Origin of the sequence: Paenibacillus sp. 3LSP (assembly GCF_032465655.1) — a bacterium.
Classification (GTDB): domain Bacteria; phylum Bacillota; class Bacilli; order Paenibacillales; family Paenibacillaceae; genus Fontibacillus; species Fontibacillus barengoltzii.
This window is the reverse complement of sequence record NZ_JAWDJI010000041.1, coordinates 1-41462: the sequence shown is the minus strand read 5'-3', so window position 1 is coordinate 41462 and position 41462 is coordinate 1. Positions and strand designations below refer to the sequence as shown.

The following is a 41462-nucleotide window of genomic DNA, read 5'->3' as shown; positions in this document are numbered from 1 at the left end:
GCATCTTTATGATATTAATTTACGAATTATATTATCGTAATGTAAACAAAAAATCTCTAGTTTACTGTATTTTCCTCCTATCTTCCATCGAATGTCTTTTGGAAATAGTGAAATAAATCTTGAGTTAATATATCCCATTTATGGATTGTGTCTGATTCAAGTTGGTGGATTCTGGGTAAGCTTTAAGGGAGTCTATGCACAAAGAGAGTTATTTAAGAGGAGGAGAAGGATATGCCGATTGACGCATATTTGTATTTCGACGGCAACTGCCGTGAAGCGGTGGAGTTTTACGCCCAAGCGTTTGGTGTGGAGCGCCCGCAAATCATGACCTACGGCGAAGCGCATGCAGCTGAACCGGATTATGCGCTTCCCGAAGCAGCAAAGGATCGGGTCATGCACGCCAATCTGCAGGTAAGCGGCAGTCATCTGATGTTCTCCGACGTGTTCCCAGGCTCCCCTTATACCGTTGGAACGAATATCAGTTTGGCGCTGGTCAGCACCAATCGAGAGGAAATCACCGCCGCGTTTGAGCGTCTCAAGGAGGGCGGAACGGTGAAGATGGAGCTGCAGGAAACATTCTGGAGCCCTTGTTACGGCAATGTAACGGACAAGTACGGCATTGAATGGCAGCTCAGTTATGACGACGGGAGAAACAGCAGGTAATCCTGCCGTTTCTCCCGGGTTTATTTTCCGAAATAGCGTTTGAGCGCATCCACTATCGCTTGCGCAGCTTTGTCCTGCCCCGCTTCACTAAATAAGACCGACTCATTCTCCGCGTTGGTCAGAAACCCGATTTCGGCCAGAACCGCTGGAACTTCGCTCGTTCGCAGCACTTTCCAGCCTTCTTGACGAACGCCCCTGTCCCGAAAACCCAAGGCTTCGATTAAATGCTGGTGGATCATCTCCGCCAGTTCATAACTGCCGTCTCCTCTGTTGTAGTAATACGTCTCCGTGCCGGACACTGGCTCCGACCCTTCATACGTGTTGCCATGCAAAGAGATGAATGCATTTGCATGCAGCTCGTTGGCGACCTTGGACCGATCCTCCAGCTCGATAAACTCATCACTTGTACGAGTTAATACGGGTTCGAACATCGGATCCTGCTCAAGTCGTTCATAGACCTTCTCCGCTAGGGCCAACGTAAAATCCTTCTCTTCTCTGCCGCTCATGCTGGTCGCTCCCGGATCCTTCCCGCCATGTCCGGGATCAATGACGATCCGGTACTTCCCGGCGGTTCCGCCGGGAACGGCCCTTTCCTCACCAACCGCCGGTCCGGACGACAAGAACCGATGAACGGAACCTCCGTGCTTCTCACCACCAAGGGTAATCACACCCCCTAAGGACAGCAAAACCATAATGATCCCCAAGACAGCCACGAAATACGCGATCTTCCCACTTTTCCCCATAACTTCTCCTCCGAGTGTTCTCTATCTCCCTCAAATCGGAACCGACCCTCTCCCAGAATCGGATCCGTGCTGTTCATGATCACTGCTGCTATTCATTGAGATACGTCGTGACCTTGTTTTGGATCAGGCCGGCGACGTCCTCAGCGGATTTTTGCCCGCTGAAGAAAGCTTTGGAGTCTTCAGTAATGATTTCCGACAGTTGATCCGGCTGAAATTTAGATACCATATGGGTTGCACCGGTCAGAAACTGCTCAAACGCAACCAGCTTGTCCAGCTCGACTTGGACGGGTACCCCCTTCAATGGGCCCTCCTTGGCGGTTTGTACGCCCCCTTCTTTTTTCAACTGTTCGACTTCCTGCTTGTAAAGCTGCTTATTGAGCGGGAAGCCGGCATGGTTCGGATCGACCGGCACTTGATTCGAGATCATAAATTTCACGAAGTCCCAGGCTTGTTCCTTGGCTTTGGAGCTGCGATTCAATCCGATGCTTTGATACGGTTGAAAGTACCCGCCGGCCCCCACGTCTTGGGCATGCGGCTTGACGTAAAGCTTCATGTTTGGACTCCGATAGCTTTTTAGCGATTCGAAGTAATCGGCAGGCGAGTTGATCTGCACTCCAGCCTTCGCGAGCGCTTCTTCGTCGCCGGCCAGTCCGAGCAGGAAGAATGAAGTCGGCATCGCGTACAAGCCGCCGCCAAGCTTGGCATTGTCCAATATATTTGAGAAATAGTCCGTTTTCTTAAAAGTAGGATCTTGTGCGATCAACTCATCGAAGTTAACAAGCAGTCCGTTCTTTACATAATTGGCGGCCGGTAAATCATCCAGGATGAGCAAATCCGGCCCCTTTCCTGCCAGCATGGCCGTATTCGTTTGGGTCAGATATTTCTCCATCTCCGCCTCCAAATGAGCATCATCGGATTGCACGAACTGAAGTTGGATGTCCACCTCCGGGTGGATCTTTTCATATTGGTTGACCAGCTTCTCCAGACGAGTATCTGGAAAAAAGCTCGACAGAACCAACGTTGTTTTTCCAACGTCATCGGGATCCTGGCTTGGCGGTTCGCCCACGTGGTTGTCCGATTCACCGATTTGGGGATTTGGAGACGCTCCTCCCCCACCATGACAGGCAGCTAGTGAAAACAATAGGATGAAACTCACCGCTGCCGACGTTATTGCTCTTGTTTTGATTGATGTTTTCAACGTCCTATACTCCTTTCGGCCGCATGACGATAGCGCATTTCCTGTTTTTTGGCCACCTTCATCGTAAAGGGGAGATGTCACCATCGTTTGACCGAGTTGTCAACAAAATGTCTCCAATCTGTAAACACAAAAAAACAGGAGCGTTTCAAATTCACGCTCCTGTTGCTGCAAAACGTTATTTCAATTCGATAATGAAGGGCAGCCGATCGGATTCTTGAACCGCAAATTCCGTGCTTGGCATAGCGGCAGGCCCCTGCGACCCAATCAGACTTCTCCCGCCAAAGATCAACAATTTTCGATTATCCTCGCTCCAGGACATCTGGTAGGGCAGCACCCCCTGATATATTGGACTCGCATTGATTATATTGTTGCCCTGTACTCTACCAGCAAGCAAGGTACCATCTTCCTTACTATAGGCGATGGTGTGACGGTCCCTTGACAGCTCGAAGGTAAGGGCATAATCCAGCAGCACAGCCACTGCCTCATTCCGCAAATCGTATGCATACAACGTCCCGTCCTGACTTAGGAAGGCTACTTGATTGTCATTGAGCCATGCGGCTTGGCCATACCCGCTTAGCTCATGCTCATATTGGGCGACAAATTCACCGTTCTTTAGCTTTCCGACCACCAGCCTCGTTTCATCGATCCGTTGGACAAGAAGAAATGCGTTGTTCCCGTCATCGGAAATATGGACTGAGTTGTACAATTCCGCCTGCCCGTCCTTCAGAATCGGAATCTTGTAAGTTTCGGAAGTCCTATTTTGCATGTTGTAGACCACGATCTCAGATTGACCTGTCACTTGAGGTTCCGATACATAATTAGTGAAGGCGAGATACCGACTGTTGTCCGACCAAGTAAACTGTTTCGTCGTGAGCTCAGAAGTGTCCATGGTTTTAAGCTTGAGATCTGCTTCTCCGGTCAGAGACAACAGCTGAAGCTCATAATGGCTTCCCTTCTCCTCAATGGCGGCAATTCGCTTGCCGTCCGGGGATAGATTGAAAACGTACTGCTTGGCCCCCAATGCGCGAACCTTCTGCAAGTCCTCATATGGGGGCTTGATTTCCTCGAGAATTTGCGATCCGTTGGTTCCGTTATAACCCCCTAGCAAAGAATCGGTACCAAACCACCCCAATAGTCCGCCTTTGGCAGCGAGAGGAATTCGATAGATTTTCTCAACCTTGAAGGGCCCCGTAGGCTCGTCTGCATGTTGACTTTCCTCCGCATCCGGGATAATGATCGTCTGGGTCTGGGGTCTGCCAATACAGCCGGGCAGTAGAGTGACCGCGATCAACAACGATACAGCGATCATCCATATCCGCAGTTTCATGCCAACTCTCCTTCCGACTTCATGAATGGCAGCTCCACCACAACCGTGGTCAATTCGTTTTCGCTCGTCATCCGAACAGCCCCTCCATGATCATCCACGATCGATTTCACGATACCAAGTCCCAAACCGACGCTCCCCGTCTCCTTCGCACCATGCCGCTCAGGGACATAATACGGCTCGAAGATTTCGTTTAATTGTTCCGGTGGAATTGTCTCCCCCAGGTTGGCAAATCGATAACGAACCTGCTCCCCCGCCCGCTTGGCTTGAACTTCAATCTCCGAATGCGGCTTGCTGTATTTAATCGCGTTGTCCAGCAAATTGATGAAGATCTGCCGGATGCGGTCTTCCTGTCCGTAGACGTGAAGCCCTTCCTCGATCTCGCTGTCTATCGATTTATGGTAGCGCTTGGCTTTAAAGGCCAGTGCCTCGCACGTATCGCGCAACAGTTGTCCCGTGTCCACCTGTTTGAACTCTTCGCTGCCTGCCGTTTCCCGCGATAATTCCAACAATCTCAGTACCATCCCATGTAATCGCTCACTTTCTTGAACGACATGGTTCATGCCTTTCTCAAAAAAAGCCCGATCCGACTCCCCTTGCTGGCGGATGATTTCTGCATATCCAAGAATGGAAGTCAGCGGCGTCTTCAGTTCATGGGTCACATTGTCGAAGAAGGTTTTCCGCTGCCGATTTAAACGCTCCAGGCGGTCGCGGTCTCGTTCGATGCGAGCAATTTGCTGCTTGATCTGTCCGATCATCTCGTTAAAGTTCGCGGCCAGTCGACCAATTTCATCCCGCCGCGTCGGTTTGACGTCAATGCGCACGTCCAGATTCCCCTTCATCACTTCGCTCGAGGCATTGCTGAGCTTGACCAGGGGAATCGTCAGATTACGGGACAACAAATAAGAAAATAAGAAAGCTACAGCCAATATGCCAAAAGCCAAATACGTGATGGTCTTCAGAATGGTATCGCTCTGCTCGTACAGCAAAGAGAAGTCCTTGGCAAACCGCAAGATTCCCACATGACTTCCATCAATGATCACCGGGTAGGAGTAATGCACGGCGGCCGTCCCTTGTTTATAGGTGATCGTGTAGGCGGTTTTGCCCTCGAGCGCTTGCTTTAAATCCTCATCAGTTGCACCGGCAAACGCCTCATTGGATGAGGCATGAAGCAGCACCCCGTCCACCGTATAGGCGCTGACCTCGCTGGAGGTCGCCCGTTTCAGGTCACTGACAATCTCTTCAGCCATTTGCCCGAAATAGAGATCGTCGTTCGTGAAGTGATTGATTAAGAACGCCTGCCGAACATAGATGTTGCTGTTTTTCTTCAGACCAATCAAGTCGTCCGTGATGATGCTCTGGTTGTTCCTCTGAATGAGGTGGTCTACCGTTTGATTCAGCAATAGAAAGGACAGGGCAAAGATGAGAAAAAAGCCGACAAGAAACTTCCCTCGAATCGTGCGAACCATCGCCTAGTCCACCTGTTTCTCGAATTTATACCCGACACCAAACACGGTTGTGATCAGGTCGCTCGCGTCGAGCTTTTTGCGCAATCGCTGGATATGCGTGTCAACGGTGCGCGTATCGCCAGGAAAGTCATACCCCCACACGAGATCCAGCAGCTCCGAACGCGTATAGATTTTGCCCCGGTGATGATACAGACGCAGCAGCAGATCAAATTCCTTTGGGGTTAAATCTACAGGCTCTCCGTCCTTGCGTACGAGCCTTTCGCTTTCGATGACCTCAATGTTCTTGAAGCGAATCCGCTCTTCCTGCGGAGAAGTTTCAAGCCCGCCGGCGGCAGGCTGAACCCGCCGAAGGATCGTACGGATTCGGGCGACCACCTCTCGCAAATCAAACGGCTTCGTAATGTAGTCGTCCGCCCCAAATTCCAGACCCAGAATTTTATCAGTAATATCGGATTTTGCCGTAATCATCAGAATTGGAAGGTTGTAAACAGCCGTTACTTTCTTGCAAATGTCCAGACCACTTTGGTCCGGCAGCATCCAGTCCAGCAACAAAAGATCCGGCTGGAACGTCTTCATCAGCTCCAGCCCTTCGGCTCCGCTTCCGGCGGTGCGGGTGTCAAACCCTTCCTTAGACAACCCGTAAGCCAACAAATCGGCAATAGCCGCTTCGTCGTCGATGATTAGGATTCTCGTCTTCTCCATAAGCGCCTCCATTTTACTTCCTCGACACCTATTGTACCCGTCTGACGACGCTCAGAAAAGTTTGGCGTACAAGGGGTCTCAACTAAATAAAAAACAACCCTTGCTCCTTCGATGGAGTGCGGGTTGCTTCCACTGGATTTATGTAATTTTACATAAACACATGCACTAAATCGATATTTCGTTCTCTCGACAAATCCCGGAACTGCCACTCGTCGATTTGCACCAACGGTTTGAAAATATCAGTAGGGTTGTTCCAAACAATCGTCGCCGTTTCACCGTTGCTTAGTTTCACTTTCTTCCCGATGAAATTCGGCAGAAGATTGGCCGTCAACGCTTGAACCGCCTTCTCATTCAGCTTGCCGAAGCCGAGATTATAAATGTTTCGCAGCACCGTCAAGATATCCTGCCGCGAACCTGATGCGTCTGGAGACGTCATCGCTATGTATTCATTCGCTACCGCAACGATTTCGGCATAAGGATGAATTTTCTCTTTGCGCAAGCCAGCCGGATAACCGGAGCCGTCTTCCCGTTCATGATGCTGAAGTGCGACGAGAGCCGTCACTTCTTCCCCTGTCGATCGGCGGATAATGTCATAACCGTAGGAGGTATGACGATTCATTTCCTCCCGTTCTTCCCCCGTTAATTCATGCTCGCGGTTGCGAAGGGATTGCCGCACCTGACTCTTCCCGATATCGTGCAGATACCCCGCCTTGCTAATTTCATAACATTCATTTGGCGGGTGTCCCAACCAAGTGGCAATATAATAGGATAACAGACCCACCTGCAATGAGTGGTTATAAATATTAACATCCTCTTCCGTGAAGGCGATCAGGAGTGACACAACATCCTTATTTCGATCCAGGACCTCAAGCATAGGCACCAAATGCTGCTCAACCATGGATTGATTAAACTTCCCGGTCGTCAGCGCCTCTAAAAATAACGTTTGATACCCCTTCACTGTAAAATAAAAGTTATCGCGCAAATGCTGGATAAAGCTTGAATTCTTGCTAGAGTTCAGGGTAACTTCCCCTTCGCGTAATTCGATATCGACATAATCGATACTCTGCCGAATCAGCAGGGCGATTTCCTCCGCATGAATGCTTGTCCCCTTCGGAAGAATGTGCAACCCGGCTCGGTTAAACACATCGGTTCTCAGACGATCCCCTTCCTGAAGCTCCATGACGTGAGTTCTCATATAACCCCCCCTTCTTAATCTGCGCGTACACCGCCTAAAATCTACCTTTACATATAAATATCGCGCAAACCTACTCCGCCCTGAATAGTCCTAAAGGCGTGTTTTGGAAGGGGGGTTATTGCTGCTTTATTCATTGGGATGCAGGTCAAAAGCCCCGGATATTCACTTCCTCTTCCATGGTGGATCCCCGTAATGATGCAGCGCCTGATTGATGGAATAGACAATCCAAGGAATCACCGCCGACAATACTGCACAGACCCAGGTCATCGTGGTAGGAAGCCGATCTCGCACGATATTCCACATGAGCTATTCTCCTCCTTCCTTATTTGGTTTCCAACGTTGAACCTACGATGCGAATCTTGGCGCGGACTTTTACTTCGATATCGCATCGGGAAAAATAACGTTCGCCCTGCTCCCAATCGTCCTTGATGCTCTGCCAAAGCGCATGATGCCTGCGATTCAGCTCGTCTCCTAAATCAAGAACATCCACTCTAAATTCCTGCTGCAGCTTCGTTAATGTTCCATTGGTGATGCGGATTACTTCTTGCTCGGTTTTCTCCTCGAGTTCCGCAAGCTGATGAGCGGAAAGCAGATCCAATCGCTCCTGGGTCTCACCAACGTTTCCCTCCAACTCCAGATGGATGGTAAACCGGATATGCTCGGGATCGGACACATCCGCCTGAATGCTCTGACGCAAGCCTTTGATCTCATACGCCATATACTCGTCATTCACATGGATCTCCAGAACCCCGTCCTGGGCGGTGCCGCGTAAAATGTTTAATCCCGAAGTCTCCTCTTCGTTCAGGAGCCCCTTCAGCTTCTGAGCATTGTCGAAGAGCGCAGTCCCCGATACGGAAACCTCATTTCCCAGTTTACGGATGATTGGAAGGGCGAAGCTGCTCTTGGACAAGATGTAGGCTTGGACTTCTCCGATGTTCGTTGGCGGATAAATGCTGGAGCTCTTCGTTGGATTTAGTGAAGTGGATTCAAAAAACATCACCGGGAGCTTCTCATTTTTCGGATTCGTCGCCAGTACTTCACGCGCATCTCCTTCCGTCACCATAATTTTCGTGGCTCGACGCATTTCATGGTCACGGAGGAAAAGATCCAATACAGAGGCAAGCTCTCCGCTTTCAGACAGTTTCCGAGAAATCAGGATCATGCGCATATGTTGCAAATAGGGGCTGCGGCTCGTTTGATAGGACATCTTGCGAGCCGCCGCAAACATCGTATTCGCGTTAGTAGACAGGTTAAAGTAAGCTTTGGAAGAACTCCCGTTTTTACTGTCGCCTTCTCTTGCCTGCAGCCCCCCTGGAATGACAAATTGGTAGGTAAGGATAAATTGCCCGTTCTGCGCCTCTTCCTCATCGGCAAGATCGATTCCGGCCCCTACGACAAACCCTCGATCTTCAATTTCGACCCGGTCCCAGCAACCGGTCAACCCTAAGGCTAGGATTAGTGCGGCGAACCCAACACAGCAAACTCTACGCACGTCCCTTCACCCCCCGCAGGATCGCCAACAATAACAGAAGGGTTGGAATGACCATCCCCACCCCGATGCCAGCGTAACTAATCCATTCAGCAAACAGCTGAAGTTCATCTATATTTTGCGGCTGCATGATGATGAGGAACAGAATCGGGCCTAACCCAATCGCCAGCGCCATGCGCTTCGCTTTTGAAAATACAGCTTCTATCGCCGAGAGAGACACATCGAAGGCCATCGCCGCTGAATTAAATAGCGTAAGTATCCAAACTGAGAAAAAAATCGACTCAAACCGTTCAAAAAAGCCCCCGGGTACCTCAACTTGCTTGGCCAACTCCTCCGTGGGATACAGCGTGCTGGCGGTCACCTCAGCACCAAACATGCCCAAGGTGATTAAAAACACGAGCAAATAGAGAATAAGCGGAATAAGCATCCCCAAGGTGGAGGCTTTTACGGCTTTCTTCGGGTTGTTGAGGATTGAATTATAGAACAATAAAATCTCAAACCCGAGAAATGAAAAGGTCGACTCCTTGGAAGTTATCACCAACTCCCGCCAATCGGTCACAAAAAACGGCATTAGGTTATGGAAATCAAAATGGCTGATATTCATCAATAATAAGACGAAGATCAGCATGATCACGATGGGTAAAAACAATGTATTTAACCGGAACAAGGTCACACTAGGTCCGGATACGCCATAGATGAGCACTAGGAGAAAGACGAGGCTGACGATCTCTACCGGTGTCCGATCGAACAAGTAAAGGCGCGAAATGCTTGCAACGCCTCGGGTCTCATAAGCCACGAATGCTAACATATATACAGCGAACATAAGAGTGATCAGGAGGGCCAGCGGCTTTCCGATGACCGCACCGCCGATTTCATACAGGTTCTGCTTTGGAAATCGGCTGATGAGCTTGGCGACAATCCACGAAAAGAATATGGCACCAACACCGCCGATGAGAATCGATACCCACCCATCAACAGAATGTGTCTTTTGTACGATGATACGCGGCAAAGTAAGCAACCCGAAACCAATGAGCATATTCGCAACGGAGGCGAACACTTCATAGGTGCCTACTTCTCGATCTCCGTACTCAAAGGACTTCATGTACCGCCCTCCCTACTTCCCATCCTGGATTCATCTTTGGTTTGCAAAAATTGAGGCCGCTTCGACAACATCGGTAACGGGGCTCGAATGATCATATCCCGCCAGTCGCGATAGAAGCTGGGGGACAACGGTGTAAAATATGGAACCCCGAAGCTATTTAATCTCGACAGGTGAATGCAGATCATAATGAGGGTCAAGATGATCCCGTACAGCCCAAACATGGAAGCGGCAAGCATAATAATAAACCGCAAGATACGGAAAGCAATACCTGCGCTGTAGGCAGGGATGGCAAAGGAAGACATAGCCGTCACTGCAACGACAATGACCATAATTGGACTTACAATCCCCGCCTGCACCGCCGCTTCGCCGATGACCAGACCGCCTACGATCCCGATCGTTTGCCCGACCGGCTTGGGCAGGCGGATCCCGGCTTCCCGGAGCAGCTCCAACGTCAATTCCATGAGAAAAGCTTCGATGACGGCTGGGAACGGCACGCCTTCCCTAGCTGCCGCAATCGAAAAGGCCAGCTTGGAGGGAATCAACCCTTGGTGAAAGGACACTAGAGCGATGTATAACGATGGAAATGTCAACGATACAAATACCGCCGTATATCTCAAGATCCGAATTAAAGATCCAATCAGCCAGCGCTCATAATAATCTTCCGGTGACTGCATTAGAGTTTCGAATGTCGTTGGCATAATTAACGCAAATGGCGTACCTTCCAGTAATATCACAACTTTACCTTGTAGAATCGCTGAAGCAGCCTTATCCGGACGTTCCGTATGCAGGATCAGAGGGAACGGTGTTAAGAAGCTGTCTTGGATGAGCTGCTCGATCATCCCGCTTTCCGGCGCATCGTCAATATCGATCGACTCGACTCTTCGTTTTACCTCTTGGACAAGCGCAGGATGCACAATGCTATCGATATAAGCGATAATGAGCTCTTTCTTCCCACGTTCCCCAATGCGGTAGGGATCGAATCGAAGTTTCGGATCCCGGATCGTCCGCCGAAGCAGGATAACATTCGTCTCAATGCTCTCGTTAAAACCTTCACGCGGCCCGCGGACTAGAGCTTCCGTTTCGGGCTCCTCCACGCTCCGTCCTGTCCATTTCTTACTGCCAATCAGGAGAACCTGATCCAGATCATCAATAAGTAACGCGGTATCCCCAGACAACAAAGATACGAGAATCATGTCAAGGGATCGCGTTGTTTTATATTTTTGAACCGATAGAAATTGCTTGTCCAACCGCCGGTACAATTCTTGTCCGGTGATGGGCTCAGAACAGTTAATGGCGGAATACGCCTTCTGTATGGATGTAACGATATGATCGTTAATCATTTTCAAATCCGCTAGACCGGCAATACACACGATGGCGCATGGAGGAGTCCCTTCAGCACCGCAGATAAACCGGGTCACTAAATCATCAGGAGCATTCAAGAGACGAACGATGCTCGCAACCGACGCATGAACGCTCCGTGTGATGCAGTCGTCAGCCGAAGTGTTACTTTGCGATTCCCCGCTGATTCGGATTGGACTGCGCTTTTTGTGCGTATTTCGGAACATTATTCTTGGCATGAGAACCCTTCCCCACTGGACTATTCTTGTTGATGATATCGTTACCCTTTATTACCAACTTGCTTCAAAAATAATCTCGTTTCGATTGATGTTGGTCTTCACTCCGGATTTGCCAAAAAATTAGTATATTTCTCCTGTCAACGGCGCATCTTAACTGGGAATAGTCGGCTAAGGAAGGAGGTAGTTCCATGCGTATCATAAGAAAGCTGCAACGTCGAAAACACTCCCTCGGGGGAAAGTCAGGCAAAACACCGACACTCCCCCCAAGCCGTATGGATGCTTCAGCCCTCGCTGACGATCAAAGCTTACAAGCTCGGTTAGAGTGGATGAAGCAGGTGCTTAAGGATAGCTCAGACATCATCTATCGCGAATTTACGATCAGCTCGGGTCAATCGTGTGCCCTCGTCTATGTTCGCGGAATGATTGCACAGGAAACGGTCCAGCAATTTATCGTTCGCAGTCTACAGCGAGAATCCGCGTTGCTGCAGGAGAAAAATATTTATCAGTTCCTGTTCGAGGATAAGGCATTAAGCGTATCTACAGCTACCGTCATCGATGACTTAAATCAAGCGATTCAAGCCATCCTGAACGCCGAAGCTTTGCTGATGATCGACGGGGATAAGCGGATGTTGACGTTCTCCATTTCCGATTACCCGACGCGCGGGATCGATGAAGCTCCCAACGAATCTGTCATTCGCGGGTCGAGAGAAGCTTTTATCGAGGACTTGGAGAAGAATTTGACTATGATTCGACGCCGGATTAAAAGTCCACATCTGAAAACCCCGACGGTCAATAAAGGTCGGGAAACTCGAACCAGCATCGTACTGGCTTATGTCGAGAACGTATGCAAACCGGAGCTTGTAAAGGAAGTGCAACGTCGACTCTCTTACATTGACATGGACGGCATCCTGGGCTCCGCCTACGTGGAAGAAATCATCGAAGATAACCCTTATACGCCTTTTCCTCAACTGCAGTACACCGAACGGCCTGACGTCGTCGCCGCAGCGGTGCTGGAAGGAAGAATTGCCATCATCGTAGATGGTTCACCGATTGCGTTGCTTGCTCCGGTGACCTTGCCGATGCTGCTGCAATCGGCGGAGGATTATTATCAGCGTTATGTCGCAGCGAACTGGATTCGCTGGATTCGTTATTTTTTCGTCTTTGCTTCTTTAACTCTGCCGTCCATTTATATCGCAGTCACCACGTTTCATCCGGAAATGATCCCTTCCCAGCTGCTGATTACGATTGCCGCTTCACGCGAAATCGTCCCCTTTCCGGCGCTATGGGAAGCCTTTGCGATGGAACTGGCGTTTGAAGCTCTTCGCGAAGCTTCCATTCGGATTCCAAAATCGATCGGGCAAGCGGTATCCATTATCGGCGCCTTGATCATTGGCACGGCCGCCGTTCAGGCGGGGATCGTCTCAGCGGCGATGGTGATCATCGTCTCCTTAACGGGGATCGCTTCGTTTATCATCCCCCATTTCGATTTAGGCTTGGCGTTTCGATTGCTCCGTTTTCCGATTATGATCCTAGCCTCCATGTTTGGGTTGTACGGCGTCACCTGCGGGTTAATCCTGATTTACATCCATTTGGTCAATTTGGAATCTTTTGGACTTCCCTATTTATCCCCGATTGCTCCGCTCATGGGCAAGGATTTGGGAGATACGTTCATTCGGGTTCCTTGGTGGAAGATGCACAAACGACCGATGCAACTCTCGAACAACGAAAACCGACAAAACTCAAATCCTCGCAGTTGGGTAAAAGAGAAGAAAGGTGATTTCGAGTGACGAGAATCCACCGCGCTATCGCAACAGCAACTTTGATTTTCTTGCTTTTGATCGGCGTTGGCGGATGTTGGTCTGCTCAGGAACTCAACAACCGTGCGTTTGTAAACACCGTACTGATCGATCGGACGGAGGACGGGCAAGTAGAGCTGACCCTAGGATTTCCGCTCCCGAACCGGATGATTCCGGGGGAAGCTGGCGGGACGGGGCAACCCGAAGGGGATCCGTTTAGCTTTATAACTAGACGAGCAGAGAACCTCAGCCAGGCTTTAAATTTAATTCAAATTGACTTGTCCCGGAATGTCACCTTTGGTCAAACCCGTGTCGTTGTGGTAGGCCGAAGAGAGGCAGAGCATGGCTTGGACGAAGTTGTCGAATTCGTCTTCCGTCAGCCCTCCTTCCGGCTGAGCGCCAGTTTATTCGTAACCCCTGGCGAGGTCAAAGAAATCACGAAGGCACCGATGGTATTCGAACGGATTCTCAGCGACATCCTGCGGAAATACGTCAACAATCACTATGTATTGGATACTACCGTCAAGGATTATAAGCTGGCGCTATACCAAGGCGGGGATATTCTGATCCCGCTGCTGTCCTTCGGAGAGTTGCCAGAAATTGCCAAGGAGAATCCAAAAACAAACCGTTGGATGGGCTCCGGAGGTGCAGCGATTTTCAGCGGCGGGAAAATGGCGAAGATCGAGCTCACTCCTCTCGAGCATCGAACCGCGCTGTGGATCAGCTCTCAGCTAAAAAATACAACGCTCACCCTCCCCTCTCCCACCGATGAGAAGGAGATTAGCTTTTACATCGAAGGCATAAAGACGAGTATAAAACCGAAAGTACAGGGAGATCAGGTCTCGTTCAAAGTCGATAGCAGTGCAAAAGCTTATATCGAAGCCTCACTGTCTCGCATCGATTTGAAGGACCCGCAAGTTCTCCGTGAATTGGAGAAACTCCTGAGTAAGGACGTGGAAGAGCAGTTTATCCATGTGCTGGACAAGACTCGGAAAGCCCGATCTGACGCCTTCCTCATGAGCCAATATCTGGATTGGAGTCATCCGAAAATTTGGCATTCGATGCAAGATCAATGGAAGAATTACTACGCCAAGGAACTCCCGATTGAAGTTGATGTGAAGATTAAATTAAACCGTACGGGCGGTGTGTTTCGTTCGGTGGTTCACGAAACCAATAGATAGCGAGGGATTCAATGTGGTCTATATTGGTATCCTGTATGTGCTCATCATACTGGCTGACTGGCTGATGCAGAAAAAAGAAGGAGTTCAGCTAAAAAAACGAATTACCGTTCTGGTCGTCTCCATCTGTTTTTTTGTCATCTCAGAAGTCACATTTAAACTGAAGGATCAATGGAATTTCATCATGATGATGGAATATTTACGCAAGTCGATGCTGGGCGGATCGTTTTGACACGATCCGACATTAGGAGGCGGAATGAATGCTCAAGAAAATTACAACCAATCAAATCTTTGCGCTTTTCAGCTTGCAAACCTTCACCACCGTCATCGCTTTTTATACAGGGATGTTGCTTGGAGGCAGCAAGTATTCTACGCCGGTTGCCGTTGTGGTGGGCGCTTTGCTGGGGCTGCTGTTTTGCTACCCCGCCTATAAGCTCGCATCCTCTCGCCCCAACGAATTTTTTGTAGAATTCGGAGGCAAAGTAGTGGGCCGTCCCCTCCATATCCTCTTCGTTCTATATATCGTGATACTCCATCTCTTTCTAGCTGCCCTCAATTTAAGGGAGCTTGCTGATTTCTTGTTATCGGAATATTTGATTGGTACGCCAGGGTGGGCGGTGATCGCCATCTTTGGAGTCTGTGTCGCCTATGCTGTTCGCTGCGGGATCCTGACGATCTTCCGTACGGCTGAAGGTTTTTTCCTCATTTTTGCCGCCGCCTTCTTCTTTATTCCGTTTATCGGGTTTCAGGAAATGGAATTGGATATGTTCAGCGCCTTGATTAACCATCTCTCGGCAAGAGATATGGTTGCCTCAATCCTAGATACGATGGCGATTTTTGGAGAGATGGCATTCTTGTTTTTGCTATTTCCTTATCTAGAGATGCCAAAAAAAGTGTTCCGCACCCTCTTCGGGGCTACGCTCACTTCATTGCTGCTGATCGTGTTGCATCTCATTCCGATCCTGCTGACGTTTGGACCGAACCTGGGAGCCAATCTGGTTTACCCTGACATGGAACTGGTTCGTTTCATTCGTGTCGGCTCATTTATCGAAACGATGGACCCGATCTTAATTATTTTGTGGCTGACCAGCATCTTTGTAAAAATTGCGTTTGTGGTATTCACCGCGGTCTTATGCATTGCCCAATTGACTGGCGTGAAAGATCATAAACCGTTCACGCTGCCGGTTGTCGCCTTTGTGTCCATTTACGCCATGTCGATTGCCAGAACCCCCCCGGAAATTATTTCTTTCCTGTCCTGGGAAAGGGCGCCGATGTTCTTTTTCGCCGAATTTCTCATCCCCAGCTTCTATTGGTTAGTGGCTGCAATACGCAAAAAAGCCTCCGGCTCCAAAACAGCAAAACCCGCCGGGAGTACCCCGACGGGTTAAGGCTTATTTCGTCGACAGCCAAGCTCGTTCCTGATTCCATCGCAAAGCCACCGGCGTTTCAAAGAAATCGGATAACCCGGTTTCGTTCAGGACATCCGACGTTTTCCCTTGCGCGTAGACTTCTCCCCGCCGGAGCAGCAGCGTATGCGTGAAAATCGGCAAAATTTCCTCGGTATGGTGCGTTACATACAGCATATGCGGCGTATTCGGTTCGGCGGCCAGCTGTGCGATGCTTTCCAGCAATCCTTCCCGGGAGATGAAATCCAGCCCGTTCGTTGCCTCGTCCAGGATGAGCAGCTGGGGCGAAGCCATCAAAGCCCGAGCAATCAACAGCTTTTGCTGTTCACCTTGGGAACAGGTCTGGTAAGTTCGTCCATGTAAATGGCTGCAATGGAGCTGGTTCATGAAGGCTGCAGCCCGGTCGTAATCCTCTGACGTTGGTTTCTCGTAAAGTCCGATGGTTGCAAACTTGCCGCTTACCACAAGATCTTCAGCTTTTTGCCCCCCGTGTAGTCTGGCCTGCATCGAAGAACTAACCCACCCAATCGTTTTGCGCAGCTCCCGCAAATCTACTTCGCCAAACCGGTTCCCCAGTACGCTGATATGGCCAGATGTCGGCCAGAGGTAGCCGCTGATCATGTTCAGCAACGTCGTTTTGCCTGAACCGTTCAAGCCTAGCATCGCCCAATGTTCTCCCTCGCGGACCGTCCAATCGATGCCGTTTAATACGGCTTTCCCATCCCGGAACCAAGTCACTTGTTCCATTTCGATGATATTCATTCCTAGTACCTCCGAAAAAATAAGTAGATTTGCAGTACTTTCAAGCTACCCCCGTACTTGCGATATGTCAAGCGCGTCTGCCCACGATTTCACGTGCCAATTTCCTTCCGATCCGCTAGAATACGAATGAAGGGAAGTGAGCTGGCATGAATCTAACATGGACATGGGCTGACGTAGAAGCCCTCCAACAACACGTAGAGCAGCATGACGGAATTGCTTTGAAGTTAAATTGGGACACCTTACACTCCCGCAAGGAAGAGAGTGCCGCAGATTTGATCGAGTTCCGCGACGGGCAACTGGTCGCTTTCTTAGGCTTGTATCCGTTCGGAAGCACGCTGGAGGTCTGCGGCATGGTTCACCCGGATTACCGCAGACAAGGTATTTTCACCTCTCTGCTGCAGCGTGGGTTAAACCTAGCTACGGTGGGTTCGTATCCGAAGATCCTATTGAATGCTCCTGGGAACTCCGACTCGGCCAAGCATTTCCTTGCCGCCTATCCTTGCCGCTATGAATTCAGCGAATTTCAAATGAAGCACTCCCCTGAAGCGGCTTGCACGAATGCTCCGTCCAGAACGGCTCAAATCGCTCTCCGATCCGCGGAGGACACGGACCGACCGCTGCTCGCTCGCCTCGATCAGGAGGGATTTGATCTCCAGGCGGAGGAAGCCCGGTTGTACTACGAGAAGTTAACGGAGGAAGAAATTCGTCAGAACGAGCTCATCGTGCATGAAGGCGAAGCCGTTGGGAAAATTCGGGTGTCCCGTCGTGATCAGGAGGCTTGGATCTACGGCTTTGTTGTTACTTCATCCCGGAGGGGGCAAGGCATCGGTAGTACTGCTTTGCGTCAGGTGGTTGAACGCGAACGTGCCAAAGGCTTTGAGGTCTGGCTGGAAGTCGCACTCAACAACCCCCAAGCCAAGAAACTTTATGAACAGACGGGGTTTCGAATTTGCCGCTCCCAGGACTACTATGCTTATTTGCGTTGATTCTAAAACGAATCAGACCGCAGGCTCTACGGAAGAGCTCCTGCGGTCTTCGTTCATCTAATTATTCAAATGTCCAAACTGGGCCTGATGCAGCCGGCTGTAATGACCACCGGCGGCAATCAGCTCCTGATGGCGCCCCTGCTCAGTAATGCCCTCTTCTGTCACCACAACGATCCGGTCGGCATTTTTGATCGTAGCCAGCCGGTGAGCGATCACGAGTGTGGTTCTTCCCACGGACAGCTCGGCCAGCGATTGTTGGATCGCCTGCTCCGTTTCGGTATCCAGGGCGGATGTCGCTTCGTCCAAGATCAGGATCGGCGGATTTTTCAGGAACATTCTTGCGATCGCCAACCGTTGTTTTTGCCCGCCGGACAGCTTGACGCCGCGTTCACCAATCACCGTCTCCAATCCTTCCGGTTGCGAGCGAATGAAATCCTCGAGCTGCGCCCGCCGCGCTGCCTCCCAAATCTCCTCTTCTGTTGCCTCCAACTTGCCGTAAGCGATGTTCTCACGAATCGTCCCCGAGAAGAGATAAACGTCCTGCTGTACAATCCCTATATTGCGCCGCAGTGAGGACAGGGTTAGATCGCGAATATCCATCCCGTCGATGGTGATCCGTCCGCCATCCACATCATAGAAGCGCGGCAGCAAGCTGCATAGCGTAGTTTTGCCGGCACCTGACGGCCCTACGAAGGCGACGGTTTCCCCAGCTCGAATCTTCAAGCTGACGTCCTCCAACACGCGAGAAGCCCCTTCATAACCGAAAGAAACCCGATCGAAGTAAATGTCTCCCTTCAAGGTTCCAACGTCAATCGCATCCGGGGCATCGGCTACGTCCGGCTCCGTATCCATAATTTCCAGATAATGCTTGAAACCGGCAATCCCCTTCGGATAGCTTTCGATGATCGCATTGATTTTCTCAATCGGCCGGATGAACACGTTTGCCAGCAACAGGAAACCAACGAACTCTCCGTAAGTTAACTCCCCGTGAATAACAAACCAAGTTCCGCAAACCATCACGAACAACGAAACAAGCCGCATTAACATGTAGTTGATGGACAAGCTCCCCGCCATGATTTTATAAGCCCACAGCTTCGTAGCACGATAGGCGTTGTTGTTTTCCTCAAACAGCTTTTGCTCGTGCTTTTCGTTTGCAAACGCCTGAACAACACGGATGCCGCCGATATTCTCTTCCACGCGGGAATTGAAATCAGCGAGCGCGGAAAACAAGCCGCGGTAGGTCTTCGTCATTTTTCCATTGAAATAAAGCGCCGTCCAAACCAGCACCGGCACAACGAGGAAGGTCAGCACCGCCAGCTTCCAGTTAATCGACAGCATCAGCAGGAACGAGCCGATCAGGGTCATTCCGGCGATAAAGACGTCCTCTGGTCCGTGGTGCGCCAGCTCTCCGATATTGTCAAGATCGTTGGAGATTCGCGACATCAGTTGTCCGGTCTTATGATTATCATAGAAGCGGAAGGACAGCTTTTGCAGGTGATCAAACATCTTTTTGCGCATGGTCGTTTCAATGTTAACCCCCAGCATATGGCCCCAGTACGTGACGATGTAGTTCAACGCCGTGTTCAGGAGATATACACCTAGCAGCGCAGCCGAAGCCCAAATGATCAGCGCCCAGTCGCGACCCGGCAGCAGCTTGTCCACGAACTGGTTAACGGCGACCGGGAACCCGATCTCCAGCAGACCCGCCACCACAGCACAGGTGAAATCCAGAATAAACAAATGTTTATAAGGCCGGTAATATGAAAAAAAACGACGTAACATTTCCAATGCTCTCTCCTTGATCCTCTAAAACTTAGCGTTTTATTGAAAGACTACCACACCCGCGGAATGAATTGAAGATCGTTTTCACCTTGAAGGTAGCATGCCGATAGAAAAATAAGGTACAATAACTACCGAATCTACAGAACTTAAGGACATGCCCAAACGGGCGGGCCGCAAAAAGCGGTGGAAGGAAGGATCAACACATGTATGTAGCAAATGATTGGCAGGATTATGAAGTCATGGACACCGGAAACGGAGAAAAGCTGGAGCGCTGGGGGGACATCATTTTGCGGCGCCCCGATCCGCAGATCATCTGGCCGATCGCCAATGAAGATCGCAGTTGGCGCGATGTGCACGGGCATTACCATCGCAGTTCCTCCGGCGGCGGACAATGGGAGATGAAGAAGCAGATCCCCGACCGTTGGACGATTTCCTATGACCGGTTGAAATTTTATATCCGCCCCACCAATTTCAAACATACCGGATTGTTTCCGGAACAAGCTGCCAACTGGCGGTGGATGATGGACAAGATCGCCGGCGCGGGTCGGCCGATTCAGGTGCTGAACCTGTTTGCATATACCGGCGGGGCCACTGTAGCCGCAGCTTCAGCTGGCGCTTCGGTTGTTCATGTCGATGCAGCGAAAGGGATGGTCCAATGGGCCAAAGAGAACCTGGCGCTGTCCGGTTTGGCTGACCGTCATGTACGCTTCATCACGGATGACGTGTTCAAGTTCGTACAGCGGGAGCAACGGCGCGGCAACCGATATGACGCGATTATCATGGACCCTCCGTCCTACGGGCGTGGTCCGGGTGGTGAGATGTGGAAGCTGGAGACGAGCCTCTACCCGTTTGTAGAGTCTTGCTTGTCGATCCTGTCGGACAAGCCGCTCTTCTTCCTTATTAACTCGTATACGACCGGCATTTCGCCTACCGTTCTGAACAACATTCTGACGATGACCGTCAAGAAGCGTTACGGGGGACGGATCTCGGCCGGTGAACTGGGCCTGCCGATCACCCGCTCAGGGCTTCATCTCCCTTGCGGCATTCTCGGACGCTGGGAGGAATAACCGATGGTTTCCGAAGTCAAGCGGACCTCGGGACAGCCGGCGATGGCGATCCTATATGAAGACAACCATCTGCTCGGCATTGAGAAGCCGGTGAACATCCCTACCCAGGAGGATGCCAGCGGAGACCCCGATCTGCTGAATTTGCTGAAGGCGGACATCAAGGAGCGGTATAGCAAGCCCGGTAACGTGTATCTCGGACTTGTGCATCGGCTGGATCGTCCGGTCGGAGGTGCCATGATCTTCGCCAAGACTTCCAAAGCCGCTTCACGGTTAGCGGAGATGGTGCGAAGCCGCCGATTCAGCAAAACATATGTCGCTGTCGTACACGGAACGCCGCCGCAGCGGCAAGGGCGTTTGACGGATACGCTGCTTAAAGACGAACGCACCAATACCGTGTCTGTCGTTCCAGCGGGGACGTCCGGCGGCAAAGAGGCGCGGCTCGATTACCGGGTACTCGGCACTTCTGCATCGGAGCAGCTGAGCCTTGTGCAGGTGGAGCTGCATACCGGCCGGCCGCACCAGATCCGAGTGCAACTGAGCCACATCGGCTGCCCTCTGTATGGCGATCAGAAATATGGCGCAGGGTGGAATAAACCAGGCCAACAAATCGCCCTTTGGTCGTTGTACGTTGGATTTCCGCACCCGGTGACGAAGGAGCCGATCGATCTGATCTCCCTCCCGCCGCGTGCGTATCCGTGGGATCTGTGGAAGGAAGAAACGTATACCCGCCTTGCAGCGTTGCTGCAGGCTGGGGGGAACGGAATCGAGATGTAAAAAAAGGCGGGACGTCTGAAGCTGACAAAATCAGCTCCTTGACGTCCCGCCTATTCATTAGACTCCCTCGTAGGCAAGTTCCTTATTTCGTTCCCGAAATTTTGCCCAACAGAAATACGAGCAGTTGTTGATTATGACTTGAGATGCGATTCAACACGCCGCTTAAGTAGGCGTTGCGAACTTCGATCCCCCGGCGGACTTCGGATTGTCCTTTATCCGTAATCGACACCCACACGTTGCGGCGATCGTTCTCATCCCGGTCGCGGCGAATCAGTTCGCCCCGCTCCATACGGTCCAGCAGCATCGTTACTGCAGCCGGCGTCGTGGAGAGATACGGAATCAAATCGGACGGCTTCAGATTGCCCTGCTGCTCCAGCAGCTCCAGAACGGTCAACTGCGACGTCGTTAGTGTGGGAGCCAGCTCCTCCTCCATGTGGGTCTGATAATCCTTCACGATGAGATCAAGCAATCTGGCAAATTCAGCGGTATGCAATCTTATCCCTCCTTGCCTTACATCACCATTTGGATAATTCGCTGCTTCCTTCGCAAATTCCTGCTGCCTTGAAGCAATTATCCAAGGGTTTACGGCAAAGGGGCACCGTCCCGTTGTTTTTAACGGACGGAATACCGCCATCCGAAGGAATCCTCCCGCTCTCCGCGTTGGATTCCAGTCAATGTCTCGTACAGTTTTGCCGACAATGCTCCGGTTTGGCCTCCAGCAATCTCCATGTCATGACCTTCCCACGTCATGCTGCCGATCGGAGAGATGACCGCCGCCGTTCCGGTGCCAAACGCTTCTTCAAGTTTCCCTTCCTTATGGGCCTCGAACAGCTCTTCAATTGAGATCCGGCGTTCCTTAACGGGAACTCCCCACTCCCGAAGAAGATGAATGACCGAGTCCCGCGTGACACCAGCCAGAATACTGCCGTTCAGTTCGGGAGTGACCACTTCCCCGGCAATTTTGAAGAACACGTTCATGCTGCCCACTTCTTCGATATACTTCTTCTCGATTCCGTCAAGCCATAACACCTGGGAGAAGCCCAGCGATTTGACATCTTCCTGGGCTTTGATGCCTGCGGCATAGTTCCCCGAGGTTTTCGCTTCACCGGTACCGCCGCGAACCGCCCGAACGTACCGATCCTCCACATAAATGCGCACCGGATGGATGCCTTCGCGATAATAAGCCCCAACCGGCGATAAAATGACGATCAACCGATACTCCTCTGCGGCCCGCACCCCAAGACCTGCTTCAGTGGCAATAATAAACGGTCGGATATATAAAGAATTGCCTTCGCCTTCCGGCATCCACTCTTCCTCTAAAGCGAGCAGGCGGCAAATACCTTCCAGCACTTCCTCCGGATCCACCTGAGGAATCCCAAGACGTAAGCATGAATGATTCAACCGGCGTAAGTTCATATCTGGTCGGAACAATACGAGCTCTCCCTGCGGTGTCCGGTAAGCCTTCATACCCTCAAACACTTCTTGCCCGTAGTGGAACACCATCGCCGATGGATCCAGCGAAATCGGTCCATACGGCACGATTCGCGGATCGTGCCAGCCTTGATCTGCCGTATAATCCATAAGCAGCATATGATCGGTAAAATATTTGCCAAAGCCCAGCTGATCGGCAGCCGGCTTCGCTTTTTTAGCCGTCGTTAATGTGATGGACCAATTTCCCATATTCATTTCCTCTTTCCCTTTATCGGATTCACGAACTAACGAAGCAATAATTACTCTGTCTTTCACTATACCGATTCTTTCTTCATTGATCAATAACATCGTTTCAATTATATTCATTGACAACATCTATGTATTAAGGAGAATGATCCGCTATGGAGCATCGTTTATTGGAATATTTCATCGCGGTCGGGGAAGATTTGCACTTCACCAAAGCTGCGGAAAGACTGGGGATTACGCAGCCCACGCTCAGCCACCAAATTCGCTTGCTGGAGCAAGAGCTGGGGACGGCCCTCATTCAACGGATTGGTAAAAAAAACTACCTGACCCAAGCAGGAGCAATCCTGTTGGAGCACGCCCGCCGGGTGGTTTATGAGGTAGAGCAGGCAAAATTGGAAATCGGCCAGATTACCGGCGTACAGCGCGGGCAGCTCCGCATCGGATGCTCCGGCAACCACCTGCTGGAAGACAAGCTGATCTCTTTCCACCGTCAGTACCCCGGAATTGAGCTGACGGTGCTTGAGCTCGCCACCGAAGAGACCAGAGCCGGACTGCTCGCCAACCAGCTGGATCTCGGCGTCGTGTTTCTGCCGCTCCAGGATGAGCAAATCGTCAGCCGACCGCTGTTCGACGAGGCGCTGGTGCTGGTTGTCTCCAGCCAGCATGCTTATGCGGAGCTGCCGGAAGTGACGCTGGAGCAGGTTGCACAGCTGCCGCTGGTGCTCTTTCCGCCGAAGTTTTACGTGCGGCAACTGCTGGATACGGCATGCGCTGATCAGGGCATTGAGATCCGGCCAGTCATGGAGCTGTCGACGATGGAATCCCAGGTCCAGATGGTCATCCACCACGTCGGAGGTACGGTTCTCCCCGGCTCTTATGCCCGGACGTTAACTAGCACGAACCGCCGCGGCGGAATCACCGTTGTCCCGTTGGCACAGCCCGTTCCGCACAAAAACGTCGGGTTAGTCTATCGCAGAAGTACGTTTATGGATCCTACGCTCCAAGCATTCATCGATCATCTTACCAAGGATCATGAGGGAGCAGTTCAAGGCTCGATTTTAGCTCCGAAACGTTAATCCTTGCGCACGCAAAGCCTCTCTCAGCTTAGGCAAGGAAGCGGGGCCCATGCCATGAAATCGCAGCACCTCTTGCTCACTCAGCTCGGCCAACTTCTCCAAAGTCGTTACGCCATTTGCTTCCAAGGCTCGTCTAGCCGGCGCGGATAACCGCGACAGGAAATGCGCTTCCGCCATTCTCCATCCCCCCCCTTCACTACGGATTGTTTAAAAAAACTCCGGGAAAGTTTCAAGCCCTTCCCCGGAGTTGATCGCTTATTCTTTGACGAAGAGATCCACGATCTCGTCGTTTTTGTCTACGGACATCATCGCTTTCCCTATGGACTTCCGGTCCGCGATTGGAGCATCTTCCGAGCTGAAGGTGTGCATTTGCCCTTCCTTCGTGACGGCCTGTAACAACACCGGCTCCTTGCAATGAATACCGCCAACTAATCGGCTGCCGTTTGGTTTGACGCGTTTGCCTTCCTTAAATTCAAACGTCTGGACACCTTTGCCGCCCCGGCTTTGCACCGGATAGTCCAGCAGCAGGCTGCGCTTCGCGTAAGCCAAGTCGGATACGACTAGGACTTCGCCTTCCTCGCCTTCGACCCAGAGCGCGGCAACAACCTCATCGTCATCCTTCAGGTTGATCCCGCGTACCCCTGCAGATACCCGTCCCATCGGGTTCACTTCGTCTTCGGCGAACCGGATCGCCATTCCCTGCTTCGTTAATAGCAGAATTTCCTGGTTGTTCCGGCTGACCGTGACGCTCAGCACTTCATCGCCGTCGCCAACCTTGCAGGCGGCCACCGCACCGGAGCGCTTCGTTTCGTATTCTTTCAGCTCGGTTCGCTTCACTTGACCGTTCTTGGTCACGAAGACCAGACTGAGCTCCGGATTCTCCTCGAAGCTCTTCACCGGAATCACGCTGACAATGCGATCTTCCTTGGCCAGCGGAATAACGTTGACGATCGCTGTCCCGTTATCCTTCCATTTAAACTCTGGAATCTGGTGCACCGGCAAGAGGAAGTATTGCCCCCGCTGCGTAAAGATCAGCAGGTTCTGCAAAGTATCTACCTCCAGCAAATACTTCATGTAGTCGCCTTCTTTGACCCCGGAGCCATCGCGCTCCCCGCCGGATCGCGTAAACGACAGCATGCTGGTACGCTTGATGTACCCCTCATGGGAAATCGTAACCAGTACATCCTCTTGAGCCACCAGCACCTCAAGGTTGACCTTCAACTCCTCAACCTCGTCCTGAATGTGCGAACGGCGGTCGATCCCGTATTTGTCGCGGATCTCGAGCAGCTCTTTCTTGATCAGTGCGATCAGCTTCTTATCGCTTTCCAAGATGCCGCGCAACACGGTGATTTTCTTCTGGATGTCCTCCAGCTCTTTCTGCAGCGTCGTAATCTCCAGATTGGTTAAACGGTACAGCTGCATGGTCAAGATCGCATCGGCCTGCCGTTCGGTGAAGCCGAACATCCATTGCAGGTTGTTTTGCGCATCTTGACGGTTCTTGGAGGCTTTGATGGCTGCGATGACCTCATCCAAAATGTTAAGCGCCTTGACCAAGCCCTCCAAAACGTGAGCACGGTCCTCCAGCTTCTCCAGCTCATATTGCGTCCGGTAGGTCACAACCTCGCGCTGGTGGGCAATGTAGGCTTCGAGCATCGCTTTGAGCCCCAGCTGACGCGGCGCCTTGTTAACGATCGCCACCATGTTGAAGTTGTAGGTGACTTGCAGGTCGGTTTTTTTCAGCAAATAGGCCAAAATCCCCTGAGCATCCGCATCCTTCTTCAACTCGACAACGATACGCAGTCCGTTCCGGCCGCTTTCGTCCCGCACTTCGGCAATGCCGTCCACCTTTTTCTCCAGACGGATGTTTTCCATTGCCGTTACCAAGCGCGACTTCACCACCTGATAAGGAATCTCGGTGATAACAATCTGCTGCTTGCCGCCGCGTAGCGTCTCGATTTCTGTCTTGGAGCGCAAATAAATCCGGCCTTTCCCGGTCTCATAAGCTTCCCGAATGCCTTCCTCGCCCATAATAATGCCGCCCGTCGGAAAATCCGGTCCTTTCACGAACAGCCGAATTTCCTCTAGCGTCATTTCCGGCTTCTCCATCAAGGCGATGCAGGCATCAATCACCTCGCGCAGGTTATGCGGCGGAATTTCGGTGGCAAACCCTGCGGAGATCCCGCTGGCCCCGTTGACCAGCAGGTTCGGAAAACGGGCCGGCAGGACGACGGGTTCCTTCGACGTATTGTCGAAGTTGTCCTTAAACGGCACGGTCCGCTTCTCAATATCTCGCAAGAGCTCCATCGCGATCGCCGACAAGCGCGCTTCGGTATACCGCATCGCTGCTGCCGGGTCATCGTCCTGCGAACCCCAGTTGCCGTGACCGTCGATAAGCGCATGGCCCATCTTCCACGGCTGCGCCATCCGTACCATCCCTTCGTAGATCGAAGAGTCCCCGTGCGGATGGTAGTTCCCCATAACGTCCCCAACCGTCTTCGCCGATTTCCGGTACGGTTTGTCCGGGGTATTACCGGAATCGTACATCGCATACAATATCCGGCGTTGAACCGGCTTCAACCCGTCGCGAATGTCAGGAATCGCCCGGTCCTGAATAATATATTTGGAATACCGGCCAAATCGGTCGCCTACAACCTCTTCCAAGAACGCCGGCAAAAAGTTTTCCAGCATGCTCACATCAATTCACCTTCTATTCCTCAAACTCCGTGAAATCCACGTTTTCCACGATCCATCGCTTGCGCGGATCGACCTTGTCCCCCATCAGCGTAGACACGCGGCGCTCCGCTTTGGCGGCGTCTTCGATCTGCACCTGCAGCATGGTCCGCGTTTCCGGATTCATCGTCGTTTCCCACAGCTGTTCGGGATTCATTTCTCCCAAACCTTTGTAGCGTTGCAGCTCGAAATTTTTGCCGAATTCTTTCAGGTAGTTCTGCAGCTGCTCGTCGGTCCACGCATATCTCACCGTCTCCAGCTTGCCGGAACGACGAGTAATCTTGTACAACGGCGGTTGCGCGATATAGACCCGTCCCGCATCGATCAGCGGCTTCATATAACGGTAAAAGAACGTCAAGAGCAACACTTGAATGTGCGCACCGTCTGTATCGGCGTCGGTCATGATGATGATCTTGGAGAAGTTACTGTCCTCCAGGGTGAAATCCGGCCCAATGCCTGCGCCAATCGCCGAAATAATCGCCCGGTACTCGTCGTTCTTGAGAATATCCGCCAGCTTGGCCTTCTCCGGATTCATCGGCTTCCCTTTCAACGGCAAAATAGCCTGTAGCTTCGAATCACGCCCCTGCTTGGCCGAACCGCCAGCGGAATCCCCTTCCACAATAAACAGCTCTGTGCGCGTATAATCCTTCGACTGCGCCGGCGTCAGCTTGCCGCCAAGGTTGGAGCTTTCGCTCCGCTTCTTGCCCGAACGCATTTCGTCGCGGGCTTTGCGAGCGGCCTCCCGTGCTTTGGAGGCTTGGACCGCCTTCTTGATCAGCGTCTGAGCAACCTGCGGGTTCTCTTCCAGGAACACCGCCATTTTCTCGCTCACGACCGATTCCACCGCACTTCGAGCCGATGCACTTCCGAGCTGGTCTTTCGTTTGACCGACAAACTCCACCTCGGACATCTTGACGCTGATGACAGCCATCATGCCTTCGCGCAAATCGTTGCCTTCGAGGTTTTTGTCCTTTTCCTTGAGCAAGCCGTTCTTCCGAGCATATTCGTTCATGACGCGGGTGTAAGCTGTCTTGAATCCGGTTTCATGCGTTCCCCCGCCCCGAGTTGGGATGGAGTTGACGAACGATACCAGCGTTTCGGTGTACCCTGCATTGTATTGCAGCGCCACTTCGACTTCGATATCCTCCCGCTCCGCATAGAAATGGATGACATCATGCAGCACGTCCTTCCCGTCATTAAGGAACTCCACGAACTGACTGGCTCCGCCCTCGTAAAAAAACTCGTCGGAACGGCCGACCCGCTCATCCTTCAAGGTCACCTTCAGGCCCGAATTCAGAAACGCGATCTCCTGCAATCGTTCCGCGAGCGTATCGTAGTTTAATCCGATCCCGCCGGTGAAGACGCGAATATCCGGTTTAAACGTTACCTTCGTGCCGGTCTTGTTCGTGTTGCCGATCACTTCAAGTCCAGTAACCGGCTCACCCACGTGTTCAATGCCTTTATCATCAACCCAATACTCGAAGCGCATCCGGTGGATTTTTCCGTCCCGATAAATTTCCACTTCGAGCCACTCGGACAACGCGTTCGTTACCGAGGCCCCAACGCCGTGCAACCCGCCGGATTTCTTGTAACCCGATCCGCCAAACTTGCCGCCTGCATGCAGGATCGTATAAACGACTTGCGGCGTCGGTATCCCGGTTTTATGCATGCCGGTTGGAATCCCCCGGCCGTTATCGAGTACAGTGACCGATCCGTCCTTGTTCAGCGTAATGTCAATTTTCGTGCAGTACTTCGCCAGATGCTCGTCGACCGCGTTGTCAACGATCTCCCATACCAGATGATGTAGTCCCGACGAGCTCGTACTGCCAATATACATCCCTGGCCGTTTGCGTACCGCGACAAGCCCTTCGAGCACTTGAATGTCGTCCGCGTCGTATCCCGAAGACGGGCCATCGGCATTCGTGCCGGGTACGTCCTCGAACAAATCGATTTGTTCGGCCATTCATGCTCCCCCTTTAATTCTTTAGTCTACCTTTGTATGTAGTAGTCGAACAGATGTTTTGGTGCCTTTGTCCATTTTAATTCAAAATATCTTGTTTCGTAAAGACAAGGAATGAAACGACGAGGGCGCAAAGGCCCCAAATCGCCAGCACAGCCAGCGAAAATCCCAGCGTCATTCCCTCGATCGGAGCCGGTGTCCCCGCCAGATAATTCGTTAAACCAAGATTCACCATAAATAAATATTTGGCGCTGGTCCAGGAAGAAGCCATGTTCGTCAAAATATTTCCAGCGATCAGTGTCGCCATCATAATGACGATACTTGCCGATGTGCTGCGCACAAGCACTGACACCATAAACGCCAGGGCAGCCACCACCACGCTGACAAACCAGATCAGGCCGGCCTGCATGAATATATACAACCATTGCGGCACGGCATGCACACCCGAAATGTCTACTTCGGCCCCCCGCAGCTGGAATCCTGTAAATACCGGCAGCGCCCATCCGCGGTAACCAAAAAATAACCCTGAAATTAAATAGCATATCAAACAGGTTGATACAATGATCAAGGACACAAACATCATCAGCGTGATCAGCTTGCTCAAGAGAACCTTCCATCGCCTTACCGGCCGGGTGAGCAGCATTTTGACCGTTCCGCTCGTCCGTTCCGAAGAGACGATATCCGATCCCACGCCCATAATTAACAACGGAATGAACAGTGTGGCTGCGTTATCCAAGAACTCCCGGGTAAAGGAGACGCCGCCCGGTTCTCGCGGATTCACATCATGCTCCAAATAATACTTCAACTGCTGAATATAAATTTTACGGTATTTCTTCCATTCCTCCGGCACCCGGTTACTGCCCAGCGAATTCTGGTTGTCCGTGATCGCTTGCTGTACTTCCCTGCGCCAGTCCGCCCCGAACTTCTCCCGTTTGTCCTCCGCTTGTCGCAGCTGGGCATAAGCAAACATCGGAACCAGCACGATCAACACGAGCAAGATGACGTAAAAGCGTTTCTTTTTGATCATCTTGATCGTTTCATTTTTTACTAAAGGAAGAATGTTATTCAATGCTTTCACCTTCCGTCATCTCCAGGAACAACTGCTCGAGCGTTGGATTCACTCTCTGCACCGCCTCCACTCGGATCCCTTCCTGCACCAAACGCTGGACGAGGCCTGGGATCAATTCCGGCTGCATTTGAGTGACGATCGCCCGGCCTTGAATCCCTGCGATGATCGTATCGTCCAGTACATTTCCGACTTCGGTGACCACGTTGACCCCGCTCGTCGACCGCAGCAGCACCTCGCCGGGTTCCCGAGGCTCCAGCTCCCAGACGACATAACTTCGATTCGCCTGGATCAGCTCATCCACTTTGCCGACGGCGAGGACGCGCCCGCGCCCGATAATGGCCACCCGGTCGCACAGCAATTGTATTTCGCTAAGCAAGTGGCTCGAGACAAATACAGCCATTCCTTCTTCCGCGAGTCGGCGGATGAATCTGCGCATTTCTTTGATCCCCTTCGGATCCAGACCGTTTGTCGGTTCGTCCAGAATCAGAAGCTTTGGCCGGCCTAACAACGCTTGGGCAATGCCCAGTCGCTGACGCATACCAAGCGAATAGGTTTTCACTTTATCATCGATCCGGCCAGTCAACCCAACCATTTGCACAACTTCCTCAATCCGCTTTCCATCGATGCCCGGCATCATGCGGGCGAAATGCTCGAGATTCTCCCGCCCAGTTAAATAGTTGTAAACCTCGGGATTTTCCACGATGGAGCCGACGCAGCGCAGCGCCAGCTCCGGTTCCCGCTGTACATGATATCCGCAAATATGTACTTGGCCTTCGGTTGGCCGAATTAAATCGACGAGCATGCGGATCGTGGTTGTTTTGCCAGCTCCATTCGGGCCAAGGAACCCAAAAATCTCCCCGGCATACACCTCAAAGTTCACATCGTGGACGATCCACTTCCGTCCGATTTTCTTCTTAAGCCCCTGCACCCTGAGGACAGGTTGAGGCTGCTCAGCAATGATCGGCTGCCGTGCTCCCATGCCGTTCACTCCTTCATTGTAAACTCCAGCATTATACCGTCATTAGCGCGCGATGCTTTGGACCATCCGTTCGGCAATCGCCTGGTAGCCATCCCCGTTCGGATGAAAATGGTCGCTCGACAAATACCGGGCCGCGTTATTCGTAAACAAGTCATACGTCGGTATGACCAACGTCCCTTCATATTCCCCGAGCGTCTTCATCGCCATTGCGTTCCAGCGCGCGACCGTATCGTTTCCGATTTCGCGCATCCCCTCAAGATCGCTGAACGGGTTATATAACCCAACGTAGACGAGGAGCGCTTGCACGTTGATTTTCTTGATATGTGCTACAATTTTTTCAAAATCCGCCGAGCTCTTCTCAATCGCCGCTTCGATTTCCGCCTGAGATGGGACTTGCTGCCCTGAGGTTAATACCTCCGTGCCGTCAAACAGATCATTTCCCCCAATCGACAACAGGATAATCCCCGACTGCTGCAGGGCATATTTCACGCCGGGATCGTCCAGCATCGGCAGCAGTTCCTTCGTGGTCAGACCGTTAATTCCCAAGTTGTTGATCAGTTTAGACGTGGCGCCCTCTTTATTAAAAAGTTCTACCGTCCGGCGGGCAAATCCGCTGCCTGTATCGTCTCCAGTCCCTTTGGCCAAGGAATCCCCAATGGCCGTCACATCCCAAGCTCCTGCTTTCACAGCGGGTTCCGTTTGGGACGATGGAGCCGGCGAATGACCCGCAGCTGCCGACGGATCGGCAATATCCGACACCGCATATACGAATCCAGCGAGCAGAATTAAAGTCGATATCAGTGACGCCAATCCCGCCCATAGCCAAATCCGGGACGTTCTGCTCATCTAATCCCTCCTGTTTCCACGCAGTCCTACATTTCGCTCACGATGAGTCACTCTCCAACTTATGTAAATAACATAAAACTTCTTGCAAAGAGATGCAAATTTTCTCGAAAAAGGGCTAGCATTTTTAAAACGACAGAGTTATAATAATTCTTGTCCTTAAGAAACCTTACTTTGAGGGTTATTAGCTTAGCTGGTAGAGCAGCCGACTCTTAATCGGCAGGTCGCAGGTTCGATCCCTGCATAACCCATTTATAGCATCCTCCACTGCATGGGCAGCCTGGGGGATGTTATTTTTTTGTGTATTTTTGGCGAAAAAAAGCGCGGGAATCGAGGGGATCACCTCGTTCTCGCGCTTCATCAGGCTTCATCGCGCTTTGAACCCTAGTTGCTTCAACGACTTATGGCCTCAATTGGCTCGAATGACTTTAATGTCGGCCGGAATCACTTTAGCGCCTTCGTATAACATAAACCGCCCGTTCTGCCACTCGATCCGCAGCAGCTTGCCGTCGTCTGACTGGTACTGCCAGACATGCTGCTCCCCGCCTTGCAGGAACGGCGTCTTGCCAACCACCGACACATAACCTCCGTATTCTTCTTCCAAATAGTACAGGGTTCCGTCAAGGTCCATCTGGCCCGGTACCTCGGTCGGATCGTTGAGCCGCCCGTCAATCGGCTCATAGAGGTGATACTGCAGCGACTCACGATCCTCGACCAGCAGATAGCGGATCTGACTGCCGTCCTGCAGCGTCAGCATCACCGCGTTACGCCCGCGATTACCTACCCGGCCGGTCACTTCGTAGGAAACGAGCGATACCTCACAGATGTCGCCCGGGGCCAGCGTGAGCATGCTCTTCTCCACGACGGGCGGCGCCGGTTTGGCAAACAGATTGCCGAGTCTTTTCCATACGCTCATGTTTGGTCTAGCCTCACTTTAGAATCAAGTCGCTTATTTTTTATCCTCATAGAGCTTCATCAACTCGGCCAATTCTGCTTCCACGGCTGCATCCTTGTTCAGGCTTTCGAACTCCTCATCCAAGGATTTCGCCTTCGCGTTCAGCTCATTGCTTGCTTCGGCTTGAGCTTCCATTTGCAGCATCTTCTCTTCCATCCGCTTCAGGCCGCTTGCTGCCGAATCGGAGTTAAACCCGGACATCGTCTTGTTGATTTCATTTTGTGCTTTAGCTGCATTGTAACGGGCAACCAGCGTTTCGCGTTTGTTCTTCATTTCCGTCAGCTGTTTGCGCATTTCCTCAAGCTTCGAACGGAGATTGTCAGCTGCGGCCTTGTTTTGCTCGTAGCTTGCCTTGTATTCTGCCATCTTCGCCTCAGCGGCTTTCTTCTCTTCGAGCGCACGGCGAGCCAGATCAACGTTTTGCGCTTGAGCTGCCTGATGCGCCTGCTGAGTGCGCCGCTCAACCAACGCTTGCTGTTCTTCATACAAGCCTTTAAACTTCTTCTCGATCGCGATTTGGGCAGCAACGGCCTTCTCCGCATCTTCGAGATCTTCTTGCATATCGCGGATATATTGGTCGGTCAATTTGATCGGATCCTCCGCTTTGTCAATCAAAGCGTTGATATTAGACATGGTCAAATCGCGTAATCTTTTGAAAATGGACATTTGCTCTTTCCTCCCGATTGAAATATCAGATTATGCTTATGTTTACGCTGCAAAGTTCGGGAGGTTTCAATAAAATATCGTAGAGACCTTATTTACCCATTTCCCGACTATTTCCCGCTCTAACGGAACCAGAAGACGTTATTCACTTCAAGATGGCCCTTCTCCAGCCCCAATCCCCCAAATAAGGTCACCTCGTTCCGTTAGAGTTCCCGATCCCGCCTGAACCGCCAAATAGCGTCTCTCCGTTCCGTTAGCACCCATTATCCCGTTGAATCCCTCCGTCAAAATAGACCAACACCCGACTACTCACAAACACACTTCCCTCTCCCCAGACTCCGCTAAAATACAACAAAGAGCCCAGCTCCCAAGCCGGGCTCTATCCTGCATCTGCCCACATTTCCTACGTCCTATTGCTTGATGAAAAAGAATAACGAACCTAAGGGAGTCTACGTCCGCATTTGGGAGCCGCTTGTCTTCCTTCCATTCGCATCAATGGACAAGTGGCGGACAAGAGCGGCCCGTGGTCGTTATTCTTTTTCACGGTCAGCAATAGGGCGAAGGAATCCCTCTACTTCCCAATAAACTCCTGTACCCAATACCCATTATAATATCCAACGCCAATTAGCTTGTATTTCGGGTTCAGGATATTCGCTTTATGGCCAGGACTGTCCATCCAATCCTTAACCACTTCCTCGGCGGAACGTTGCCCTTTGCCGATATTCTCTCCTGCGTAGATGTAGGTAATGTTGAACGCATCCATCATGTCGAAGGGAGAGCCGTAACTCGGCGACGTATGGCTGAAATAATCGGTTTTGAACATGTCGATGGCTTTGATTTTGGCCATTTTGCTCAGATTGGTATGTACAATCAGCGGCTTCAGACCCGCTTTCTTCCGCTCCTTGTTGACGAGCTCAACTACCTTGGACGCGTTCTCCGTCTGGATCTTCAAGTAGACCGCTGCAAGTAACTTCGACTGCGAGGAGTTGCTGGCGGCTGCTGCAGCATGCGCCGTTTCCGTTCCAAAACCGGTTCCTCCTTGCCTCGTCGTCATCACCAAAACCAAAGCTGCCACCAACAGCCCGGACAAACCGATTTTGCTCCACTTCTTCATCATGGCGTGCTCCTCCCAGCCGAATTTCCTATCGCCGAATCTAGTTTTCGTTTCTTCTCAAATTTTAACATATTTCGACGCCATCCGCTTGCTAAAAAAATGGAAAAAGGACGGCTCCAGAGCCGCCCTATCCACATCCTAAAAAGACCTTATTTCTTGCTTGCGTATTTCCGCATATCGAACGCTACCGCAGCCACGATAATGGCACCTTTAATGATTTGTTGCCAGTAAGGTCCTACACCTACGAACGTCAAGCCATAGTTGATGACCGTAAAGATCAGCACGCCTGCCATAATGCCTGGAACCGTACCAATCCCGCCGGTGGTGGACACGCCGCCAACGACGCAGGCTGCGATCGCATCTAGCTCGTACATGTTCCCATAGTTGTTCGTAGCACCGCCGGTTCTGGCTGCTTCCAGCACACCAGCCAAGCCGTAAAGCGCCCCGGCGATCGAGTAGATCATAATCAAGTTTTTGGAGACGTTAATCCCCGATACTTTCGCAGCTTGCTGGTTGCCGCCGATGGCGTACATATTTTTGCCAAGCCGGGTTTTATTGAACATCACCCAAACAATCGCACAAACCACAATCGCGATAATGACGATATAAGGAATCGAGAAGCTCCAGTTACTGAACAAGGAACCAGAACCCAACGTAGTAAAGTCGTTGCGCAAACCGCCAATCGGCTGGGATTGGTTCGGCTCCGTATCGAAATACAGGGAGTTGATCCCATAGATGGCAACCATGGTACCGAGCGTCGCGATAAACGGTGGAACTTTAAACTTGGATACGATGACCCCGTTGATCAGACCAAAAATCAGGCCGACGACAATCGCGATCAAAATCGGCACAAACAAAGGAAGTTCCGGCAAGTTCGGGAAAAAGCGCCGGGCATAATCAGCCTCTTGCAGCATAGAGGCAGAGACGACCGCCGTCAAGCCAACCATCCGGCCCGCGGACAAGTCCGTACCGCCGGTAATAAGGATAAATGCAACCCCAAGGGCGATGATTACCCGAGTGGACGATTGAATCAAAATATCACGCAATGTATTGAGTCCGATAAAGCTTGGATCATAAGCGGCGATGCCAATAAGCAACACGGCCAAGACAATATAAATGGCATTCTCGGTTACAAAGCTCTGAAGTTTCTTTGTATTCATGATTTTCTCCTCCTTCAAATCCTTAGTGCTGGGCTGCCAGACGCATAATTTCTTCTTCCGTAGCCTTCTCTCCATCCAATATTCCCGTCAGACGGCCTTCGGACATTACCATGACACGGTCGGACATCCCAAGCAGTTCAGGCATCTCGGATGAAATCATGATGATGCTTTTGCCTTGCTGTGCCAAATCCGCAATAATGGAATAAATTTCGTATTTTGCCCCGACGTCGATCCCACGCGTCGGTTCGTCCAGCAGTAAAATTTCCGGGTCGGTAAGCAGCCAGCGTGCCAGCAGCACCTTCTGCTGATTCCCACCGGAAAGGTTCATGATCAGCGTTTTCGGCGACGGCGTTTTCGTCCGCAGCTTCTCTACCATTTGGTTGGCTTCCGCCTTCTTCTTCCGTTCATTCAGCAGGCCAAAAGGCGTTACATAACGATCGATGTTGGCAATAGCCGCATTCTCATGAACAGACAATACCGGGAAAATACCAGTCGTCCGGCGCTCCTCCGTCAACAGTGCCAAGCCGTACTTCTTCGCTTCGCTGGCGCTGCGGATCTTCACCTCTTTGCCGTGAATCGAAATCGTGCCGGATTGAATTTCACGAAGGCCAAACAACGCTTCGATTAACTCGGTGCGCTGCGCCCCAACCAGACCGCCCACGCCAAGGATCTCTCCTTTGCGCAGTTCAAACGAAACATCCTTAAACGATTTTGGATCAATAGACGTCAAATGCTCCACTTTCATAATGACGCCGTTAGGCTTGTTGTGGCGATCCGGGAACCGCTGCGTGAGATCGCGCCCGACCATCTTGTAGATAATGAGGTCTGTCGTCATCTCCGATGCCGGCCACGTCCCGATTTTCTTACCGTCACGCATGATCGTTACATCGTCGGAGATCCGCAAAATCTCCTCCATTTTGTGCGAGATGTAGATGATCGACACCCCGCGCTTCTTCAAGTCGTTGATGATCCGGAACAGGTGCTCCACCTCGACGCTCGTCAAGGAAGAAGTAGGTTCGTCCATCACGATGATTCGCGAGTTGAACGATACCGCCTTCGCGATCTCAATCGACTGGATTTTGGAAACGGACAGCTTGCCGACAATCGTATCCGGTTCCAAATCGATATCTAATTGTTTGAACAGCTCTTCCGTATCCTGATACATCTTCTTATGGTCGACGAATTGGAAGGGTCCCCATCCTTTCATCGGGAAACGTCCGAGCCAGATATTTTCCATCACATTGCGGAAAGGTACCGGATGAAGCTCTTGGTGAATCATCGAAACCCCAAGCTTCAGCGCATCGCTGGAATTGTTGATTTCCGCCTTTTGACCATTCAAATAAATTTCGCCGCTGTCCGGCTTATAAATCCCGAACAGACATTTCATCAACGTGGATTTACCGGCCCCATTCTCGCCCATTAACGCGTGAACGGTCCCCGGTCGAACCTGCAGTGTTACGCCATCCAGCGCTTTAACGCCGGGAAATTCCTTGGTAATGCCCTTCATTTCGAGCATATATTCAGACATCGTTTTCGCCCCCTGATCATTTCTTCCGCATTAGAGGCACAGCATCGTTTCCTCCTGTGTTCCTATCCCCTGTGAAAAAACAGGAGGTCCGTACCTTTCGGCATCGAACCTCCCATGTTGTTCTAGCGAATATGAGAAGTCCTGCTGATTAACCTGCTTGCCGTACTCTTATTTGAAGTCAGCAGCGTTTTCCTTCGTTACTTTTTGGTAAGGAATCCACACATATTGATTGTCGGTGATATCAAAGCCTACGTTGTCTTTGCTGATCGTTTCGCCATTGGCCAGCAAGGAAGCCAGAGTCACCGCTGCTTTCCCTTGGTTCTCTGCATCGTTCAGAACCGTCCCCAGCAAGGTACCTTGTTCAAGCGCTTGCAGGGCTGGTGCCGTTGCGTCAACGCCAACAACCGGCATGTATTTATCGCCTGTGAAGTAACCCGCTGCTTTCAATGCTTCGATAGCACCGAGAGCCATGTCATCGTTGTTCGCAAGTACGGCTTCGATTTTGTCGCCATTCGCTGCCAGAAACGCAGCCATTTTCTCTTGGCCTTTAACGCGATCCCACATCGCGGTGTCTTCAGCAACTTTCTCTACCTTGATACCGGCATCTTCAATGGCTTGGACTGAATATTGCGTACGCAGCTCCGCGTCTTGGTGGCCCGGTTCGCCTTTCAGCATGACGTATTGCAATACGCCGTCGCCGTTCTTATCTGCTTCCGGATGAGCTTTCCAATAGTCCACGATAATTTGTCCGGACAGTGTACCGGACTCTTCCGCCTTTGCACCAACGTAATAAACTTTATCCCATTTCTTCATATCTTCCGGCAACGGTTCGCGGTTCAAGAATACTACCGGCGTGTCTTTCGCTTTCGCTTTGTCGATAATGACCCCAGCCGCCGTCCGGTCAACCGGGTTCACGATCAAGGCATTCGTCTTCTTCGTTAAGAACAAGTCGATTTTATCGTTTTGCGTAGGTTGGGAGTTTTGGCTGTCAACGATGTCCACTTTCGCGATCCCGTCGGCATTTTTCTCGATCGAGTTACGAACACCTGTCATGAACGTATCGTCAAATTTGTAAATCGCCACGCCCACGTTAGGAGTAGAACCCCCGTTGGCTCCGCTGCTCTCTTTATCGCCGCCGTTGGAGCAGCCGACCATCGTCGCTCCCAGCATGGCTGCAGCCAGCATGACCGTTGTAAGCTTCTTCATATTTTTTGACCTCCTGAATGTGTATTTCTTAAGTGATATCCTCTTGGATACGTTTTCATTATGCATGGTTTCGGGGACCTTGCGAATCCAAAATTCTAAGGTTTTTCTATCAAAATTCTGATGATGTCGAATTGAATATCTAAATCTTTATAGCGATCGTCGCAAAAAACATCAAACAGCAAGCGCCCCGGACTCCCGGTGATCACTTGCTGTTTGCTCGTTCTATCTTTCATTCCAGAACACTTGACCATGATTGCCGTCTAAACTTCGCTATCATTTCACAAACGGAAACAGTAGCTTCTGGTTTTCAGGCCACAGCATATTATTCAGATCAATCAACTTCGTATCCGTTGGAATGCGATCCTCCAGCTTCTCGCCGCGGGCCGACTGGACAGCGGCAACAACCGCCATGTATCCATTGTTAAACGGGTTCTGCACGACCATCGCCTGTACCTTCTCCTCCTGCAAGAGTTCAAGCATCTCCGGCGGATTGTCGAAGGCGATCATATTCACCTTGCCTCCGTATCCAAGCTCGTTAACCGCCCGGCCGGCTCCAATCGAAGATTCGGCGCTTAACGAAACGATGCCGTCCAGATCCGGGAATCGCTTCAGCATATCCGCCGTCAACTTATAGGCGAGGTACTCGTCCGAGCCACAGTATTGAATATCGACGACGTGGACATCGGGAAAGCGGGCGACGTAATCCAGGAATCCTTCCTCGCGCTGGTTTGCGTTACGAGCGCCTTTCGCAAAATTAATAATCCCGATTTCACTCACGGACCCGGTGAGCTCAACCAACCGTTCGGCTGCCTTCTGGCCAGCCTCATAGTTGTTGGCCCCTACGAAAGTTTTGACCTTGGTGGAAGCGACCTCCGAATCCATTGAAATAACCGGAATGTCGTAATAGGAGGTTCGGTCGGTCACCTGACCCAACGCTTCATAGTCAGAGGCCGCCAGGATAATGGCGTCCGGACGCCGCTCAATCGCCTCTTCCATCAGTCGAATTTGACCGTCGACATCGTTTTCGTTCTCCGGGGCGACAAAATTCAACCGGACATTAAACTCCTTGGCCGCAACCTCCGCTCCCAGCTTGGTCGTCTTCCAATAATCACCGCGATCCATCTTGACGATCATATCCACGTCAAAAAATTGCTGATGATCCGCGCCGCTCCCGGGACCACCGCAGGAGGTCAACATCGTAACCAGTGCCCCTGCCATTAACAGGACCCCTGCCCGATAGATACACTTCGGCTTACGCTTCATGGCTGCATCCCGCCTTGTTCCAGACTATCCGGCTGTACAGCCGGGATCGTAATCGTGACCGTCGTCCCTTCCTCCGGTTCACTTTCGAAATGAAGCCCATAGCCAGGGCCGTAATAGAGCGTGATGCGTTCCTGCACGTTCCGCACCCCCACCCCTGAGCCCCTTTCACTGCGGATGTTTCCGCTGAGGAGCTTTTCCACCGTATCCGAGGTCATTCCAATACCGTTGTCTCGGATCTGGAAGATCAGGTTATCCCCATCCAAACGAGCCTCGATATCAATAAATCCTTCCTCGGCCGATTTTTCGATCCCGTGATGAATGGCATTTTCGACAAGCGGCTGCAAGATCAGCTTTAGGGTTGAGCATTTCAACACAGCTTCATCCGCCCGAATCTCATAACGGAACCTGTTCTTGAACCGGATCGTTTGAATGATTAAATAATGTCGGACGTGTTCCAATTCGTCCTGCACGCTGATGATATGTTTCCCCTTACTCAAGCTGATCCGGAAAAACCGCGACAAGGACGTAATCGTCGTTACGACCTCCTCGTTCCGTCCCAGCTCGGCCAGCCGGGTGACCGAATTTAACGTATTATAGAGAAAATGCGGATTGATTTGCGATTGCAATACATCCAGCTCACTCTTGCGTTTGGCTTCCTGCTCCTGAATAATCTGATCCATCAGCTCACGGATTCGGCGCAGCATCAAGTTAAACCGTTTAGACAACTGCTCGACCTCATAAGCGCCGCTAACATAGACATTCGTCCCGAAATCTCCGCGTTCCACCATTTGAACCGAACGTTCGAGCTTGCGAATCGGCTGCGAAATCCGGGCCGAAACATAAATGCTAACGAACAGAATGATGGCGATAGCCAGAGGCAAAAACCAGGACAGAAAGTCGCCAACCTCCCGTTTCGTCGTCAAAAATTCATCTGCATAAGCCACCCCAACGATTTTCCAGCCAGCCGGCTTTACCGTCTGAATCGTGATAATCCGCGGCTCCCCCTCCAACTCATCGGAAAAACGGCCATATGAATAATTCAGCACCGGCTCCAGATTTTCATATTTCAACCCGGCATAAATGAGCTGTTGCTGCGGATGGTAGACGATATTTCCCACGGCGTCGATGATGTACACGTACCCTTTCTTGCCCAAGCTGATCCGACCGCTCAGCTCGTCGATGGTACGGAAGTTGATATCAATCACCAATACGCCTTGCTTCAATTCTCCTTGATCCCGGTAGTTCACGGTTTTGCTCATGGATACGACCCAGCGGTACTGCCATTTGAACAGGTTCTGAATGTGCGGCGGAGTAAATTGCAGCTTCCCGGGATTCTGAACCGCCGATTCGAACCATAATTGCTCCTGGAGTCTTGTGTTTTGCCGCATGGGCAACCTTGGCACATTGCGCACCAGCTTCCCATCCTCGGTAAACAACGCCATGGAGACCAGATCCTCCCGAGTACTGAGCACGGTCTGAAGCTGCTCCCCTAGCTGATCGTTGGTGGGCAAGTTGGGAGCAACGGAGATTTTCAGCTCCACAAGGTCAAAAATATCCTGCATCCCGCTGACATATAGCTCCAGATTGGAATGAACCTGTTCAATAATTTGCTCCAGGCTTAAGTAAGCGTTCTCTTCCGCAGCCTTAGAGAAGCGGTTGTACAGCAACATTGTGACTAATACAACCGCCAATACGGTAACCGTAATCGAAGATAGAGAAATGAGCACCTGAATATTACGAACATGAAATCCTTGAAACAGACGTTTGAACCAACGCCACAACTTCATGAGCTTCTCGCTCCGATACGATATTCTTTCGGGGAAATGCCAAATTTCTTGCGGAAGCAGAAGCTGAAATAGTTCGGATCGGCAAACCCTACGCGCTCGGCGATCTCAAAAGCTTTCAGATCCGTTGTGACCAGCAAATCTTGAGCGGCATCCATCCGAACGCCCATGATAGTGTAAAATTTCCGTGGGTGTAGGAATTGGAAAAAGCGGATATAGAAAAAGAGCTTCTCCCTTGGTAA

The 41462-nt window shown here is 51.3% G+C and carries 37 protein-coding genes, 1 tRNA gene and 2 pseudogenes; 10 read left to right on the top strand and 30 right to left on the bottom strand.

Features of this window, described 5'->3' with window-relative positions; genetic code table 11:
- Positions 1-231 precede the first annotated feature (231 nt).
- Complete coding sequence (locus RW092_RS02170; protein WP_016311933.1) at positions 232-663, top strand: VOC family protein; 432 nt, start codon at positions 232-234, stop codon at positions 661-663.
- A 20-nt stretch (positions 664-683) separates the two neighbouring features.
- Here the strand turns inward: RW092_RS02170 and RW092_RS02165 are convergent, their stop codons facing one another.
- The 10 genes from RW092_RS02165 to RW092_RS02120 all read right to left on the bottom strand — a co-directional run bounded on the left by RW092_RS02165 (position 684) and on the right by RW092_RS02120 (position 11462).
- Entirely contained in the window at positions 684-1406 is a 723-nt protein-coding gene (locus RW092_RS02165) for an N-acetylmuramoyl-L-alanine amidase family protein (RefSeq protein WP_316009390.1), read from the bottom strand.
- A gap of 88 nt (positions 1407-1494) precedes the next feature.
- Positions 1495-2604 (bottom strand): ABC transporter substrate-binding protein, encoded by a 1110-nt coding sequence (locus tag RW092_RS02160; RefSeq protein WP_316009389.1) that lies wholly within the window; start codon positions 2602-2604, stop codon positions 1495-1497.
- A 175-nt stretch (positions 2605-2779) separates the two neighbouring features.
- Positions 2780-3931, bottom strand: coding sequence for a WD40 repeat domain-containing protein (locus tag RW092_RS02155; protein WP_316009388.1), 1152 nt, complete (start codon positions 3929-3931; stop codon positions 2780-2782).
- The gene (locus tag RW092_RS02150) at positions 3928-5397 is read right to left on the bottom strand and encodes a sensor histidine kinase (protein WP_316009387.1); all 1470 of its coding nucleotides are present in this window, start codon (positions 5395-5397) and stop codon (positions 3928-3930) included. The genes RW092_RS02155 and RW092_RS02150 overlap by 4 nt, the downstream gene beginning before the upstream one ends.
- A gap of 3 nt (positions 5398-5400) precedes the next feature.
- On the bottom strand, positions 5401-6099 hold the full coding sequence (locus RW092_RS02145) for a response regulator transcription factor (RefSeq protein WP_016311928.1): 699 nt from the start codon (positions 6097-6099) through the stop codon (positions 5401-5403).
- 148 nt (positions 6100-6247) lie between these two features.
- On the bottom strand, positions 6248-7294 hold the full coding sequence (locus RW092_RS02140) for an HD-GYP domain-containing protein (protein ID WP_016311927.1): 1047 nt from the start codon (positions 7292-7294) through the stop codon (positions 6248-6250).
- A gap of 162 nt (positions 7295-7456) precedes the next feature.
- Complete coding sequence (locus RW092_RS02135; protein WP_016311926.1) at positions 7457-7597, bottom strand: hypothetical protein; 141 nt, start codon at positions 7595-7597, stop codon at positions 7457-7459.
- 19 nt (positions 7598-7616) lie between these two features.
- Positions 7617-8786 carry a Ger(x)C family spore germination protein gene (locus RW092_RS02130; protein ID WP_127575487.1) on the bottom strand — a complete coding sequence of 390 codons (1170 nt, stop codon included), beginning with the start codon at positions 8784-8786 and terminating at the stop codon, positions 7617-7619.
- Positions 8779-9885 carry a GerAB/ArcD/ProY family transporter gene (locus RW092_RS02125; protein ID WP_127575486.1) on the bottom strand — a complete coding sequence of 369 codons (1107 nt, stop codon included), beginning with the start codon at positions 9883-9885 and terminating at the stop codon, positions 8779-8781. Before RW092_RS02125 ends, RW092_RS02130 begins: the two co-directional genes overlap by 8 nt.
- Positions 9882-11462, bottom strand: a complete 1581-nt coding sequence (locus RW092_RS02120) for a spore germination protein (protein WP_316009386.1) — start codon at positions 11460-11462, stop codon at positions 9882-9884. Before RW092_RS02120 ends, RW092_RS02125 begins: the two co-directional genes overlap by 4 nt.
- Positions 11463-11650: 188 nt before the next feature.
- On the opposite strand from RW092_RS02120, the gene RW092_RS02115 reads away from it, so the two are divergent.
- From RW092_RS02115 to RW092_RS02100, 4 genes are read left to right on the top strand one after another with little or no spacing between them, the layout of a single operon-like run.
- On the top strand, positions 11651-13249 hold the full coding sequence (locus RW092_RS02115) for a spore germination protein (protein WP_316009385.1): 1599 nt from the start codon (positions 11651-11653) through the stop codon (positions 13247-13249).
- Positions 13246-14439 (top strand): Ger(x)C family spore germination protein, encoded by a 1194-nt coding sequence (locus RW092_RS02110; protein ID WP_316009384.1) that lies wholly within the window; start codon positions 13246-13248, stop codon positions 14437-14439. Before RW092_RS02115 ends, RW092_RS02110 begins: the two co-directional genes overlap by 4 nt.
- A 13-nt stretch (positions 14440-14452) precedes the next feature.
- Positions 14453-14668: a hypothetical protein gene (locus RW092_RS02105; RefSeq protein WP_028537701.1), complete on the top strand. Its 216-nt coding sequence runs from the start codon at positions 14453-14455 to the stop codon at positions 14666-14668.
- 28 nt (positions 14669-14696) lie between these two features.
- Positions 14697-15824 (top strand): GerAB/ArcD/ProY family transporter, encoded by a 1128-nt coding sequence (locus tag RW092_RS02100; RefSeq protein WP_316009383.1) that lies wholly within the window; start codon positions 14697-14699, stop codon positions 15822-15824.
- 3 nt (positions 15825-15827) lie between these two features.
- Here RW092_RS02100 and RW092_RS02095 read toward each other — a convergent pair whose 3' ends face one another.
- Entirely contained in the window at positions 15828-16604 is a 777-nt protein-coding gene (locus tag RW092_RS02095) for an ABC transporter ATP-binding protein (protein ID WP_009225964.1), read from the bottom strand.
- A gap of 146 nt (positions 16605-16750) precedes the next feature.
- Between RW092_RS02095 and RW092_RS02090 the strand changes: the two genes are divergently transcribed.
- A complete protein-coding gene (locus RW092_RS02090; protein WP_028537699.1) occupies positions 16751-17590 on the top strand; it encodes a GNAT family N-acetyltransferase in 840 nt (279 codons plus the stop codon).
- A gap of 57 nt (positions 17591-17647) precedes the next feature.
- Here the strand turns inward: RW092_RS02090 and RW092_RS02085 are convergent, their stop codons facing one another.
- Positions 17648-19372, bottom strand: coding sequence for an ABC transporter ATP-binding protein (locus RW092_RS02085; protein WP_316009382.1), 1725 nt, complete (start codon positions 19370-19372; stop codon positions 17648-17650).
- A gap of 203 nt (positions 19373-19575) precedes the next feature.
- Between RW092_RS02085 and RW092_RS02080 the strand changes: the two genes are divergently transcribed.
- Together RW092_RS02080 and RW092_RS02075 are read left to right on the top strand one after the other, a co-directional pair.
- Positions 19576-20439, top strand: a complete 864-nt coding sequence (locus RW092_RS02080) for a class I SAM-dependent methyltransferase (RefSeq protein ID WP_316009381.1) — start codon at positions 19576-19578, stop codon at positions 20437-20439.
- Between the two features lie 3 nt (positions 20440-20442).
- On the top strand, positions 20443-21213 hold the full coding sequence (locus tag RW092_RS02075) for an RluA family pseudouridine synthase (protein WP_316009380.1): 771 nt from the start codon (positions 20443-20445) through the stop codon (positions 21211-21213).
- Positions 21214-21295: 82 nt separating this feature from the next.
- Here the strand turns inward: RW092_RS02075 and RW092_RS02070 are convergent, their stop codons facing one another.
- Together RW092_RS02070 and RW092_RS02065 are read right to left on the bottom strand one after the other, a co-directional pair.
- The gene (locus tag RW092_RS02070) at positions 21296-21706 is read right to left on the bottom strand and encodes a MarR family winged helix-turn-helix transcriptional regulator (RefSeq protein ID WP_028537696.1); all 411 of its coding nucleotides are present in this window, start codon (positions 21704-21706) and stop codon (positions 21296-21298) included.
- A 119-nt stretch (positions 21707-21825) separates the two neighbouring features.
- Positions 21826-22893 carry a branched-chain amino acid aminotransferase gene (locus tag RW092_RS02065; RefSeq protein ID WP_316009392.1) on the bottom strand — a complete coding sequence of 356 codons (1068 nt, stop codon included), beginning with the start codon at positions 22891-22893 and terminating at the stop codon, positions 21826-21828.
- 152 nt (positions 22894-23045) lie between these two features.
- On the opposite strand from RW092_RS02065, the gene RW092_RS02060 reads away from it, so the two are divergent.
- The gene (locus RW092_RS02060; protein WP_316009379.1) at positions 23046-23966 is read left to right on the top strand and encodes a LysR family transcriptional regulator; all 921 of its coding nucleotides are present in this window, start codon (positions 23046-23048) and stop codon (positions 23964-23966) included.
- Here the strand turns inward: RW092_RS02060 and RW092_RS02055 are convergent.
- From RW092_RS02055 to RW092_RS02030, 6 genes and pseudogenes are all read right to left on the bottom strand, one after another.
- A pseudogene (locus RW092_RS02055) lies at positions 23949-24131 on the bottom strand (helix-hairpin-helix domain-containing protein); the annotation flags it as partial. The gene RW092_RS02060 and the pseudogene RW092_RS02055 overlap by 18 nt on opposite strands.
- Positions 24132-24221: 90 nt before the next feature.
- Positions 24222-26660, bottom strand: coding sequence for a DNA gyrase subunit A (gene gyrA, locus RW092_RS02050; RefSeq protein WP_316009378.1), 2439 nt, complete (start codon positions 26658-26660; stop codon positions 24222-24224).
- Between the two features lie 13 nt (positions 26661-26673).
- Positions 26674-28659, bottom strand: a complete 1986-nt coding sequence (parE, locus tag RW092_RS02045) for a DNA topoisomerase IV subunit B (RefSeq protein WP_016311909.1) — start codon at positions 28657-28659, stop codon at positions 26674-26676.
- Between the two features lie 76 nt (positions 28660-28735).
- Positions 28736-29725, bottom strand: a complete 990-nt coding sequence (locus RW092_RS02040) for an ABC transporter permease (protein ID WP_316009391.1) — start codon at positions 29723-29725, stop codon at positions 28736-28738.
- The gene (locus RW092_RS02035; RefSeq protein WP_016311907.1) at positions 29718-30704 is read right to left on the bottom strand and encodes an ABC transporter ATP-binding protein; all 987 of its coding nucleotides are present in this window, start codon (positions 30702-30704) and stop codon (positions 29718-29720) included. The genes RW092_RS02040 and RW092_RS02035 overlap by 8 nt, the downstream gene beginning before the upstream one ends.
- Positions 30705-30746: 42 nt before the next feature.
- On the bottom strand, positions 30747-31550 hold the full coding sequence (locus tag RW092_RS02030; protein WP_316009377.1) for a GDSL-type esterase/lipase family protein: 804 nt from the start codon (positions 31548-31550) through the stop codon (positions 30747-30749).
- 175 nt (positions 31551-31725) lie between these two features.
- Between RW092_RS02030 and RW092_RS02025 the strand changes: the two genes are divergently transcribed.
- A tRNA-Lys gene (locus RW092_RS02025) sits at positions 31726-31798 on the top strand.
- Between the two features lie 158 nt (positions 31799-31956).
- On the opposite strand, the gene RW092_RS02020 is transcribed toward RW092_RS02025, so the two are convergent.
- The 10 genes and pseudogenes from RW092_RS02020 to RW092_RS01975 all read right to left on the bottom strand — a co-directional run.
- Positions 31957-32463, bottom strand: a complete 507-nt coding sequence (locus tag RW092_RS02020) for a DUF4178 domain-containing protein (protein ID WP_016311905.1) — start codon at positions 32461-32463, stop codon at positions 31957-31959.
- A 33-nt stretch (positions 32464-32496) separates the two neighbouring features.
- Complete coding sequence (locus RW092_RS02015) at positions 32497-33168, bottom strand: PspA/IM30 family protein (RefSeq protein ID WP_016311904.1); 672 nt, start codon at positions 33166-33168, stop codon at positions 32497-32499.
- A 568-nt stretch (positions 33169-33736) separates the two neighbouring features.
- Positions 33737-34282, bottom strand: coding sequence for a CAP domain-containing protein (locus tag RW092_RS02010; protein WP_316009376.1), 546 nt, complete (start codon positions 34280-34282; stop codon positions 33737-33739).
- Between the two features lie 146 nt (positions 34283-34428).
- The gene (mglC, locus tag RW092_RS02005; RefSeq protein ID WP_028537685.1) at positions 34429-35439 is read right to left on the bottom strand and encodes a galactose/methyl galactoside ABC transporter permease MglC; all 1011 of its coding nucleotides are present in this window, start codon (positions 35437-35439) and stop codon (positions 34429-34431) included.
- 22 nt (positions 35440-35461) lie between these two features.
- A complete protein-coding gene (locus RW092_RS02000; RefSeq protein ID WP_316009375.1) occupies positions 35462-36967 on the bottom strand; it encodes a sugar ABC transporter ATP-binding protein in 1506 nt (501 codons plus the stop codon).
- 168 nt (positions 36968-37135) lie between these two features.
- A complete protein-coding gene (locus RW092_RS01995; RefSeq protein ID WP_016311900.1) occupies positions 37136-38173 on the bottom strand; it encodes a galactose ABC transporter substrate-binding protein in 1038 nt (345 codons plus the stop codon).
- Between the two features lie 95 nt (positions 38174-38268).
- On the bottom strand, positions 38269-38406 hold the full coding sequence (locus RW092_RS01990) for a hypothetical protein (RefSeq protein WP_316009374.1): 138 nt from the start codon (positions 38404-38406) through the stop codon (positions 38269-38271).
- Positions 38407-38446: 40 nt separating this feature from the next.
- Positions 38447-39436, bottom strand: a complete 990-nt coding sequence (locus RW092_RS01985; protein WP_316009373.1) for a substrate-binding domain-containing protein — start codon at positions 39434-39436, stop codon at positions 38447-38449.
- The gene (locus RW092_RS01980) at positions 39433-41223 is read right to left on the bottom strand and encodes a sensor histidine kinase (RefSeq protein ID WP_016311898.1); all 1791 of its coding nucleotides are present in this window, start codon (positions 41221-41223) and stop codon (positions 39433-39435) included. Before RW092_RS01980 ends, RW092_RS01985 begins: the two co-directional genes overlap by 4 nt.
- A pseudogene (locus RW092_RS01975) lies at positions 41220-41384 on the bottom strand (helix-turn-helix transcriptional regulator); the annotation flags it as partial. The pseudogene RW092_RS01975 and the gene RW092_RS01980, both read right to left, overlap by 4 nt.
- Positions 41385-41462 lie beyond the last annotated feature (78 nt).

Bases quoted from the DNA above. Each gene is read 5' to 3' on its own strand.
- RW092_RS02170 (WP_016311933.1), top strand. From the start codon at position 232: ATGCCGATTGACGCATATTTGTATTTCGACGGCAACTGCCGTGAAGCG.
- RW092_RS02165 (WP_316009390.1), bottom strand. From the start codon at position 1,406: ATGGGGAAAAGTGGGAAGATCGCGTATTTCGTGGCTGTCTTGGGGATC.
- RW092_RS02155 (WP_316009388.1), bottom strand. From the start codon at position 3,931: ATGAAACTGCGGATATGGATGATCGCTGTATCGTTGTTGATCGCGGTC.
- RW092_RS02150 (WP_316009387.1), bottom strand. From the start codon at position 5,397: ATGGTTCGCACGATTCGAGGGAAGTTTCTTGTCGGCTTTTTTCTCATC.
- RW092_RS02145 (WP_016311928.1), bottom strand. From the start codon at position 6,099: ATGGAGAAGACGAGAATCCTAATCATCGACGACGAAGCGGCTATTGCC.
- RW092_RS02140 (WP_016311927.1), bottom strand. From the start codon at position 7,294: ATGAGAACTCACGTCATGGAGCTTCAGGAAGGGGATCGTCTGAGAACC.
- RW092_RS02135 (WP_016311926.1), bottom strand. From the start codon at position 7,597: ATGTGGAATATCGTGCGAGATCGGCTTCCTACCACGATGACCTGGGTC.
- RW092_RS02125 (WP_127575486.1), bottom strand. From the start codon at position 9,885: ATGAAGTCCTTTGAGTACGGAGATCGAGAAGTAGGCACCTATGAAGTG.
- RW092_RS02120 (WP_316009386.1), bottom strand. From the start codon at position 11,462: ATGCCAAGAATAATGTTCCGAAATACGCACAAAAAGCGCAGTCCAATC.
- RW092_RS02115 (WP_316009385.1), top strand. From the start codon at position 11,651: ATGCGTATCATAAGAAAGCTGCAACGTCGAAAACACTCCCTCGGGGGA.
- RW092_RS02100 (WP_316009383.1), top strand. From the start codon at position 14,697: ATGCTCAAGAAAATTACAACCAATCAAATCTTTGCGCTTTTCAGCTTG.
- RW092_RS02095 (WP_009225964.1), bottom strand. From the start codon at position 16,604: ATGAATATCATCGAAATGGAACAAGTGACTTGGTTCCGGGATGGGAAA.
- RW092_RS02090 (WP_028537699.1), top strand. From the start codon at position 16,751: ATGAATCTAACATGGACATGGGCTGACGTAGAAGCCCTCCAACAACAC.
- RW092_RS02085 (WP_316009382.1), bottom strand. From the start codon at position 19,372: ATGTTACGTCGTTTTTTTTCATATTACCGGCCTTATAAACATTTGTTT.
- RW092_RS02080 (WP_316009381.1), top strand. From the start codon at position 19,576: ATGTATGTAGCAAATGATTGGCAGGATTATGAAGTCATGGACACCGGA.
- RW092_RS02075 (WP_316009380.1), top strand. From the start codon at position 20,443: ATGGTTTCCGAAGTCAAGCGGACCTCGGGACAGCCGGCGATGGCGATC.
- RW092_RS02065 (WP_316009392.1), bottom strand. From the start codon at position 22,893: ATGGGAAATTGGTCCATCACATTAACGACGGCTAAAAAAGCGAAGCCG.
- RW092_RS02060 (WP_316009379.1), top strand. From the start codon at position 23,046: ATGGAGCATCGTTTATTGGAATATTTCATCGCGGTCGGGGAAGATTTG.
- parE (WP_016311909.1), bottom strand. From the start codon at position 28,659: ATGGCCGAACAAATCGATTTGTTCGAGGACGTACCCGGCACGAATGCC.
- RW092_RS02035 (WP_016311907.1), bottom strand. From the start codon at position 30,704: ATGGGAGCACGGCAGCCGATCATTGCTGAGCAGCCTCAACCTGTCCTC.
- RW092_RS02030 (WP_316009377.1), bottom strand. From the start codon at position 31,550: ATGAGCAGAACGTCCCGGATTTGGCTATGGGCGGGATTGGCGTCACTG.
- RW092_RS02020 (WP_016311905.1), bottom strand. From the start codon at position 32,463: ATGAGCGTATGGAAAAGACTCGGCAATCTGTTTGCCAAACCGGCGCCG.
- RW092_RS02015 (WP_016311904.1), bottom strand. From the start codon at position 33,168: ATGTCCATTTTCAAAAGATTACGCGATTTGACCATGTCTAATATCAAC.
- RW092_RS02010 (WP_316009376.1), bottom strand. From the start codon at position 34,282: ATGATGAAGAAGTGGAGCAAAATCGGTTTGTCCGGGCTGTTGGTGGCA.
- mglC (WP_028537685.1), bottom strand. From the start codon at position 35,439: ATGAATACAAAGAAACTTCAGAGCTTTGTAACCGAGAATGCCATTTAT.
- RW092_RS02000 (WP_316009375.1), bottom strand. From the start codon at position 36,967: ATGTCTGAATATATGCTCGAAATGAAGGGCATTACCAAGGAATTTCCC.
- RW092_RS01995 (WP_016311900.1), bottom strand. From the start codon at position 38,173: ATGAAGAAGCTTACAACGGTCATGCTGGCTGCAGCCATGCTGGGAGCG.
- RW092_RS01990 (WP_316009374.1), bottom strand. From the start codon at position 38,406: ATGAAAGATAGAACGAGCAAACAGCAAGTGATCACCGGGAGTCCGGGG.
- RW092_RS01985 (WP_316009373.1), bottom strand. From the start codon at position 39,436: ATGAAGCGTAAGCCGAAGTGTATCTATCGGGCAGGGGTCCTGTTAATG.
- RW092_RS01980 (WP_016311898.1), bottom strand. From the start codon at position 41,223: ATGAAGTTGTGGCGTTGGTTCAAACGTCTGTTTCAAGGATTTCATGTT.